We start from the raw sequence: 43,246 nt of genomic DNA on the forward strand, positions 1-43,246 counted from the left end.
AGGGAAGAGGAAAACCCTGTCCACAACTTGTTTTTATTTCCCAACAACTCTAATCATTGGCGCCTACTTCAAGGCATTTCTCACGATCGCCCACCATGGCTAATGCGGTAAGTGCGATGATTGGTAACTTCTTGGAATAATTGCTGCGTATCCATGCGATCGCTTCTAGTCCATCGATACCCGGCATTTGAATATCCATCAGTACCAAGTCAGGTTTTTCCGATTGTACGAGTGCGATCGCTTCCTCTCCATTCTTGGCGAGAACCACGCGATATCCCTTGGCTTGCAGATAGCCTGAAACTGTAATGATATTGGCTTCGTTATCTTCTGCCATCAAAATCAGAGGAGGTGAGTCTGTCTTTCCAATATCGCCAGCATTTCCAGATGGAGCGATAGGTGTATACCCCTTGCGCGGCAATTCTTTGGGCATTTGGGCTATGCTCTCAGTATAAGGAAGTTCGATCGCAAAGCAACTACCCTTTCCTACTTCGCTCGTGACACGTACCTGACCACCATGCAATTCCACAATTCCTTTAACTAAAGATAGACCCAAACCCGTACCCTCATATTTGCGGTTGAGGGCGCTATCCACTTGAATGAACGGTTGGAATAGTTTTTTGAGATCTTCAGCCCCTATGCCTATGCCCGTATCGATGATGGCAAATCGTACCCAATGGAGGTGATTTTCTGTGCCATCTACCCCATTTTCTAGGGTGACCTCTAGGGTGATGCTGCCTCCCTCTGGGGTGAACTTAACAGCATTGTTGAGTAAGTTGATCAGCACTTGGCGAAGGCGACGCTCGTCCACGATCAAATCGGGTAGAACGGGGGCAATTCTCTCCTGTAACTTCAGTTGTTTTTGCATAGCCTGCTGTTTGATAAACACCAAACTGGACTGACAGAGATGTTTGATATTGGTCGCAGCGCAGTCTAAGGTGACTTTGCCTGATTCTATTTTGGCTAGATCGAGGATGTCGTTAATGAGTTCTAATAAGTGGTTGCCACTGCGTTCGACCGTTCCTAAGATCTGTTTTTGTTGCTCGTTGAGAAATCCAAACACTTCATCCTGTAGCCCTTCCGTGATTCCCAAAATCGCATTGAGGGGGGTGCGAAGTTCGTGACTCATATTGGCGAGAAATTCATCTTTGAGTCGGGTGGCGCGTGCGAGTTCTTGGCTGGTTCGTTGTAGTTGTTCCTTGGCTTGCTTGCGATCGCTAATATCTTGAAAAGTTCCTACTATGGCAACGACATTGCCCTCCAAGTCTCGTAGGGGAATTTTGTTTGTTTCTAGCCATCGCTGTTCGCCTGTAGGTAAGGTGATCGTTTCTTCAATGCTGAGCTTCGCTACACCAGATTCCATCACTTGGCGATCGTCGGCACGATAGCTGGTAGCTTCAGCCTCAGTGTAGCAAAAATCAAAGTCAGTTTTGCCAATCACTTCCAAGGGGGATGTTAGCCCTGTGGTACTGCTAAAGAGTTGATTGCAGCCTAAATAGACCGATTGGCGGTCTTTCCAAAACACAGCCAGAGGAAAGACATCAAGAACGGTTTGCAGGAACTGTTGTGATTCGCGTAGGGTATTTTCTGATTGTTTGCGCTCGCTAATATCGTGAAAGATACCCTGAATGATTGGCTCGCCCTGAATCTCAATCACCGAGGCAGTAATATCAATGGGAACGAGGCGACCATCTTTACAGAGAAAATTAACATCTGACACTTGAAAAGTCTGTTGGTTTGCTAAACTCTCAAATGCAGCGGCGATCTTAGGCAATTCTTGCGGCAAGTGTAGTTGGGTAAAGTGCATAGAGACAAGTTCCGCACAGCTATAACCCAATAGCTTTTCTGCCTTACGGTTAGCCTCTAATAGCTTCCCCTGTCGATCGGCCAAAATAATCGCATCACTTGCCCCATCCATCAGGGCGCGGTAGCGGGCTTCTCGCTCTTGTAACTGCTTCTCAGCTATTTTGCGCTCCGTAATATCTCGAAAAATGGCGCGCGTTGCCACGGGGCGATCGCCAACCATCCGACAGTTAATGCTACCCTCTACGATGATTTCTTGCTGCGTCTTGGTTAAAAAGATTAGTTCCACTCGCTCCATCGTGCATATTTTGCCTAAAAGCATTTGGCCGATCGCTTCACGACAGTGCTCCTGACTACTTGGGTGTAGAACATCAAAAATTGTCAGTTTTTCAACTTCTTGGGCAGAGTAGCCCAGTGCCTTTCGCCAAGCATTGTTGACATATTCAAATCGTCCATCTGCTAACAGAACACTCTGAACCAAGTCATTGGCATTATCAAAGAAATCCTGAAGCTGAGCTTCTCTCTCTTGCAATTCGACCGTACGGAGCGCAATTCGCTGTTCTAGTTCAGCATTGAGATACTCTAAGGCTTGGGTTGCTCTGAGTCGGTCGGCTTCGGCTTGTTTGCGATCGCTAATGTTCGCGATCATGCCAATTACCCCGATTTCCTCTCCTTGACTGTTTAGCAACCATTGATTGCGATCTTCAACCCAAATGTAATGACCTGCTTGATGTCGCACGCGATACTGAACAAAAAAGGAGGCTTTGTCAGCATGGGATCGTTCGATCTTTTGCCGAAAATATGTTTGGTCTTCCGAATGAATCAAATCTATCCAACCCGCCAAATGGAGAGGCATCGCTGAGGGTGGGTAGCCCAAAATCAACTCTGTATTCGCGCCCCAAATGATGAAATCGCGTGGGAAATGATACTCATAGAGAATTTGTCCGCTGGCTCTCTCTGCTACTTCATGTCGGTTGTACCATTCAGACAATACTATCACATGCTCTAGGCTTTGAGTTTGGGCTTGTTGCTGTTCTTGTTGTACCTGTTGATAAGCGATAGACTTTTGAATCGCGATCGCGAACTGCACCGAGATATGTTGCAATAGGGTTATATCTTCCGACTGCCAGTCTCGATCGTCAGAACATTGATGTGCGATCAGCAGCCCCCATAATTTTCCTGACCCGTGAATGGGCGCGACAATACTTGCTTTAACCCCATACTGCTCTAGGAATTGAATATGACAGGCGGTGTAGCCTGTGGTGTAAATATTGTTAACCGCGATCGGCTCAGGACTGAAGCGGGATGTGGTTTGTGACTGAAAGCATGAATCTTTGATGTGGGTTCCCAGAGCTGAAAGAAAGTTATCGCGCACAGATTCAGCAATAACTATGCCACTCCTATCTGGCTGAAACTGGCATACCAGAACGCGATCGCACGCCAAAAATGACCGTACTTTAGGAACGCAGGCAAATAAGATCTCTTGGAGATCGAGGGAGTTACAAATATGATTAGAAATTTCGAAGATTAATTTTTCCCGTTCCACCTTTCCCCCCAGAGAAGTTTACGTTAAATTGTCCCAAATGAAAGACGTTGAATTAATAAAAACAAAATGAGATAGATATATTAATGTTACAACTCTGACCGCAAAACCAAATTCAATCCATAAATTGCTCAGCCAATCGTTGATTGATTTGACCTCAAATTATAATCATAAGCCAATATTTTTCAATGTATAGTCCCCATGAGCGCAATCACCCGACAGGGTGAGGAAATTTCTGCATTACATGGCTTCTCAGACCCATCTCTGTTCCTCGAATATAGGCATTGCTACCCTGACTCAATCATCCTTGGAATGTTCTGCAAATCCTATGCAATGAATTAGGAGGTATCTTAAGTAATGGGTATGAGCGATTACCTTAACCAAATAGAAAATCTCAAGTGTCTCAATGCTAGCCATTACTACTCAAGTTCTGCTATTTGCTGCAACAACAATTTACCAAGCGATCGCTTGCAAACTTGAAGATTGCAGGTCACCTCTTGGCAAACTATCTCACAGATGGTCTGCATGAAGTGGGAATGCTGAATATGCCTTTTCGATTGAAGGCTTTGAAACTCTTCTTTGTAGCTGGTTTCATAATGTCTATCCTTGGCTCAGTACTTGGGATAATTCGACTCTTAAAAACAGCCAAAGTCTTTGAATGGCTCAAGCCTGAATTGCGAAAGTTGCATAAGGATGCCCTCGATCCGATCAAACGTTCCTTTTGTCGCCCGAAACACTGGGTGACCATGAGTCAGGAGATGTTAAACCTAGATGCTAGCGCTGATCAGGTCAGTGGGGCAAATCAGTTTGGGGCGATGCCTATCGTCAGCATTCAATCCGCTTCTTTTTTTCAGCCTTCGTTTTGGACTGCTTTGATACCGTTGCAAAGTGCGAATCGATTGCGAGAGAAAATGCATCTAGAACTTCTAAAACTATCAACCAATTGCGTCCATCTTCAAGCGGATAAAAGCGGGCATTTTGTCTGGGTCGATCGACCTGATGTCATGATTGATGCTGTAAAAATTGTTTTAGAGAAAGTCGATTCTTAACCCTCACCCCTCACCCTTAGCTCCTAGCCCCTAGCTCTCAGAGCGAGGGGAATAAAACCCAAATGGGGGCTTCACCCATCATCTAGTTGGGGACTTGTAGTTGGGGGACTTGCCCGAAATCCCTTCTATGCTCTATATAGAGCATAGAGAAGTTCAAAATCCTTGGACTTCAGGGGAAGCTGAGATTGTATAAGCCAATCCTGCCAATCTTTGCGAGTAGGGAGGTAGGTGTAACTGCCAAGTGCAGAAACCATTGGCATCGGGCTGAACGGCATCGGTGCTCAAGGGCGACAATACCTCCACTTGAATGTGTTCGAGTTCAGAAACGGGAACGCGCTCAGTGGTCACTAGGGTTTTGGGGCGATCGCCAATATTAGAAAGATAGAGCGTTATGTTTTTAGTGATAGTCATCCATTTTGTTAAGTGGTTCTCTTCGCGCTTTTGCGATTCCGTCCGTTGGACTCTGATTGCGGCATCCACCCCCCAGCCTAGGGCAAATTTCTCTTTGGATGCGATGAAGTTCACAGAGGTTTTTCCGATAAATTCGGTAGATTTCACCAAGTCCACAGGCCCTGCTAAAATCGGGAAATTAGAACTATTGGATTGTTCGCTTTTTAGCACGACTTGACAGGCAATTTCTGGCATCAGCACATATTCGATTTGGGTGGGCGTACTAAACTCAAATAGTGGGATGCGATAGGGGCGACCGTCGGAAGGTACAGTGGCTTTACTGGCAGGACGCAACGTCCGAACTTCACCGCCATCCTCGACCCCAGGCAGTTCGATCGCATTATCACTAGCAGCACTCGTTCCCAGCCCAGCTTTTTGAATGACGCGATCGCGCATTTGGATGGCAATGCGTTTGGGCTTTTCTTGCACGGCGAGCATATCGTCGCTGAGTAAGGGTGGCTCTGTTCCTAGCGAGGAACGCGCGGTGGAAAAGACTAAATCTACATTTGTCCAGTCCTCGCCTGTATTTTGCCAAACACAACCATCGGTACGGAAGTTTAGAATTGAGGTTTCTACTGGATTTCCTTCTGTTTGCCCATCCTGAATTTGTTTCTCTTCAATTTGCCTTTCTTCAATTTGCATATGTGCTTGATGATAGGGGCGCCAGAGCGCATTGGGCACAACATAGTCAAAGCTCAGTTCGTATTCACCTGCCTGTGGAATGGTTAGGTCGGCTTCGAACTGGGCGGTATAAATTGTGTCGGGACGCGATTGTTCGATCAGACGTCGGCGCAGGCGATCGAGGGTTTGCCATAGCTGCTTTTGAGCCTGATGGGTCTGAAATAGTTCCATGCGCGTCTCGCGGATTTGCTGAAACAGGGTTTGGAATTGCGATCGCCATGCCATCGGATCGACCTGTCCCCACACGGCATCTATCGGCATTTCTTGAACGGCTTTAAAGACAATATGGCTCAGTTGAGCAAAGCGTTCCTCTAACTGCATCACATCTTCGCTATATTCGTTGAACTGAATCCGATGCGATCGCCATTCTTCGTACAGTTGCCCCAGTACTTCCTGTTGAATCTCTTCACGATTGCGCAAACGTCGCCGCACCCGCACATCGTTCACCCTCGCTGCGGTGGTGCGATCGCGAAATTCTGCCCGTAACGATTTGTCAGATAGAATGGGTGCAACGCGATCGACGGTGATGCGCCACAGCCCCTCTGACAATGTAGCCTTACCTGTTCGCTGTACCTGCGCTCGATCTTCTAACAAGGTAACTGTCGTTACGGGCGCGTCTAAGGTGAATAGTTGAATATCCTCGATTGCCATATCATTATCTCTTTGCGAATATCAAGAAAACAGTTTATTCTTCGCGACGGTTGCCACCCACCAGTTCGCTATCGATAAAGGTTTTGGCCGTATAGCTAGCTTCTAGATTCAGATCGCGATTGGCAGGGATCTGCACTTGCCAGCGATAGCCTCCCTCAAGGACTCGCCCCCGTTCCTCTTGACTGTATTTCTGCCAAGGCGGCGACACTTGGGTGATTTGCACGTCCACTTTTGCCTCGGGTTGAGGCACAGGAATGCGATCGCGGACTTCTATGGCAATCTCGCGATCGAGGCGGTTGGAGATCGCAATCTGAATGCTATGTCTCAATTCGTTAAAGGCTACCAAGGTCTCACCCGATCGCACCTCTCCAAAGGTGGTATTCCGAGCTACCTTGATGCCTTGTTCGACACCCAGACCGAGTTCTATTTTTCCTCGAGGTGGAATTGTGGGAATCTGGGTTAAGAGCACATATTCGCCATCGACGTAAACATCTGCTGCGCCGCGCAACAACGGAGCCTGCAAGGGATTCTGCAATTGTGCGATCCGAAACACATTCGTATCTTCGCGAGGAACGACGACATAACGCACATCGACATCGGCAGTTTGGCTGGTTAAAGCCACGGAATGGAATTGTCCGTCTGAGGGAATGTCTACACGTCCTTGCCCCACATAGGTGTAGTCAAAGGAATGTGCCTCTTGTCTGACATTCGCACTCTTGGCAGGTAAACTCAGCGATCGGCAGGATATGGCAAGTTGGTTAGCCTCTTGCACGGTCTTCATGACGTTAAAGTAAAGCGTCACAGGCAATCGCCTGAGAATTTCGAGATAAGTTGTTACTTGACTTCCTATAGTTAGCTTGCCTCGTTGCTGCGGCTCGTCGGGCGAACCCAAGCGCATCCAAGCGTAATCGATCGCTTCCACTAAACTGCGATCGCCTTCGGGTTCAGGAGAATACACTTCCTGAGAAGTAAGAGCTTTAGCCTTTTGGGGTGCAGCCATACTAACCCGAGATAAAAGTGTAGATGCTGGTTGTGGTGAAGGGGATGAAAATGAAGCTGTCATCACCTCCATATCAGAAAAGTCATCAGATGGTGATGAAATTCCAGCCCCCGCCGCAAATGAGTGTCTGTTTTGAAGGCTCTTTGGGAGGTCAGGAATATGAGGAAGTCCACTTGGGATCTGAGATTTTTCGATCTCGCTTAGTTTTGTGAATTTTGGGAGTTCCAATGCTTCGTAGGTAGATCCACGAGCGATCGCGATCGAAGCTTCTTTCTTTTGACGTTCGTAGTCTTCAAATAATACTTCCGCACCAGCGGGAACGCTGCGCCACCCGAGTTTACGAGGCTCAGGTTGCGCTCTTCCTAGGCGTAAAGATGGGAGTTCGGGAAGCTCGCACCATGTGGTGGGTATGGCGGTCGATAGCTCTAAATGCACGCCAGTCCAATCTTCATGGGTACGCTGACAAATTAGGGCGCGCACGGCGATCGATGCGGTATTGGTGGCACTATCCAAACGGCAGATATAGGTTGGAACCCACCGCGCTCCGGGAATGAAATATTCCAAAACAAGCTGGCAGGAAGCCCAGTCGAGGGATAGCAGAGCGGTGCGATCGCGGCAGGCTAATTTGGCGATCGCGGTTTTTCGCAGTTCGTGTGCCTTGACGGTTCTAGCGCTAGAGGCAAGAGCTTGTTGCTGTTCGAGTTCGCGGAGGTGCTCTTGGGCGTCATAGAGTTTTGCTTTTACCTCGCGTTTTTCCTGCACGCGCAACCGTAGTTGTTCGTTCTTAAAACTTTCTAAAACTAACCGCGCTCCCGTGGGCGAAGAGGGTGGGGCTTTGCCCGGCTCTCCTTCGGGGCGATCGGGTAAGGCTAAACCTTGCAAAATTGAGATTTCATTCTCGATCAGGGCAAGTAGGTTATGCTCTAAGCGATCGACTTCAATCTGTGCTGCCTTAATCTCATCTTCGAGGGATGCCATTTGCTCTTCAGGCGGTGGTGGAGCGGTTAAGCCAATGCGAACATCGGTTACTAGTAGGGGAATTGCGGCATCCGACAATGATTCCACTCGTAGGCGCAGGCTACTGTCATCTAGGGCTAATGGCAAGCCTGCAATCTCTACTTCCGCAAATTCCACGGTAGAGCGATCGCGTTCAGCCCAAGAAATCTCAGGGAAAGCCGCAATGCGCGTGATGGTCGAGCCATCGCTGTAGACTTTAACTTTATCAATTTTAGAAACTAGGTTTGCGATCGCCATAGCTTTAGATGTCCTGACAAACTTTGATTTAATGTTTCGATCCCCTGCTCGATCGAGCAGGGGAATTGGGGTGTATAGCGTTTCAGGTTTTCCGATCTCGAATTAACGCGATCTAGCTCAAGAACTGTTATTTTCCTTGAGCTTTTTCCGTAGCATCTGGGTTTGTTTCCTGAGTTGACGCACTCTGGCGGAGCCACCTCTGCCCTTGTCATTACGACCTTGGCTGCGAGGAGATTCCCATCGTTTGAGTCTCTCTGCCATATTATTTTCCTCATGAGAATATTGTTATCTTACCCCCGATCTTTTGAAATCTCATCCTTCTTAAAGGCTGAACTATTTTCGATGCTTGACCTCTTCCCCCAGCCCCTTCTCCTGCAAGGAGAAGGGGAGTTAGAGGGGTTTAGGGGAGAGGGTTTAAGGTAAATTCAGGTTAAGGATTTCGGAACAAAGCAGGCAGACTGGCTGGGGGGGATCCGTCGGATGCATATGGCGTTTCAGGTTTTCTTATCCCGAACTGACATTTTTTAGGGCGTTCCATGTCAGATCCGTCGGTCGGTTAAACTGAAAGTAGAAATATTGTAGTGGTGCTATGTCTGTCATTCAGATTCGGGAAAAAGAGCAAATTGAGGATGGCTTTACTGTAACCCTGAGTATTGACGGGCAGGATTATGGCGGCGCGATCGCGATTCTCGCACCCTTTGCGGCGGAGCCTCAGAAAGAAGCCAATCTGGGTTGGTATTTTGAGGAATGGCTGCGGATGCCCTTGGTGGATGCGGTCAGGGCGCAGTCGGCGGCGGAGAGCGTGCGCGAGTATGGCGTGAGTTTATTTGAGCAGGTGTTTCGCGATCGCAAAGCCTACAATGCCTACGATCGCCTGCTGTCTAATCTGATGAATTTGCAAATTGAGATTATTGGTGCATCACCAGAGTTTCAGGCTTGGCACTGGGAGTCACTCTGCGATCCTGAGTTGCCGCGTCCGTTTGCGGTGGACTGTGCGCTCGTGCGGAAATATACGCGCCCCACAGCCATGCCCGCACAGGTGAAACCCTCGCCCGTGGTGAACGTGTTGCTAGTCGTGGCGCGTCCCGACGAAGAGGATGATGTTGGCTATCGCACGATTTCGCGCACGTTGGTGGAACTGGTTGATTCGGCACAATTGCGGGTGAATGTGGAGATTTTGCGTCCCGCCACGTACAAAGCTTTGGTGGAGCGTTTGACAGAGCGCGGTGCGGGTTACTATCACATTCTGCATTTTGACGGACATGGGGCATTGCTGACCTACGCCGATTACAAAATGGGTCTGAAGCGCAATCGCTATCTCTATCAGCGCGGCTATGGCTTGGGCGATCTGGGGGAATATGCGGGGAGTAAGGCGTTTTTATTTTTTGATGGCGATAAAAAGGGACAGGCTGTGCCCGTGGAGGCGGCGGATTTGGCGGGCTTGCTGACGGGGAAGCAGATTCCTGTCTGCATTCTCAATGCTTGTCAGTCGGCAAAGCAGTTAGATTATGCTAACGAAACCAGTCTGGGCAGTCAGTTGATGGCGGCGGGAATGCAGGCAGTGGTGGCGATGGGCTATTCGGTGACAACGGTGGCGGCGAAGTTGTTAATGCGGCGGCTCTATGAGGAGTTGTTTGCCAATCGGGATTTCTATCGCGCCGTGCGCATGGGGCGGCAAGAACTGTTTCACGATAGGCAGCGACGGGGATATTTTAATACGGCTATTACCTTAGAAGATTGGCTGTTGCCCGTGGTCTATGCCAGTAATGCTGTCGATCTGAATTTATGCGAATTTACCCCTGCGGAGGAGGAGCAATATTACGAGCGGCTGGGCAGTCTCTATCGGTTTGAGCCACCCAACTATGGCTTTGTGGGGCGAGATCTAGAAATTCTCAAAATCGAGAAGGCGTTGCTGAAGTGGAACGCACTGCTGTTACGGGGTATGGGTGGCACGGGTAAGACGACGCTGCTCAAATATTTGCATCAGTGGTGGGTCGCGACAGATTTTGCCAAGGATGCGTTTTATTTCGGCTATGACGAGAAGGCATGGACGCTGGAGCAAATTATTTTTGCGATCGGCAAGCAGGTCTATGACAGGTTTGAACAAGCCAAGTTTGCGGCGATGAATTTGGTGGCGCAGTTGCAAAAACTGGTGCAAAAGCTGAAATCTGAGAACTACGTGCTGATGCTGGACAATCTGGAGTCGGTGACGGGGCAACAGTTGGCGATTATGAATACGCTGAATGAGTCTCAGCAAAACGATTTGCGTAATTTTTTGCGGCAGTTGGTGGGCGGTAAAACCAAGGTGGTGCTAGGTTCGCGCAGTGGCGAGGAATGGCTGAAGGATGTATTTAAGAGCAATATCTACGGCTTACAGGGTCTAGATCTGGAAGCGAGAACGCTCTTGGCGGATCGGATTTTAGAGCAGCATGTCGCCCCAGAACTGATCGAACCAGTACGGGCAGATGAGGATTTTAAACGTTTAATGAAGGTGCTGGCGGGATATCCCTTGGCGATGGAGGTGGTGCTGGCAAATCTGAAGCGACAAACACCGAAACAGATTTTAGCAGCGTTGCAAGCGGCGGATATCGATCTGGATAAAGGCAGCGATAAGGATGGTGGGGATAAGACTTCGAGTATTCTCAAATGCGTGGAATATTCCCATAGCAATCTCTCAGAGTCTGCCCAAAAACTACTGCTTTGCCTCGCGCCTTTTAGTGGATTTATCTGGCGTGATGCACTTCCCAACTATGCGGCGGAATTACAGAAGTTGGAAGCCTTTCAAGATTATGATTTTGCGAATTTTGAGGGCGCACTTCAGGAAGCGATAAATTGGGGCTTACTTTCGCCAATGATGGCTGAAGATGAACGCTTCTTAACGATTCAGCCTGTCTTTCCCTATTTTTTGCAGGTGCGATTGAATGAAGTAGAAGCTACAACTCGCGAAGCCATGCGCGAAGGTTTTAAAATTCACTATCGCAATCTGGCAAGTTTTTCTAGCAATTTGATGCGTTCTAAAGACTCGCAGGAGAGACAGCTAGGCATTTTCATTTGCCGACTAGAATACGAAAATCTCTATACTGCGCTGAGAATCTCGCTAGACAAGCAAGAAAGTATCAGTATTTACTTCTGCCTCGACAAATATTTTGAAGTTATCAATAATTCCGAAGGTTGGTTGAAGATAGCAGAACAAGTAAATCAAACTATGGAAAAATATCCATCTAAACTTATTGAAGGTGAGTTAGGAGAAGAGGTAATGCTCGTTCTTGAAAGCCTATCTAATACATATCTACGGACAAATCAATACGAGCAATCAAAGCTGATTTCTGAGAAAGAGTTAAAAGTCTTAGAATCTATTCAAACTCTAGGCGAAAAACGAAGAAGTCAATATAAAGCAACAATCTATCACCAGTTAGGTATTGCTGCCCATGGGTTACGGCAATGGGATGAGGCGAAACAGTACTACCTCAATGCGCTGGAAATAGGTGATCGCTATTCTCAGGCAAATACCTATCACCAGTTGGGTGGAGTTGCCCTAGAGTTGCAACAATGGGATGAGGCGAAACAGTACTACCTCAATGCGTTGGAAATTAAGGTGGAATTTAGCGATCGCTATTCTCAGGCAAATACCTATCACCAGTTGGGCAGAGTAGCCCAAGAGTTACGGCAATGGGAAGAGGCAAAACAGAACTATCTCAATGCGCTGGATATTTACGTGGAATTTAGCGATCGCTATTTACAGGCAGGCACCTATAACAATTTGGGTATGGTTGCCCATGGGTTGCGGCAATGGGAAGAGGCGAAACAGAACTACCTCAAAGCTCTGGAAATTAAGGTGGAATTTAGCGATCGCTATTCTCAGGCAAGCACCTATCACAATTTGGGAATTGTTGCCTTAGATACAGGAGAAATAGAAGAAGCTAAGCAAAATTATCTCATTGCACTGGAAATCTATCTAGAATTTAGAGATAAGTATAGTATTGAAACCTTTTCAATTCCAAGGCTTGCACAAATCTATCAATCCACCCAAAGCGATGACCTCCTCGCCGCGACCTCAAAGATTCTTGGTGTCAGCATAGATGACGTGCGACAGTTGTTCGCACAATCCGATACAACGCAAAACATTGACCCGTAGGGGTTTAGCATTTGCGTCACCATCCCAAAAAACACAACAGACATTTCGCTCCGCAAATGCTAAACCCTCTTCTCTTGATTCCAATTGACAAATTGTCCCTGCATTGCAAGGCGTTTAAGATCCCCGACTTTTTCTTTGCAACCAAAGATTGATGATGGAAATCGCGCAAAAAGTCGGGGATCTGCGTGTGATGCTCTCCACTCCCATTGATAAATTGTCGCTACGTTGCGAGGTTTAGGGCAAAGCATTCCCATATTGAGGCGATCGCAGAATTTGTCTATTGCGGCGGGAATGCTTTGCCCCTACAGTTAAACGAATAATGGATGAATGGAATCATGACTCTACAACTTACACCCACCGAAATCGAAACGGCACAGCAACTTTTACACGACTATGCCCCAGCCCAAGAGGTTTGGGAATACCTTTCCGCCGCCAACGGCAACCTCGACGAATGTTTCGATCGCTTGATCGAAGCCAAAAATCCTAGAGAAACCTATGGCGAACCCAAAAAATCTCTGTGGCAATCTACGCTCAAAGTCCTGCGGCAAGAACTCTGCGGTGATGAAGGCTTTCGCGGCAAGGTCAAAGAATATTCTAAAAATCCCGGTAGTACGCCCTTGCTTACAGGGCTGATCGTCTCCCTCGTCGGCGTAGCTGGTTTGCCAATTGACCCCGCGATCGCCACCGTCATCGCGCTTTACATCATCAAGGTTGGGCTAAACATCTTTTGCGACTACACCGACAGCGGGGAGCAGTCATAGGTCTCGTCAACTCGTAACTTTTATGCAGTCTTAAGATTGTCTGTGGGCTTGTCACCCATAAACTAATAAAAAATAGGTATTTTGTCGCAACAACCGTAATTGCAGTCGTCGCGATCGAAAGCTAAACTCTAAGAAATTAAAAAATTTAACCTATGCCAAGCGATCGCGATGACATAAAGATAGACACAACGAACTCATCTCAAGAGAAACAGGTCTTTTTGCCGCCTATCGGCGCGATCGCTAGACCAGTGGCATCCTATAGGCATACATTAGGGGGCAGCGATCTGATTAATGACGAGAATAAAGCCCTAATCTCAAAATTAATTGCTACCATTTTGAAAGATCCGATGTCAAAGTTACAACTAAGCGATCGGGTTTATCAATTGCTGACTGACGAGATTCGCAACCAAAAAGAACGCAGCACAACTTATCGGGGTAGGCTATGACAAATTCTAGTAGTTTTCCAAGAGCAGCAGCCTATGTTACTGCTAATCGCTTTTATGTAGAGATGATGCCAGACGCATCAATTGTGGCTTGCTTTAATGAATGTTCTGGGTTGGGAGTAACCATCGAAGCGAAAAAGATTTCTGAAGGCGGCGTCAACGATCAACAGCGAATTCTTTTAGGCGGCAGAACAATTAACGATATTACGCTAAAACGTGGAGTCACCGACGATCTGAGCTTCTGGAATTGGGTAACGGCAACCACAAATAGACGACGCAATATTCGGATTTTGGTGTTTAACCAAGCAGGTGAAACCAAGCAATGCTGGACGTTGATTGGGGCTGTCGCCGTAGGATGGAAAGCACCTACGCTCACCGCAGACAGTACCCAAGTGGCTATGGAAGAAATTACCATTGCCTGTGAAGGTCTAACAGTTGCAGCTACTGGAGGTGGGGCTGCTACGGTCGTGACCCGTAATGCCACAAGCGGCGCATTCCCCAGTTCGTAGTCCTCACATTAAAGTTCATACCCCGCGCGATCGCAGCTTCCTATGTCAGAATCAACCGATCAACCCTCTAACGATCTGCCCTCTGAGGATCTACCCAAAGCTAGGCTAGGTGCCATGTCACCACTTGGCATCCAGCGACCTCTGATGCCTGCTCGACCTCTGGGCCTGCATACCCAATGGATTCAGCCGAAGTTTATTTATCCGTTGGGTGCGATACCGATCGCAAATCCCAATAACCTGCAACTGGCACAGGACTTCGATCTTGTAAATACTTCGTTCCGAGAAGCTCCCATTGCCGATCCACCTGCTGTTTCTCCCCAGCCTAAATCATCAGTATCTAATCCAGTTGTGACGCCAGCCACAGAAACGATCCAGAGAGATGCGATTGATGATGCACAGCCAACCATCCAAGCCAAAGCCGAGCCATCTGCTACCTCTTCATCGGGTATCACACCAGAACTCATGCAGATCATGAGAGCGAACAAAGCACTCAGTTCACAAAGAAGTTCTGCTACAGAGAATCCCAGTAATTTGGATGATTTACCCCAATCATCTACTACTCAGCAACCTAAAATCAGCGGGAGTGTTAACGCGGCGGAAGTTTCTATCCAAGCCAAAGCTGAATCTTCTACCACTTCATCATCGGGCATCACGCCTGAACTCATGCAGATCATGAGAGAGAATAGAGCGCTCAGTTCAAATAGAGAGTCTATGGATAGTCCCCAATCATCCACTACTCAGCAACCTAAAACCAGCGAGAGTATTAACGCGGCGGAAGTTCCTATCCAAGTCAAAGCTGAATCTTCTACCACTTCATCATCAGGCATCACACCAGAACTCATGCAGATCATGAGAGAGAATAGAGCGCTAAGTTCAAATAGAGAGCCTGCTGTAAATCCCCCCAGTAACATAGGTAGCCCCCAATTATCAACCTCTCCACAATCAGAAATCGGCAAGAACGTTAACGCAGCGGAAGTCTCTATCCAAGCCAAAGCCGAGTCTTCTACCACTTCAACATCGGGCGTCACGCCTGAACTCATGCAGATCATGAGAGAGAATAAAGCCCTTAGCTCAAACAGAGATTCCACCCAAAAAAAAACAAGTGAGGTAGATAGTTCAACTACCCCTGATTCATCGTCGGCAACATCCGTACAAATGAAGGCTGCTGTCCCAGATGCGGTACAAACTCAACCTCTTTCTAGTGATGCATCAATTTCGTCTACTATATCTCAGAATGAAGGTCTTGTGCAGCGATCGCAAGATGCACCCATCGATCGATCTCCCAATGATCCTACACCAAGTAATGTACCAGTTAAATCCACTGATTCATTGCCATCAGCACCCTCAACAACTCCATCAATAACACCATTACAAAAAAAGCCAGATAGTCTTAGCTCCACTGAATCCAAGACTACTTCTATACCCTCATCCTCACAAGTAAATCCTCCAACCACGAATTCTCCAGTCACAAATCCACAAACTACAAGCCCCAGTTCTCAATCAGTAGACTCAACGGTTTTCACCCCAGAAGCTTCTTCTCAAGATATTTCTGAGCCTTCAACACCAATTCAGCGACAAGCAGAGGTTAGCACGAATTCCAGTCCTACAGATTCAGCTCCGTCCATCTCAGATTCACAGAATATCGCACCGCAATTTAGCGATCTGTCTGCAATTCCCTCTGAGATAAATGTTGTCACATCCTCTGAGCCTTTACCGAAAGCGATCTATACACCACCCAGTCAAACTCCTAGTCCTACTGCTAAGATTCAACGGAAAGTTGAAGCACCTCCCACATCTTCGGCTTCAGTTCCTACTCCGCCACAAACGGAAGCAAGTGGGACTACAAATATACCGAAGAATATATCGAAAAATATATCTGAATCTAGTCCCCTTTCCTCATTGCAGCTTAAACCTGACACGACTGATGTTGTCCAGACTGAGTCTACATCAATTTCTCAGGATGCTCCGACATCAATACCGCCAATTCAGAGAAAGTCTGAAGAGATTCCTGAAACGATCTCTGAAGCAACAACTTCATCTCCCGCCTTAACACCACAAACTGATTTAGGAACTAATCTAGCTAGCCCTCTAGTGACTTCCCCTAGCTCATCTATCCCAAACATTAAGGATATTTCTTCTCCACCTGTGAGCGATCGTCCTACAACACTCCAACGCCAGTCTGAAGCCACTAGTAATCCTGCCGCTCAAACCTCTCAATCTACTGCCGAGCCAAGCTTTAACTCTGCCCCAACACCTAAGATTTCAAATACTATAGCTTCTATTCAACCTAGTCGCGATCGCATTATTAGCCAAGATATCAATCCAGTTACAGTTCAAAAGACTACATCTGATTTAGTTCCACCTGTTCAAGCAGGATCGGAGACACCCATTCAAGCGAAACCTGCGACAAATTCAGATCCCTTGGTGTCAGAACCGCTTAGCAATTTGGGGAATACGGATGCGATCGCTACGAATCAAATTCCTGCCCAGCCTGCTTCTAACGCTCAAATGCCCATACAAAAGCAATCTGAGACTAAATCGACGCCTAGCTTGGGTGCAGCGATCGCAAAGACAGTTTGGGATGGATTGACATCTCTATTTCAATCACCACAACCTCAATCGCAAGAGTCTCAATCACCGCAGCCTCAGGCATCTCAACAAGACACAACTGCTCCTTTACAGAGAAAAACTAGTAGTTCGAGTACATCTAGCTCCACACCCATTCCAAGAGTTTCCACTACACCCACCACGCCTGCTACGAATGACGCTAATCTATCCGAACAGAAAGCAACGCCCATTAATCCGCAAACAACAGTAGACAATCCATCTGCGAATTCCTTGCCCAGTCAAGTGCAGCGACAAGGTGCTACGAGTGATTCTAGTGAACCTATCATCTCGAATAAAGCTGAAATTGTTAGCAAAACGGAAAGTTTAGGAATTCAAAGAAAAGCTTCAAGTCAGCCAACTCAGCTTACTGCTTTTCAACCATCAAACAGTTCAGCCAACGACTCTTCTCGTCAGGCGTCCTCAAACACACCTGCCTCTAATTTGCTCGCGCCGATTCAAAAGCAAAATGAGATTGGGATTTCTAGAAAATCAGAAGATTTAGGGATTCAAAGAAAAGCTCCATCTCAACCAACGAATGTCGCTCAGCCCCCAAGCCCCACAGTTAATGAGATATCTAGTCGTGAATCTTCATCTTCTAATATTTCTGATGCGCCTCCCATAATCCAAAAACAAGCTGACCCTAATGTATCTTCCACTGAAGTTATAGAATCTTCATCTTCTAATATTTCTGATGCGCCTCCCATAATCCAAAAACAAGCTGACCCTAATGTATCTGCTACTGAAAGTGTTGAGTTAATTGCTCCTATTTCTGAAAGTGTTGGTATTCAGAGGCAGGAAGTAGATGTTTCTCAGTTATCGAGTCCTTCAGCGAATGAGCCATATAGCAATCAGGGTATAGATTCTATGGCTTCTGAGCCTACGTCAATTCAACGGCAAATTGAATTCAGTGAATCTAATGCTATTGAAAACGACTCACGCTTCAATCAAGTTGTGGATTCTAGACCTCCTGAAACCACGTCAATTCCTACTTCAATCCAAAGACAAGTTGGATCGAAAGAATCTACTGCTGATGAAACTGAAGCTGTTAGGAATATTGAAAATATTGATATTCAAAGGAAGGGCTTAGTTCCGTCATCTCAGCCTCAGTCGAGTATTTCTCAACCGATGAGTCCCACAGCAATTGAATCTAGCGATCCCGTTGCTCAAGGAATAATCAGTGATACCGAGACGATAAGCGTTCAAAGGAAGGCTGCGATAGAGAGTACGAATATTCCTCAGTCACAAAGTTTTGCGATCGATGAGGGCACGAACATTGCTCAGACGCAGAATCTTTTCAATGACTCACTTCCCAGTCAGTCATTAGATTCCACTTCTCTTGAACCTATGCCAATTCAACGGCAAGTTGAATCCCGTGAATCTAATTCCGCTCAAAATGATTCGCGCTCTAATCTGTCTATGGATTCAAGTACTCCCGAACCCACCTCAATTCAAAGACAGATTGAATTAAATGAATCTACGGTTAATGAACCTGCAACTGTTAGTGTCTCTGAAAGTATTGATATTCAAAAGAAGAGCTTAACTCAGCCATCTCGCTCTCAACCAAATATTGCTCAGCCGACAAATCCAGCAGCCCTTGAATCTAGTGAATCTATATCTAGTGAATCTGCATCTAGAACTAGCGTCGATCGCACCCCACAGAATATCAGCGTTCAAAGAAAAACTTCGCCTCAGCCAGCAAATACTTCTCAAACACCAAGTCCTATAGCTGCGGAAGCTTCTAGTAATCAGCCCTCAGATCCTAGTATTGCTCCTAGTACCTCTGATATATCTCCAGCAATTCAAACTCAAGCTAATCCTACTAGTTTGCCTACTACAGAAGGTATTGAAATTGTTAGAATTTCTGAATCTGAAGATACAGGTATCCAAGGGCAGGCTTCAGAGCTAGTAGTGGATATTTCTCAATCACCTAGTCCACTGACTAATGACTCACTTAGCAATCAGTTCGTGGATTCTAGTACTCCTGAACCCACATCAATCCAAAGACAGGCTGAATTCGCTGCTGATACTGGAATTTCTAGAGACACTGGAACCATTGATATTCAAAGGAAGAATTTAGCTCAATCCGCTCGACCGCAGTCTAGTATTTCTCAGCCGATAAATCTAACGACTATTGAATCTAGCCAACTTTCTCCTCAAGAATTCAGTAGCGATCGCGACATCGAAAATATCACTGGGAATACTGCTGAGAGTGTTAGTATCCAAAGGAAAATATCAGAGCAGTCAACGAATATTGCCCAGACACCCAGTCTTGCAGTCAATGAAACTCCAAGCAATGAGTCTTCAGTTCCCGTCCCTGACATCTCTGATGTAACACCAGCAATTCAGAAACAAGCTGAACCTAGTGTGTCGGTTCCTGAACGCATGAAGATTGCTAATGAAAACATTGTTCGTGAAACTGAAATCCCAGCAAATATTGAAGATTTTAACATTCAAAGAAAAGAATCACCTCAGCCCACTCCATCTCAGTTAAATCAGTCGAATACTTCTCAGTTGCCTAATCTTGCCCTCAGTGATTCTGTCCTTATTGAGCATTCAGATTCAATTATCCCTAATGCACCTCCATTAATTCAAAAACAAGCTGAGTCGAGTTTATCGATTCCAGAAAGCTTTGCAATCACTAGTGATACTGAAGCTGTGGATATCCACAGGCAGGCTTCAGCTCCTATAGTGGATTCACAACTAAGTTCTACGGCGAATGACTTGCGCGATCGCCAGTCGATTGATTCTCTTACTCCCGAGCCTAGGTCTATTCAAAGGCAGATTGGATCCAATGAATCTATCCCTAATGAATCTGCAGTTCCCAACGGCTTTGAAAACATTGATATTCAAAGAAAGAGTTTAACTCCACCAAATCTGCCTCCTCAATCGAATATTGCATCAAATATTTCTGCGGCGACAAATCTGGCGGCTACTCAATCTAGCGAACCTTTTACTCAAGAATTCGGTAGCGATTCTGAAAATATCAGCATTCAAAGAAAGATCTCGGCACAGCCGACGAATATCACTCAGACGCCCAGTCCTGTAGTTGAAGCGCTTAATCAAGAGTCTTTGTCTGATGCACCTCTAGGGATTCAAACCCAATCTGAAACTAGTCTCCCGACTATTGAGGGTATTGAAATTGCTAGCGATTCTGAAGGTGAAGGCATTCAATGGCAGACTTCCAATCGAATAATGGATATTCCTCCGTCGTCAAGCCTTACTTCTAATGACCTCCGTAGCGATCGGGTTGTGAATTCTAGGACTGCTGAACCTATTTCAATTCAAAGACAGGTTGAGTTAACTCAACCCAATACTAATGAGCCTGAAATTCCTAGTAACACTGAAAATCTTGATATTCAAAGAAAGAGTTTAACTTCGCCTACTCCGCCTCAGTCGAATATTTCTCAGCCGATAAATCTTGAACCCCTTGAATCTAGCGAGCCTACTACTCAAGGACGGGATCCTGAGAATATTAGTATTCAAAGAAAAGCTTCAGAACTGCCAATCAATGCTTCTCAGCTAGCCAATCAAACAACTATTCCATCTCATGAGCCTACACTTGGAATCACTGATGTGCCTCCAGTGATTCAAAAGCAAGCTGAATCGAGTTTGTCGGTCATTGAGGATATTGAAATTACCACGAACGCGGCTGGTAACACTGAAGATGCTGGAATTCAAAGACAGACCTTAGATCTGGTAACGGAAATCCCCAGATCACCAAGTCTTGCAACCAACGATTCGCTTGGAACTCAGTCCTTAGACTTAAGTATTCCCGAGCCGTCGATACAACGACAAGGTGAATCGTCTGATGTACCTACAGCGATTCAAAGACAGGATGAATCTAATATTAAATCTAGTGTTGATTCTAGCGAATCTTTGACTCGTGAAATTGTTGGCGATCGCGATCTTGCACAGGGTATAGACATTCAAAGAACGCCTGCGGCAAAGGCGATCGCTGATTCTCAGTCACCAAGTCTTGAAATCAGTGACTCCGTTCGCAATGAATTTTTAGATACAACAACTCCTAATTCGATCCCATCGACTCAGGCACAAGTGGAGTCTAGTCAAGCCGATCGCGTAAGCATTCAACGAGAGAGTTCAAGTCAGCCAGTTGAATCGCCATCGTCAAGTATTCCAGCACTTTCCAATCTAAAAACTGACAGGTTTAGCTCAACTGCCGAACCTATCGTTTTGCCGACACTACAAAGAGAAGCCGAAGTAAGTGGTATAAAATCCACACAGTCGGACAACGCATCCATTCTTGAAGATTCTTCATCACTCTTGCAAAGAAAGGTAGAGTCGAGCGATCGCATTCCTAATGCAGAGAACATCAACACAGAGAACGCTAGCACAGAAAATCTTGTCGAATCAAGTCCGCAACCAGATATACAACCAACTGTTCAAACAACTATACAAAGAGATGCTTCTGAACAATCTACAAGCCGATCGCCAGCGATCGCAAGTACAAACGAACAGTCCGAAACGCCCACAAGCCAAACAGTAAAAGCTCCTGAGTCTTCCGATCTGGAAATACCTTTACAGCTCAAATCAGAGTCTAGTGAATCTCATTCGAGTCTTTCGAGCGAATTTCCAAATCCTGAAAATGATGAAGTCGCGACTCCATCTTTCCCTCTACTTCCTACGGTTCTTGATACCATATCTCGAAGTTCGCCGCTAGGACAAACCTCTGATACCATTGGAAACACACCCAGTCCCATCGGCAGTCAAACCGCTAACGGGATCCTGTCGCAAACAGCAGATCCAACGGCTCTTCAGGCAAGATTCAACGCACCCTTAGAATATCCTTTTGACTTAGCTCCACCGATTCAGCGATCTGCGGATAAGCGATCGTCATTTAACCCATCAACCAGTTCGCCTGAATCCAAAATCTCCTCTCTGCCCAGCACAATCCAAAGAATGCTCGCGCCAGAATCTGATAATTCCCCTTCCGACGATCGCAGTGATGGCGCACTGAATTTGCCCGATCTGACCTCAACGGTTCCTGATACTTGGTCGAGTCTGGCTGACTTAGTTGGAGCCATGTCAAGTTCGCCCGTCAGTTCTTCCACGATTGATGCTTCACGGGCAAGTGTTTCACTGGCAAGTACTGCGCCAGTAAGTTCTTTGCCGATCGTGCAACGACAGAGCGATTCTGGTAGCTCAACTTCTGCTTGGTCGAGCATTCAAGAGTTAATTAGCGATCGCAAAACGACAAATACGCGATCGTCTCTCGCACCACCTTCACAAGTCCAAGCGCCTGTTATCCAAAGGTCTGCAGATAGTTCTGAAGTAGGGGTGAGCTATGGAGATCGAGATAATGCCCATGAGGATGCGGACATTTCAACAAACCTTGAAATTTTGGCGCAGGAAATTTATGTTTTACTACGACAACGCTTGGCGATCGAGCGAGAGCGACATGGTAGTGGATATTCCGGGCAACTACCTTGGTAAAGTTGCCTATACTAGATCGTAGATCGGGAGGATATGTTTTGGAGGATATGCAATGACGGGTCAACTTGTAAAAGCTATGCTTACGACCACAGACTCAGGTGCGACATCGATTACCTTTCAGTTCAACCCCACAGAGCTTAACCTGAAGCGATCGATTAAACTCAACCGTGCCGAGGGCACGCGGACAGCATCGGGAATGCCCAAAATTTCCTTTGCGAGACCAGAGCCCGCTACTGTGACGCTGAGCAATCTTGTGTTTGACACCTACGAAGCAGGTACAAGCGTTTACACCAAACTCGACCCCATTTTAAAAGCTGTAGACTTTGTGTCTGAATCTGTCCAACGTCCGCCTATCTACGTGTTGGCGTGGGGCAGTAAAAGTTATTTAAAATGTTTTGTTACCGATATTGACTATAGCTTAACCATGTTCCTAGAAGATGGCACGCCTGTCAGGGCTAAGGTGACGTTAACCTTACAAGAAGTTGATGACGATCAAGCCTAATCATTTCTCGTGAGTAAATCTTAACAAGCCGGTAGGGATATGACTCGCATTTCCAATCCACCCAGTAAAACTATCATCCGTATATGCCAACATACATTGCTGACGCGAGTATCAAAATAGATGGTTCTCCCGCATCTGAGGAGTTATTACAAGATCTTCTGCAAATTTCGGTCGAAGAGAGCCTCCATCTACCTAGCATGTTTACGCTGGTAATCAATAATGACTATTTCGCTGGAGATGTGAATGATGTGGCGTGGAAGCATGATGCTTTGTTTGCAATTGGGAAGGAGATTGAGATTGGCTTGACGAATTCTGATGAAGTTACGGGAACGGTTTTTAAGGGCGAAATTACAGCGATCGAAGCACAATTTACGAGCGAATCTCAGGCTCCAATTATTATTCGCGGTTATGATGTTTCTCATCGATTACATCGCGGACGTTACAATCGTTCTTTCGTTCAAAAGAAAGATAGTGATATCGTCAAACAAATTATTGTCGAATTGGGGATTCCCGCTGGCACGATTACTGATACGGGCGGACCCTATGGGTTTGGCGACCCCGTTGGTTATGTTTTCCAAGAGAACCAAACCAATATGGAGTTTTTACGCGAACGGGCAGCGCGGAATGGCTTTGAACTTTACGTGCGCGATGGAAAGCTTAATTTTTGTGCGCCTACGAGTAGTGGCTCTCTTACCTTAACGTGGTTACTCGACTTATTTAGCTTCCGCGTTCGGGTAAGTAGCTCCGAGCAGGTGGGTGAGGTTGAGGTCAGGGGATGGAACTATCAAACCAAACAAGCGATCGCTTCCACGGCTAGTTCGGCAACTTTACTCACTTCTAACACTCACGGAGCGGGTGTAAGCAAAGCTGCAGCGTTTAATGGAAAGCCATCAGGTTCTAAGTTAATCGTCGTCGATCGCCCCGTCTCGTCGGCAACTGAAGCTACGACCATTGCCAACTCTCTATTTGCCGAGGTAGGCGGAGAATACGTTCAGGCGGATGCCAGAGCGATCGGAAATCCTAACATTCGCGCGGGGAAAGTCGTCACCCTAGCTAACATGGGTAAGTACAATGGTGATTACTATGTAACGGCAACGCGCCACCTCTATCAGGGAGGGGTCTACTCCACAGAGTTTAGCGTCAGAGGGCTGCGTGGCGGCGATCTATTGGCAACGCTTTCGCCTCAAGCTCGTTTGCAACCAGGACAAACTCTTTTGGTAGGTATTGTAACGAACAACGTAGATCCTAAGAAATGGGGGCGCGTTAAGGTTAAGTTTCCTACTTTGACGGAAGACCATGAAAGCGATTGGGCGAGAGTAGTTGCTGTAGGTGCGGGAGCCACCAGGGGATTTGACTGTTTGCCAGAAGTCAACGATGAAGTTTTAGTTGCCTTCGAACATGGCGATATCCATCGTCCTTATGTGATTGGGGGTGTTTGGAATGGGACAGATGCACCACCAGAAACCGTGGATAACTCTGTTGTTAGTGGTAAAGTGCGATTGCGCACGATCAAAACTCGCACGGGTCACAAACTCCAGTTTGTGGAAGAGGATAAGGATAGTAGCAAAAAAGGCGTTTATATTGACACAGTGGCGGGGCACCACGCTTACCTTAATGACACCGAAAAATTTGTCGAGATTAAAACCCAAGCTGGGCACCAAGTAAAACTCGACGATCAAAATAAGAAAATTTTAATACAGACTACTGGTGGTCAAAAAATGGAGATGTTAGATACGGGTAGTAAAATCGCAATTGAAGCCTCAACCACCATTGAAATAAAAGTTGGCGGAAGCACCATTACGCTTGCTGCCACAAGCATTGAACTCAAATCTGGCGCTAGTAAAATTACGCTTGGTGCTGCTGGTGTGGCGATCGAAGGGACGACGTCGAGTCTAAAAGGAACAGGACAAGCAAAAGTTGAAGGCGCTCAGGTCGAAGTTGCTGGACAGGCTATGACAACAATTAAAGGTGGTACGGTAATGATTAACTAGCGTAGATTTCCATGTAACGTTTTTTAATTTGTTCGATGAAAGTTAGTTAAGGAGCATTGAAAATATGGCTGTACAGGTTGTGATGGGTGCAACGATGACTTGTAGTTTCGGTGTATCACCGTCTTCTTTGATAGTAATTCCCAAAGGTCTACCTGTGATGGTGGGAGGTGTTCTAGCCGCAACCATCATGGACTTTGCCCCGATCGCAAATATTCCTCCGTTTGGGATGTGTAACTCGATGGCAAACCCTGTTGTATCAGCAGCTACTACTGCTGCCACTGCCGCCGCACTTGGAGTTTTTACTTTTACACCTATGCCCTGCGTACCTTTGACAACCCCTTGGAAGCCCGGCTCCCCAACCGTAATGATTAACAACTTCCCAGCCTTAAACAATTCCTGTACCTGTAACTGTGCGTGGGGTGGTGTGATTACGATTGGCTCTCCAGGACAGGGTCAGACAATGGTTGCTTAGTAGTTGACAGTTGACAGTTGACAGTTGACAGTTTTCAGTTCAGTGGTTTCCCAAAAGCTAATGGATATGGGGTGTTTGAGGAGGGATTTGTGCGAACCGATCGCTTTGCATCCATGGTGGAATTTGTTGGGAAGGCATAAACCGCAGTTCGATACTGGTGCGATCGCTTTTCATGGCTTCGGTGACATAGGTTCTATGCAGCGTTCCATTCAGGAAAATTAACATATCGCCTTGTTTGAGTTCTGGAACCCAAAAATCCTTTGGTGCGAACAGATTCTCTAACTTGCGATCGTTCAAATAGTCGTAGTGCAGCAAGCGATCGCACGGTTGTTTGATAAATTCCAGACTGGGGCGATCGCCGAAACAATCAACGAGGGGAATCCAACAAATTACCATTGCGGTCATGGCTGCGCTGATATAGGGAGCACTCGTCAAGGAGTCGCTTGTTGGGAAAGAAACGCCCAATGCGCCATCCTGATGCCATTGGTTTGGCAGATGTAAGGCATGATAGTTAACGGGCGCATATTGTTTTGTCACTCTGGACTTGGTGAGATTGCAGACAACTTCGCGCCCCAAAATTTCCCCAAGCAGCGTCATCCCTAAAGAGTTCGCAAAAAGATTGAGAATATCTTCTCTCGGATTGAGGTAATCTGCCAAAGCGATCGGGCTGACTGAGGTCGATCGCTCGAGATAGTTATAGGTATTGGGAAGGTGCTCTTTAACGCGATCGGCTCCATATTGACGAATCAGTTGTTCGATATGCGTAAAAATGCGATCGCTTGCTTCAGTAATGACTCTCAGTCCTGATAGATCCAGTACGGAAGGCAAAAGCACTCCCCCTTTTTGTTGAAGTTCGATTAGAAGTTTTAAGTACAACTGATTCAAAATTTAGCGATAATGAATAAAAAATGATATGGCAATCCTATTAGATTTGAATGGTAGGAGCAATTCATGAATTACCCCTTCTTTTCTAGGCAAGAAAAAATTGCTTACAAAATTATGCCCGATCGCTATAGTTCTGTAGCAATTCCAAATCCATCATGCGTCAAAAAAAGACAGAATGGAAGTATTGGATTGACTTCCATTCTGTCGTAGATGTAATTTAAATTTGGGCGATCTGGAATTGAGATTACACTGCGTCGATGACGCGATCGATGAGACCGTAGGCTTTCGCTTCATCTGCTGACATAAAGTAATCGCGATCCATATCGCGTTCGATCTTTTCGAGGGGCTGACCCGTGCGTTTGGCATACTCACTATTGAGCATTCCCTTAACACGCACGATTTCCTTCGCTTCGATCGCAATGTCAGTCGCTTGTCCTCGCGTACCACCCATCGGTTGGTGAATCATAATGCGAGAGTGCGGCAACGCCACACGCTTACCTTTCGTGCCTGCCATCAGCAAAAAGGAACCCATCGAGGCAGCCAGACCGACACAGATCGTGCTGACATCCGACTTAATGTGCTGCATGGTGTCAAAAATCGCCATACCTGCCGTCACAGAACCACCGGGAGAGTTGATATACAGGCGAATATCTTTACCGGGATCTTCCGAGTCGAGATAGAGCATGACTGCCACAATTTGGTTGGCAATTTCATCATCAACTTCGCGACCGAGAAAGATGATGCGTTCGCGATAGAGGCGATCGTAGATGCTGATCCAGTCTGTATACTGCGATCCGGGCATTCTATAGGGAACTCTGGGTACTCCAATGGGCATAACTTTATGTGGGGATGAAGGGTTAATTGAGTGGAATGAATAGCACTTTAGACAGTTCTTTACTTGACCGCAGCAGGAATCGCTTTGGGTAAGTCCTTACGGCTTTCTAGCACTTTGTCAATCAAGCCATATTCTTTAGCATCTTCAGCCGTCATATAAAACAAGCGATCGATGTCTTTGATAATCTTGTCGATGGGCTGCCCTGTGTTGCGCGACAAAATCTGTAGCATCGTGTCACGGTTGGCGACCACTTCTTTGGCACGAATTTCAATGTCCGTGGCTTGACCCCGCGCATAGCTCTTAGGCTGGCGTAGGACAATACTGGCATTGGGCAAACTGGCGCGAAAACCCTTTGTCCCGGCAGAGAGTAACATCGCTGCCGAACCCACAGCATTCCCAATACAAATGGTGTGAATCGGTGGCTTGATATATTTCATTGTGTCGCAGATGGCAAATGCCTCTGTTTCAAACCCAACTGGTTCGCCATCTTCTCGTGCTGTCCCAGTGGAGTTGATGTAAATATAGATGGGCTTTTCAGGATCGTCGTACTGCAAATACAGTAGCTCAGCCACAATCAGTTCGGTTACAGCAGCTACCAAGGGCATCCCTATGTAAACAATGCGCTCTTTGAGCAGTAGAGACTGTAAGTCAGGTGGATAGGTGCGATAGTTGGCATCGCCATAATATCCTGCTTGTACAGCTTGGACTGGTTGATTCATGGGTTCAATTGCGATATGGAGCTGATACTGCTACTTTATCATAGCGATCCCAACCGAGTTCGCGATGACAAAGTAGGGTTAGCCGTCCAATATTTTTTGTAAAGTGTTGGATCGGGAGACTTTAAGACGAGGAGCGATCGTTCGGGTTGGGGCGCACGCGGCTAGGCGTCGTACCGTACTCAGGCAAGGGGGTATATTGATTGCCTGTAAAGTTGGTGCTTACGCGCAATCTTTGGCTTTCGATCGTAATGCCTGTTTCGCGAACGAGAACAACCGAGATCCAGCGATCGCCTTCTTTAAACGGTGCTTGCCCGATCTTAAACACCCCACCTGCACGCAGGGGTTCGAGATCGATCGTGGCATCCTTAATGTAATTTCTAGCATTGACGGCTTCTTCTACGGCTGCCCCAAGTAACAAATTGTTACCCAATGGCTCCGTGACGATCGCATCCAACGCATATTGTCTGCCAACCCCAATCTGATCGGGGACGCGCAACTCCACATTGGGTGGCTCGCTACCAGAGATCATCGAACTCTTTTCTGAGAGGATCGTCTGGCTTAGTACTTGCCACTTACCATTTACCTTTTGGTAGACCTGACTAGAATTTAGCTTTGCTGTCAGTTTAAAGTCACCCTCTGCTTTGGATTTCACCCCATCAATCTGTGTAACTGTTTCTGCCACGATCTTGTCGCCTTGCTGCTCCCATTTGACAATCTCGGTACTGTATTTAAGCTGAGCATAGCGTTGCCATAGCTCTTGCAGAAATTCTTTGAGCTGATCGCGGGTTAGCCCATCACTATGGCTAAAGTTAGAAGCATAAAACTGCATCACCGCATTGATGTCGCGTTTGTTGGCAGCCGCATCTAGTCCAGCAACTACACTTTTGAGTTCAGCGGGCGCTTGCCGATCTGCCTGTGCTAATTGACTGGGCTGCGCTTGTCGAGTGGGTTCTGCCGAAACTGCCGAGCTAAATAGAGGTGCAACCGTAGTTAAGGAAGCGGTAATGAGCAAAAGAGCAACTTGCTTGAGCATGGTTTATCTAGAGAGTTAGGGTGGATCGGAAGAGTGAAAAATTCAAATGCTTGGGAGCCTGTAACTTTATTTCCTAAAAATTATTTCCCAAACACCGAAGGCGACTTAGGATATTTCTCATTTAGAATTTACCCCACCCTAGCCCTCCCCTGGTAAAGGGGGGGAATAGGATTTCCGATCTTCCCCCTTTACCAGGGGGAATTAAAGGGGGTAAGTCCGACTTACTAGATAGCAATAGTAGTTTCTTTGCTAGAAATATCCTTAACACCAAAAATTAAAACAACCCAAAAAGAAATATCAATTATCCTAACCTGTTTCTGATTTGGCGATGGTTTGGAATTGTACTTCATTGAGTCGTCCTGCTTGGTAAAGGGTTTCGGTAATTTCAGAAATTTTCAGTACGGCATGGCTGCGATAGCCATTGTCGCTCAGCCGTTGCTGCACCCCATGCTCGTGATCGATAAACACAACAATATCTTCAACGCGCAGCCCGCTCACCTTTAGCTTTTCAGCGCCCTCCATCACGCTTTTGCCTGAGATCAAAATGTCATCAACCACAACAATGGTCTCACCCGCATGAAAATTGCCTTCAATCAGCCGTCTAGCACCGTGGGCTTTGACCTCCTTGCGCGGGAAAATCATGGGATAGTTAAGGCGGAGTGCTAAACCTGTGGCAGTCGGCAGTGAACCGTAAGGAATGCCAGCAATGCGATCGAAGTGTAAGTTTTCCAGAATTTCGGCATAGGCATGGATCACCTTTTCAAACACCTGCGGATTCGAGATAATTTTACGCAGGTCGATATAGTAAGGAAATACTGCCCCTGATGCTTGGACATATTCCCCAAACATGATGCAACCAATGTCATAGAACTGCAAAATCAGATCTAAATGCGGTTGCTGACTGAGCAAGCAGACATCGGGTAGCCAGACGGGACAGGCAGGACGTTGACTGGTGACATGCAGTCTAGCTTGATTGACCCGATCGCGCAGCGATCGCACCAAGTTTGCAGGCTCTACGGTAGTCAAGACATCTTGATTGACGGGAATGAGCAAGCCCTCACCATTGGCATCTAAACCCGCGTCGAGAATTTGTTGCAAAGTCTCTAAGGATTGGGCTTCAGAATTGTCTGTGTCTGTGTCTTTGGGTAGATCGTCAACATTTGCCCAGAGACTCCGCCCTAAAATCAATCGCTCAGGGGCTGCTGCCCGAATCCTTGCCAATGCCTCAGGGGTAGCGGCTCCGACTTCTAAGCCAAGCTGTTCTGAGCTACCCCAAGCTTGACAGGTTTTCACCACTTCCAAATATAAGGGTGCAGTGCGATCGGGGTATTCCTGTATAGCTTTGGCTGTGGTATTAGAAGAATGACATTGAATGAATATCGCTTTGTCTGTATACATGAGGAAGCGAGCCGCAATGTCTTGCCCCATATAGGGGCTAATTGTAATCGCGTCAACTTGCCACTGCTCAAATGCCGTACGTGCCATCACCGTACTGCTATTGAGATCGGCGTGTTTGGCATCGAGAATAATCGGAATGTGGGACGGAATTGCCGCTAAGGTCTTGCTCAGTAGCTCTAATCCCGGTGCCCCCAAGGCCGTATAAAAACCTAGGGTTGGCTTATAAGCGCAGACTAAATCTGAGGTGGAGTGGATAATAAACTGCATCCATTCCCATAAACTATCGATCGGACTAGCACTCTCATCCGATACATATTTAGCCAGATAGTTTGCAGGCATTACCTCTGGGTTAGGCTCTAGCCCCAGGCATAAAATGCTTTGGTTAGAAGCGATCGCTGCATTTAGCTTTGTTGCAAAGTTCATAGAAATTTATTTTCGCACTGATCTGGGGCGATCGCTACGGTATTCAGCATATTCATTCAAAAACGGTTATGAATTTTAAATGTCGTTCTACCCGTTCTTCGAGCACAATATCAGGATGGTTGTATTCCAGATATTTTTTCAGCAGCTTCAGATTTGGCCATTCCCAAACATAAACACTCTTGGCAAGATATTGGGAAATATAGGGTTGTAAGATAATAAAAAAGGAATCTCTAAAAATTAGTGCCTTCGGTGCATTCGTGCGACATTCTGTGAAAAATGTTGCCTTCATCGGGTCTTCAGGTCGTGCTTCCAAAATATGTTTGTCGCACAAAGGCATGGGCTTTCGCAGTTCAGGAACCATCTCTTTGAGAAGGTAAGAAATATTTAGCATGTTCGCAATATCCCCCGACCTATATTCAGCGAATTCAAAGTCTTCCATGGAATAATTGATGGGAATGAGATCTGGATAGTGCTTTTGAAGAATGCCTTGAATAGTTCGGATAATCTCATGCTGGGCGATCGCTGCACCAAACTCATTCCAATGGGTATCCGTTTTATAAAATAATTGTCCTTTGTGCTTGGCTTGGAGCAAGACTGGTCTTAGATCGAGAATGGGTACTTCGGAATCCTTCATATAAGCCAACAGTTGATCGAGACGGGTTTGCGTGCCCACTTGCCGAATATGGGAAGGTATATATTCTGGATAAATCGAATATTTATCGGGCACAATCACAAAAAGATAGGAAATTCCCTGTTGCTTGAGCCATCTATATTTTGCTTCTAAGGAGGTTTTCCATTTACTGAGTTCCTCTAATGTTAACGGATCGTTCCTCCGATAATCCTCAAGACTATTGCCCTCATCAGGATTAATATAAAACAGCCAATCATCCAATCCCAGCAATACCCTAGGATTGGACGAACTCTTTAACAGGATGCTGTAGAGGGAGTAAAGTTGGACGAATTGATCGCGCAATCCAAAATGGTCGTTAAAGAACGCCTCAAACTGAGATGGAAATGTCGTCACTGTTTTTCGATCCCATTTCAGTTCGGGAAATGCAGCTAGCTTGCGCTTTTCGATCGCTGACTCATGCCGATTATGGGTCAAAACTAACGGTAAAAACAGACCAATAATAAAGGTCGTAATCAATAGACTGTCGAATATTCGAGGTGCTTTCTCTTGATGCATGGAACAAAATTTATGGGAAAATTTATGGGACGAACTATCTGCAAGCTAAGGAGCTTATTTGAAAAGTTTTTACCCCCCTTAATCCCCCCTTGCAAAGGGGGGAAACTCATATCCTCCCCCTTTGTAAGGGGGAGCTAGAGGGGGTGAAAGCAGGAATTTATACGAGATACTAGACTTCTCAAACACTCTCTAAAACCGATAATAGATAAAGGGATTGTAAGTTCCTGATGCCAGACTAGCGGCAGAGAGTAGAAATAGGCTAACCAGAAGCAAATAATGACCCGCATACAGAACAGAGCGAAAATGATTGAATCGAGGGGAAATAGTCCGCTTTTGTAAATATGCTCCTACCCAGTTTGCGATCGGGGTTGCTAGGATACATCCCACACTCAAGTTGACAAAGGTTTTTAGGTCAAAATAGTAGAGCGCGGAATATTTGATCCCATCGGCATCCGTGAGACCAATCATGCTGTTTAAATAGGCGATCGCATGACTCAGAGAGTCGGAGCGAAAAAACACCCATCCGATCGCAACAATCGATAAGGTATATAAATGCCGAAATGGAACCCATAAACGATCTAGATATTTGTGCCATCCCATTCTTTCAAGCACCAAACTGGCTCCATGGAGGGCTCCCCAAATCACAAAGTTCCAACTGGCTCCATGCCACAGCCCACATAGCAGAAACACGATCCACAAATTGAGATATGTCCGCAATGGCGAGCCTCGATTGCCGCCCAAAGGAATATAGAGATAATCGCGAAACCAATTGGATAGGGAAATATGCCACCTGCGCCAAAAGTCGCGCATCGATTGGGCAATATATGGATAATTGAAGTTTTCCAAAAACTCAAATCCAAACAGCCGCCCCAGCCCGATCGCCATGTCGGAATATCCAGAGAAATCAAAATAGACCTGTAAGGTATAACAGGCAATTCCCAACCAAGCCATCCCCGTTGTGACGTCATGCACGGGTACGGCAAAGATTTTATCGGCAACTTCTCCTAAGGGATTCGCAAGCATCGTCTTTTTGGCTAAACCAAAAATAAATCGTTGAATTCCCGCAGAAAATTGCGATCTAGTCACTGTGCGCGACACAATTTGCTGAGCAACATCATGATAACGAATAATCGGCCCAGCAATGAGTTGCGGAAATAGGGTGAGATATAATCCACAGTGAATGGGGTTTAACTCTACTTCCGTTTCCTGACGATAGGCATCGATCGCATAGGACATCGCATGAAATGTAAAAAAAGAGATTCCCAATGGTAGGGAAATCTGCGGATAAGCGATCGGCTGGATTGACAGATTTTGTAGGATTGCGTTGAGATTGTTGATAAAAAAATTGGCATATTTAAAATAGAACAACAATCCTAAATTGCTAATAATAGAAATCGCCAATATTCCATGCTGGTTAATGAATTTGAGTGATTTTTGACGCTGAAGATAGAGCATTACCCCCGCTAGATAATTCAGCACAATAGAGCCGATCATCAAAAAAACATAGACGGGTTCCCCCCAAGCATAAAAGATTAAACTCATCAGCAACAAAAAAATATTGCGTAAAAGCATGAGCTGCGATCGAATCAGAAAATATCCTGCTAGGGTGAGCGGTAAAAATAAAAACAGAAATAATGTCGAGGCAAAAATCATGTTTTCCTGTAATCAATGCAGCATGGTTTTATTACAGCAATTCCCATCATGTAAATCGGTCTCATCATGAAAATTGTTGCGATCTTTAGGTGACTTGGGCTATTACATGCTTGACATACCCCTACTTGGGCGTGTTGAGGGGCTATTCGTGCATGGTCATAGACTCAACCCTATGGCTAAGAACGTTTCTTGCGATCTTTGGAATTGGGAGAAAATATGCCTAGTAGTCCTGAAAACCAACCCTTTGGGGTGTCTGTTTGTTTTGCCGTACCTTGATTCAATCTGCTCATAAACTGTAGTGCCAGAGGTTCTTTAGAGTTTAGCTTGAGTGCTCTCTCAAAGCTAATCTTTGCCATAATCGGTTGGTTAATATTGTGATAAACGACTCCCAGCAATGCCATACATTCGCTGTCTTTGTCATCAAGCTGAGTGGCAATGCGAAGTTCTTTGAGTGCCTGCATCCATTGCTTTTGGCTCATGTATTCTTCAGCCATTGCTATGCGAGTAGCAAAACTTGCTTCTAACTGAGGGTTTAGGGGTAACTTTTCTCGCTCTTGAATTAGCGTTTCATCTTGATTCGCTGGATCGCTAGTATGGTCGTAAATTTGAGCTTGAAATGGGTTATAGGTAGGTGGCTGGCTACCTTGAGGTTCAGCATGAGGTTGAACGGCTGATTGCACTTGGGAAATTGATGCAGCCAATTGCTGTTTAGCAGGCAGTTTTAGAGGAGTGGTTTGGATCAGCGTTTCATCACCCGTTTGAACGATCGCGCGATCGTCTTCGTTACTTTTACTCCTATGTGCAGGAACTTGAGGGGCTTTGTAAGTTAAAACACCAGTAGAGCGTGGATCGCTAAACCTATAGCCCTCTCTATACAAAATATAAATTAGATTAAGTTCGCTAAGTTGAGCTGTGTATTCCAAAATAGAATCTAGGGAACTGTACTGGCAATCCGCAATATTCAAAAATAACTGCCCGTAGGTTTCGTCATTAGGGTTGAGTAAAAGCTGTTTAGCGATTTCAGATTTAATTTCAATATTACGAACTCTTTGCATGAGCCGCTTTGCCAACAGTTTAAAGATGCCTTGGTAAGCCTCGCGATCTCTTCCCTGCATGAGCACATTGTAGGCAGGGTTAACGAGTTTTGCGAGGTACTGTGTGGCAATTTCTTTTTCTTGAGGCGAAAGACCATAAACGTCAGGGTGCAAAATCCTAGCGATGCCTAAGTACCTTTGTCTGATTAGGTTGACATCTACTGTAATAGGAACGCCCAAAGCGGCAAAATAGTCATGATTAAACTGACTAATCCCTCGATCAATCCGAATAAAGATTGGCGAGCCTGTCAGTTGCCCTTCCCTCATGACCCAAAGCTAAAAATATTGATTTATATATCCTAGTCCTAAAATACTATAGGATTTGTGTGAGATAGATATAAATTTTTGCATGACATGAAATGCGGATGTGAAATATGAAATTTATGCTGTTCATCTGGTGCAGCTATTCCATAATTAATTACATCTTTAGCGGCGCATAGCTTTATTTCTCTATTTTTCTAAAGCTGTCCGAGGTATTGGTATTAGGAGATAGTTGATAATTATGGCAGACCTTAACCATATCAGGCAAATTAGGGGTGGCACTGCTATTTGGAACCAATGGCGGGAAAAAAACCCTACGGAAGCGATCGATCTCAGTAAACTGGACTTGAGAGACGCTCAGTTACAAGAAGCCAATCTCTGCAATGTCGATCTTAGTCAAGTCAACCTTAGCTGTGCAGATCTGAGCTATGCCGACCTAGATGGAGCCAACTTGAGCCATGCAAACCTGAGCCAAACAAACCTAAGTAACGCAAGTCTTACTGGTGCAAATCTCAGCAGTGCTAATCTCACGGATACTATTTTCAACTATGCAGATGTGCGTGATGCCATATTTAGGCGTACGAATTTGGGATCGGCACAACTAATAGATGTAGTGATTAGCTCAGCCAATTTGAGTCATGTTGACTTTAAAGATAGTAATTTCAGTGGTGAAAACTTTCAAAATGCCAATCTCGTTGGCTCTAATTTTAGCGGGGCTAATCTCAATGGCGCCAATTTGAGTGGAGCTAATCTTACCCAAGCTTGTTTTATTGGTTCTAAATTAGTCGGGGCCAATCTCAGTGGGGCTAATCTCAAAAGTGCCAATTTGAGTGGAGCGAATCTCACCAAAGCAGATTTGATTGGGGCTAAATTAGTTTACGCTAGCTTTAGAGGTGCGATCCTAAACCGTGCAAATTTGAGCAATGCGCTTTTGTCACAAGCAAACTTAAGTCTTGCTGGTTGTGTTATGGCGAACTTTAGTGAGGCACTTTTGGATGCAGCAAATCTCAGTAAAGCCAATTTGGGCGGTGTTATTTTTAGTGGAGCCAGTCTTATTGGTGTCGATCTGAGCGATGCTTATTTGAGCGATGCCTTTCTCAGCGTGGCTAATCTATCTGAAGCTAACCTCAGTGGTGCGAACCTTAGTAATACTTATGCATACAAAGCAAATTTAAATAGGGTCAACCTTGAGCGTAGCAATCTCAGTTATGCTTCTTTCTTGGAGGCTGATTTTAGTATGGCAGTTTTAACCCACGCAAACCTTTCTAAATCTCAGTTAGTTGGGATTTATGCTGACAGTGCTGATTTTAGTATGGCGAACATGGAAGGTGCTAATTTTAGTAAGGCAAATTTAACGATGGCAAATCTGTATGGTTCGATTTTAACCCTCATAAACCTTACCGATGCGATTATGCCTGATGGGTTGATCGGAGTCAAAATGCGCTAGGCTAGGGAGCTTTCAGCACATCTCTCTCGTTTTTTCGCAAAACATAGTCATTCGCAAAACCATTCGCAAAACCATTCGCAAAACATAGTAGTCTGAAGCAACAAAATTCCTGCGTTTGAACGATTTCAGGAAGCATATCTAATTTGAGCTTTCAATCTCATATCTCCTGTTGAAGCGTCAAATTTAATTGTCAAAGGCTGTGATGTCTGATACTAAACTCAGCAGGTGCATATTTTGATTTTCTGGCATTGCCAAAGTCTTATCTTTGAAGATCGCACCTCTTTCGATTAAATCCTGTTGCAGAACTTCAGTGACACCAAGATTAAATCTAAAAATTGTATTTTGAACTATAGCTCTAAAAAGGATAGTTCCACTAAGGTTGGCTTCACTTAGGTTAGCTCCCGTAAGATTAGCTCCAAAAAGTTTGGCTCCCGTAAGGTTGGCTCCAAAAAGTTTAGCCCCGGTAAGGTTGGCTCCGGTAAGGTTAGCTCCAGTAAGGTTGGCTCCAATCAGGTTGGCTCCAGTAAGGTTGACTGTAAAGAGGTTAGCTGTAAAGAGGTTGGCTGTAATGAGATTGACCCCAGTAAGGTTGGCTCCAGTCAGATTGGCTCCAGTCAGATTGGCTCCAGTCAGATTGGCTCCAGTCAGATTGGCTCCAAAAAGTCCAGCTCCAAAAAGCTTAGCTCCAGTAAGGTTGGCTCTAGTAAGCTCGGCTCCAAAAAGTCTAGATCCAGTAAGGTTGACTCCAGTAAGCTCGGCTTCACTAAGGTTAGCTCTACTGATCTCAGCTTTGCTAAGATCGGCTCTACCGATCTTGGCTTTGCTTAGATTTGCTGTAAAAAGGTTGGCTTTACTTAGATTGACCCCAAAGAGGCTATCAGTTTTACTAAGATCGGATTCGGTGAAGTCCGTACTTTTTAGGGTAAAACGTTTGCCATTTTTACCATTTGTTTCTAACCAAGTCTTATGCTTTTCTAGCTTTTTTTCGATGTCTGTCAACAAATACACTCCCCAATTTAGCGTGACTGAGTTGATGTGTCCTTTCAAATAGTGGTGCAAATCATAGGGATAGATTTTAAAATGCTTTGCCTGTAATTTAGGGCATATAACGTTCTTTTTTCAATTGTCAAGCCCCATCATTTTAGGGCTAACCATAAAAAATGTCTAAAAAATGTCTTGAGTATTCAAGAAAATTTTTAAGCAAAAGCAAAAGCAATCATTATAGACTTTACAATTTAGTCATGATCCAGATAAACAATCACCATGACCAGTGATGTAGAAATCCTTGCAGGACGATATCAAATCGTTAACCCGCTTGGTGCTGGTGGTTTTGGGCAGACTTTTTTAGCAAGAGATAACCAATTACCAGATTCTCCGTTTTGTGTTGTCAAGCAACTAAAGCCTCAGTTTGCAAATGCAAGGGACTTGGAGGTAGCCAAACGCCTGTTCGATCGCGAGGCAAAGACATTACATCATCTCGGTAGCCACGATCAGATTCCTCAACTCATGGCGCACTTTGAGCAAAATGGTGAGTTTTATTTAGTCCTAGAGTTTATTGAAGGACAGTCGCTCGAACTTGAAATTGGCTTAGGCAGACAGTGGCGTCAATCGGAAGTGCTATCTCTATTGCGAGATTTGCTCAAGGTGCTTGCCTCTGTCCACAACGCACAGGTCATTCACCGCGACATCAAACCTGCCAACCTGATTCGCCGCGATCGCGATCGCAAAATTATTCTGATCGACTTTGGTGCGGTCAAAACTGTGGGTGCTTTGGCACTTCAGCTCAATAGCAGTAACCCCAATTCTAAAGACACCTTAGTCCTTGGTTCCCCTGGCTATATGCCCAGCGAACAACTTGCGGGACGCCCCCAGTTTAGCAGCGATATTTATGCGGTCGGTATTCTCTGCTTGCAAGCCTTGACAGGTGTGGGTATTCACGATATTCCCAGAGACGAACACACAGGAGAGTTTCAGTGGCAAACTCTTGCACCACGGACAAGCCCTAGATTGGCGGATCTCTTAGACACCATGGTGCGCTATGACTATCGCCAACGTTTTGAGAATGCTATGGTAGCTTTGAAAGCACTGGCGGCGATTGTGAAAAGCTCTGCTACGGCAACGGTGCTCTCAACCGCATTAACACCACCAAAATTAGAAGAGCCAAGCGGACAAGTTGCCACCGACTCTGTGTTTTATATGGAGCGTCCACCGATCGAACATGATTGTTTTGAAGCGATCGCCAAACCGGGCTCCCTAATTCGGATTAAAGCACCGCGCCAAATGGGTAAGTCTTCGTTGCTCGGCAAAATTTTGCACCATGCGGCGCTACAGGGTGGCAAACCCGTTTCCATCAACCTTCAAAATGCGGATAGTACGGTATTGACCGATCTCGATCGGTTTTTACGCTGGTTTTGTGCGAATGTCGGGCGACAACTAAAACTCAAAAGTAAAGTAGGCGAATTTTGGGACGAAATTTATGGCAGCAAGGACAACTGCACGGAATATTTCGAGCAATACTTACTTGCTGAAATCACCAGTCCTTTGATCCTTGCCCTGGATGAAGTGGACTTGATCTTTCAATATCGGGCGATCGCGGAGGACTTTTTTGGGCTGTTACGGGCATGGCACGAGCAGGCAAAAAATAGCGAAACATGGAAGCGCGTGCGGCTAATTGTCGCCCATTCCCAAGAAGTTTATATTCCGCTCAATATCAATCAATCTCCATTTAATGTGGGTCTGCCCATTGAACTGCGCGAATTTACGCTGGCACAGGTGCGCGATCTGATCCATCGCCATCAACTGAAATTTTCAGAAGATGAAATCGCGCAACTCATGTCTATGGTGGGTGGACACCCCTATTTAGTTCGGATCGCGCTCTATGATGTGGCACGCCACCATACTCCTCTCACCCGTTTGTTGCAAATGGCTCCGACGGAGGCTGGACTCTACAGCGATCATCTGCGCCGTCATCTGTGGAATCTCGAACAAAATCCGAAACTGTCAACGGCGATGCAAAAAGTCGTCGGTAGTAATACACCAGTGCGTCTGCCTTCAGAGGAGACCTTTAAGCTAGATAGTATGGGATTAATTTTGCGACAGGGTAATGATGTGATACCACGATGCAACCTCTACCGTATCTATTTTCGCGATCGCTTTGAAATCAACTCAGGGTAAAACAAAGGGTTAGAAGTTTTTGCAGCCAAGATGCCTGCGCTACAAATTCATTGCAAATCTAAGCGAATCTAATAGGATTGCTATATCCAAGTTTCAAAAGCATTCAACCATTTCAGAAAATTATCCATCTGAGCATATACCCATGGAGTCGCCTGATTCCCAGTACATCTATCAAGTTGGCGGTAGTCTACCCGTCAATGCCCCCACCTATGTGTGGCGACAGGCCGATCGGGACTTACATGCCCGCGTTAAGGCTGGAGAGTTTTGCTTTGTGCTCAATGCCCGACAAATGGGCAAATCGAGCTTGCGCGTTCAGACCATGCAACGCTTGCAAACCGAAGGCTATGCCTGTGCTGCGATCGATATCACTTCCATTGGCAGCCAAAACCTCACAGCGGAACAGTGGTATGCAGGCATTATTCGCAGCCTAGTCAGCAGTTTTGAACTGGGAGAGAAATTTAACCTGCGCGCTTGGTGGCGCGATCGCGACCTGATTTCCCCCGTTCAGCGCTTTACCGAATTTATCGAAACCGTCCTAATTACTGAGATCTTGCAGCCCATCGCTATTTTTGTTGACGAAATCGATAGCATCCTCAGCCTTGGTTTTGACATGGATGATTTTTTTGCCGCCATCCGTAGTTTCTATGAAGGTCGAGCCAACAAACCCGCACTACGCCGCCTCACCTTTGTCACCATTGGTGTTACTACCCCCTCAGATCTGATTCAAGACCGCCAACGCACCCCCTTTAACATTGGTACAGGCATTCAACTCACGGGTTTTCAGCCCTTAGAAGCTGTTACCCTTGCAGAAGGATTGCAGGAAAAAGCCCAAGATCCTCAAGCAGTACTAGCACAAATCTTGACTTGGACAGGTGGACAGCCATTTCTAACTCAAAAAGTCTGTCGTTTCATTTTATCCCTCCCCGAGCCGATCGCAACTGGAAGAGAAGTAGAGCTGATTGAGAACCTGATCCGAACTCGCGTCATCGAGACTTGGGAAGCCCAAGACGAACCCGAACACTTGAAAACGATTCGCGATCGGATGTTACGTAGCGAAAAGCGATCGGGGCGTTTATTGGGGCTATATCAACAGATATTGACAGGCGATGGAACGGGTATTCCTGCGGATGACAGTCCCGAGCAAATGGAATTGCGACTCACCGGTTTGGTTGTAAAACGCGAGGGTAGATTGCAACTGGCAAATCGCATTTATGCAGAAGTGTTTGCCCAGTCTTGGGTAGAGAATGCTTTAACGGCTCTGCGCCCCTATGCCGTGATGTTAAACAGTTGGGTAGAGTCTGGGAGAGTAGATGATTCGCGCCTACTCAGGGGACAAGCACTACGAGATGCACAGGCATGGGCAGAAGGCAAAAGTCTTGGCGATCTGGACTATCAGTTTTTGGCAGCGAGTCAGGAAGCCGATGCCAAGGAAGTAAAACGCGCCATGGTTTCTCAAAGACAAGAAATTCAGAAGCTGTTTGCAGCAAAGAAACAATTAGAAGATACCCTACAAGCAGAAAGACAGGTCAAGCTGAGGCTGGTAGAAGCACAGAGACAATTAAAACTCAACCTTGCCAAGACAGAACTGATCCTTAAAGGAGCTGCTTCTAAGGCTGCATTTACGACCAATCAGACATTTGATGCTTTACTCGAAGCCATTAGTGTTGCCAGACAATTAGAAGTTCTCGAAAGTACGATCCGAGGCAAAGTCGATTTGCGCATGCATGCGATCGCCCCCTTAATCCAAGCACTTTATGGCATTCATGAATGTAATCGTTTAGAAGGGCATGAGGATGGAGTGACAAAGGTTATATTTAGCCCTAACGGTCAATTACTCGTATCAGCCAGTAACGATAAGACCATCAAGGTCTGGGGACATAAAGGCAATCTCTGTCAAACTCTGTTAGGCCATTTTAGCCGAATTAATTGTTTGAGTTTTAGCCAAGATGGAAACTATTTGGCATCCGCAGGACAAGATAAAACTGTACGGCTCTGGCAGATTGACCCCGATACAGGGTTATTTTACGAACAGCCCAAAAGGGTAATTAGGGGGCATACGGCAGCGGTTCGAGGCGTTTGTTTTCAGCCAGGTAGTAACCTTCTTATCTCTTGCGGTGAAGATAGCAAGATCATGTTTTGGCAAGCAGATGGTACGTTAATTAATTCTTTCCAAGGAGGACACGAACGCTGGGTTACTTGTATTTGCTTTAGCCCCGATGGCGAAAGGGTGATTACGGGTAGCGTAGATCGAAATTTGATACTTTGGAGCGTGTATGGCAAACCCCTCAAAACGCTATGTGGCCATGAGAGCTTTATTGAGGATGTGTGTTTTTCCCCTGATGGTCAGCTCATCGCTTCGGCTGGACGCGACAAGACCGTCAAGCTTTGGGATGCGGATGGGAACTTCCTTAAAGATCTTTGCGATCATACAGGAAAGGTCTTGGGAATTTGTTTTAGTCCTGATGGAAACCTGTTAATTTCGGTGAGTAGTGATAAAGCTATTAAGGTTTGGGATAGGGAAGGCAACTTACTCAAAACGCTCTATGGACACGAAGGCGAAGTTGCGGGTGTGGCTTTTTGTCCAGATGGCATCAGGATGGCAACGGCAAGTGACGACACCACAATCAAAATGTGGGTTCCCAAAGGCAATCCCTTACCAACGATTCACATTCATCAAGAAGCGATTAATGCGATCGCTTTCAGTCCTAACGATAAGATCGTTGCCTCGGCAAGTAGCGATCGCACCATAACGCTATTAAGCAACGTCAAACTAATTTCTCGACTCGATGGGCATAAAGATCGCATCAACAGTGTTTGCTTTAGTCCTGATGGCACAATGCTCATATCAGCGGGGGAAGAAAATAAGATTCTTTTTTGGGATCTAGAAGGGAATCTCATCAAGACCTTGCATATATTTGGCGCTCCTGTTTACTGCTTGCATTTTAGATGCGATAGCAAGGTATTTGCTTCTTGTACGGCTGATGCGATCGTTAGGCTGTGGAGTAACGAGGGGAACTGTTTGAGAACCCTCAGGGGACACACAGATCTGGTTTATGACGCGCGTTTTAGTCTCGATGGAACGATGCTTGTCACAGCCAGTAAAGATAAAACGATTAGGCTTTGGAGTTGGGAGGGAGATTTACTGAATACGCTCTATGGCCATGAGAATGAGATTCTCTCAGTTTGCTTTAGTCCTGACAGCAAAACCATTGTTAGTGGCAGTCGCGATCGCACGATCAGGATTTGGAACTCGAGTGGGAGTTTATTAAAGACCATTAAAGGCCATGATGATTGCATTCGGAGCGTTTGTTTTAGTCCTGATGGTAATGTAATTGCCTCCTGTAGTGACGATCGCACGGTCAAACTTTGGGATATCAATGGCAAAGAGCTACTGACTTTTAGAGGGTATGCTTCTCCATTTCGTTGTGTCAAATTTAGCCATGATGGCAATACGCTGGTGGCCTCAAACCTTGAGGGCGCTATCATGATCTGGAGTTGCAAGTTAGATTATTTACTCACGAAAGGTTGCCAATGGGTTGGCGATTATTTGGCAAATAATCTTTATGTCAGCGATGACGATAGAAAGCTGTATGTTTGACGCGATCGATCGTTGCCGTCGATCTTTGACGGTATGTTAGCGATCGCACATCAAAAAAAGGTGAAAACGTTTGGGCAAATTATTCTCGCCTAAATTAATTGGTTTTCAGATTTCCTTAATATAGGAATGCTTTGCCCAAAACCTCGCAACTGTTCCTTACTCCCTTCCCGCCATAAAATCAGGTAGTTAATGAGAAAATAAAATCCAGTGTTTTTCGTACTTGTATTTTTGAGAGAAATTG

25 protein-coding genes and 1 pseudogene are annotated in these 43,246 nt (G+C 45.8%); 13 read left to right on the plus strand and 13 right to left on the minus strand.

The genetic code is table 11. From position 1 onward, the window contains the following. Window positions 1-49: 49 nt before the first annotated feature. On the minus strand, window positions 50-3,346 hold the full coding sequence (locus V2H45_RS10905; protein ID WP_330483674.1) for a PAS domain S-box protein: 3,297 nt from the start codon (window positions 3,344-3,346) through the stop codon (window positions 50-52). 503 nt (window positions 3,347-3,849) lie between these two features. On the opposite strand from V2H45_RS10905, the pseudogene V2H45_RS10910 reads away from it, so the two are divergent. Next, window positions 3,850-4,392: pseudogene (locus V2H45_RS10910) on the plus strand (alpha/beta hydrolase); the annotation flags it as partial. A 153-nt stretch (window positions 4,393-4,545) separates the two neighbouring features. On the opposite strand, the gene V2H45_RS10915 reads toward V2H45_RS10910, so the two are convergent. The 3 genes from V2H45_RS10915 to V2H45_RS10925 all read right to left on the minus strand — a co-directional run bounded on the left by V2H45_RS10915 (window position 4,546) and on the right by V2H45_RS10925 (window position 8,689). After that, window positions 4,546-6,174 (minus strand): mucoidy inhibitor MuiA family protein, encoded by a 1,629-nt coding sequence (locus tag V2H45_RS10915; protein ID WP_330483676.1) that lies wholly within the window; start codon window positions 6,172-6,174, stop codon window positions 4,546-4,548. 34 nt (window positions 6,175-6,208) lie between these two features. Next, window positions 6,209-8,428, minus strand: coding sequence for a DUF4139 domain-containing protein (locus tag V2H45_RS10920; RefSeq protein WP_330483677.1), 2,220 nt, complete (start codon window positions 8,426-8,428; stop codon window positions 6,209-6,211). Between the two features lie 117 nt (window positions 8,429-8,545). Beyond that, window positions 8,546-8,689, minus strand: coding sequence for a hypothetical protein (locus V2H45_RS10925; RefSeq protein WP_330483678.1), 144 nt, complete (start codon window positions 8,687-8,689; stop codon window positions 8,546-8,548). 328 nt (window positions 8,690-9,017) lie between these two features. Between V2H45_RS10925 and V2H45_RS10930 the strand changes: the two genes are divergently transcribed. The 8 genes from V2H45_RS10930 (at window position 9,018) to V2H45_RS10965 (ending at window position 25,299) form a co-directional block, all read left to right on the plus strand. After that, the gene (locus V2H45_RS10930) at window positions 9,018-12,563 is read left to right on the plus strand and encodes a tetratricopeptide repeat protein (RefSeq protein ID WP_330483679.1); all 3,546 of its coding nucleotides are present in this window, start codon (window positions 9,018-9,020) and stop codon (window positions 12,561-12,563) included. 335 nt (window positions 12,564-12,898) lie between these two features. Further along, a complete protein-coding gene (locus V2H45_RS10935) occupies window positions 12,899-13,324 on the plus strand; it encodes a hypothetical protein (RefSeq protein WP_330483680.1) in 426 nt (141 codons plus the stop codon). A 152-nt stretch (window positions 13,325-13,476) separates the two neighbouring features. Beyond that, window positions 13,477-13,770, plus strand: a complete 294-nt coding sequence (locus V2H45_RS10940; RefSeq protein WP_330483681.1) for a hypothetical protein — start codon at window positions 13,477-13,479, stop codon at window positions 13,768-13,770. After that, the gene (locus V2H45_RS10945) at window positions 13,767-14,276 is read left to right on the plus strand and encodes a phage tail protein (protein ID WP_330483682.1); all 510 of its coding nucleotides are present in this window, start codon (window positions 13,767-13,769) and stop codon (window positions 14,274-14,276) included. The genes V2H45_RS10940 and V2H45_RS10945 overlap by 4 nt, the downstream gene beginning before the upstream one ends. A 42-nt stretch (window positions 14,277-14,318) precedes the next feature. Next, window positions 14,319-22,334, plus strand: a complete 8,016-nt coding sequence (locus V2H45_RS10950; RefSeq protein WP_330483683.1) for a hypothetical protein — start codon at window positions 14,319-14,321, stop codon at window positions 22,332-22,334. Window positions 22,335-22,386: 52 nt separating this feature from the next. Then, window positions 22,387-22,836 (plus strand): CIS tube protein, encoded by a 450-nt coding sequence (locus tag V2H45_RS10955; protein WP_330483684.1) that lies wholly within the window; start codon window positions 22,387-22,389, stop codon window positions 22,834-22,836. 83 nt (window positions 22,837-22,919) lie between these two features. After that, window positions 22,920-24,827: a VgrG-related protein gene (locus V2H45_RS10960; protein ID WP_330483685.1), complete on the plus strand. Its 1,908-nt coding sequence runs from the start codon at window positions 22,920-22,922 to the stop codon at window positions 24,825-24,827. A gap of 64 nt (window positions 24,828-24,891) precedes the next feature. Then, a complete protein-coding gene (locus tag V2H45_RS10965) occupies window positions 24,892-25,299 on the plus strand; it encodes a DUF4280 domain-containing protein (protein WP_330483686.1) in 408 nt (135 codons plus the stop codon). 57 nt (window positions 25,300-25,356) lie between these two features. On the opposite strand, the gene V2H45_RS10970 is transcribed toward V2H45_RS10965, so the two are convergent. Then, window positions 25,357-26,184, minus strand: coding sequence for a phytanoyl-CoA dioxygenase family protein (locus V2H45_RS10970; protein ID WP_330483687.1), 828 nt, complete (start codon window positions 26,182-26,184; stop codon window positions 25,357-25,359). 66 nt (window positions 26,185-26,250) lie between these two features. Between V2H45_RS10970 and V2H45_RS10975 the strand changes: the two genes are divergently transcribed. Beyond that, window positions 26,251-26,394: a hypothetical protein gene (locus tag V2H45_RS10975; RefSeq protein ID WP_330483688.1), complete on the plus strand. Its 144-nt coding sequence runs from the start codon at window positions 26,251-26,253 to the stop codon at window positions 26,392-26,394. 34 nt (window positions 26,395-26,428) lie between these two features. On the opposite strand, the gene V2H45_RS10980 is transcribed toward V2H45_RS10975, so the two are convergent. The 7 genes from V2H45_RS10980 to V2H45_RS11010 form a co-directional block, all read right to left on the minus strand. Then, the gene (locus V2H45_RS10980; RefSeq protein WP_330483689.1) at window positions 26,429-27,019 is read right to left on the minus strand and encodes an ATP-dependent Clp protease proteolytic subunit; all 591 of its coding nucleotides are present in this window, start codon (window positions 27,017-27,019) and stop codon (window positions 26,429-26,431) included. Window positions 27,020-27,078: 59 nt separating this feature from the next. Then, a complete protein-coding gene (locus V2H45_RS10985) occupies window positions 27,079-27,738 on the minus strand; it encodes an ATP-dependent Clp protease proteolytic subunit (protein WP_330483690.1) in 660 nt (219 codons plus the stop codon). 121 nt (window positions 27,739-27,859) lie between these two features. Further along, the gene (locus V2H45_RS10990; RefSeq protein ID WP_330483691.1) at window positions 27,860-28,771 is read right to left on the minus strand and encodes a YybH family protein; all 912 of its coding nucleotides are present in this window, start codon (window positions 28,769-28,771) and stop codon (window positions 27,860-27,862) included. A gap of 306 nt (window positions 28,772-29,077) precedes the next feature. After that, a complete protein-coding gene (locus V2H45_RS10995; RefSeq protein ID WP_330483692.1) occupies window positions 29,078-30,592 on the minus strand; it encodes a bifunctional orotidine-5'-phosphate decarboxylase/orotate phosphoribosyltransferase in 1,515 nt (504 codons plus the stop codon). A gap of 52 nt (window positions 30,593-30,644) precedes the next feature. Next, complete coding sequence (locus tag V2H45_RS11000) at window positions 30,645-31,778, minus strand: alginate O-acetyltransferase AlgX-related protein (RefSeq protein ID WP_330483693.1); 1,134 nt, start codon at window positions 31,776-31,778, stop codon at window positions 30,645-30,647. 189 nt (window positions 31,779-31,967) lie between these two features. Then, window positions 31,968-33,431, minus strand: coding sequence for an MBOAT family O-acyltransferase (locus V2H45_RS11005; protein ID WP_330483694.1), 1,464 nt, complete (start codon window positions 33,429-33,431; stop codon window positions 31,968-31,970). Window positions 33,432-33,607: 176 nt separating this feature from the next. Further along, window positions 33,608-34,792: a J domain-containing protein gene (locus tag V2H45_RS11010; RefSeq protein ID WP_330483695.1), complete on the minus strand. Its 1,185-nt coding sequence runs from the start codon at window positions 34,790-34,792 to the stop codon at window positions 33,608-33,610. A gap of 235 nt (window positions 34,793-35,027) precedes the next feature. Here V2H45_RS11010 and V2H45_RS11015 point away from each other — a divergent pair, with 235 nt between their 5' ends. After that, the gene (locus V2H45_RS11015; protein WP_330483696.1) at window positions 35,028-36,233 is read left to right on the plus strand and encodes a pentapeptide repeat-containing protein; all 1,206 of its coding nucleotides are present in this window, start codon (window positions 35,028-35,030) and stop codon (window positions 36,231-36,233) included. 183 nt (window positions 36,234-36,416) lie between these two features. Here the strand turns inward: V2H45_RS11015 and V2H45_RS11020 are convergent, their stop codons facing one another. Beyond that, window positions 36,417-37,232 (minus strand): pentapeptide repeat-containing protein, encoded by an 816-nt coding sequence (locus V2H45_RS11020; protein ID WP_330483697.1) that lies wholly within the window; start codon window positions 37,230-37,232, stop codon window positions 36,417-36,419. Window positions 37,233-37,496: 264 nt separating this feature from the next. On the opposite strand from V2H45_RS11020, the gene V2H45_RS11025 reads away from it, so the two are divergent. Further along, window positions 37,497-39,407 (plus strand): AAA-like domain-containing protein, encoded by a 1,911-nt coding sequence (locus tag V2H45_RS11025; RefSeq protein ID WP_330483698.1) that lies wholly within the window; start codon window positions 37,497-37,499, stop codon window positions 39,405-39,407. Between the two features lie 142 nt (window positions 39,408-39,549). Further along, on the plus strand, window positions 39,550-43,005 hold the full coding sequence (locus tag V2H45_RS11030; RefSeq protein ID WP_330483699.1) for an AAA-like domain-containing protein: 3,456 nt from the start codon (window positions 39,550-39,552) through the stop codon (window positions 43,003-43,005). The last annotated feature ends 241 nt before the right edge of the window (window positions 43,006-43,246 follow it).

Origin of the sequence: Tumidithrix elongata BACA0141 (assembly GCF_036349135.1) — a bacterium.
Lineage (GTDB): Bacteria > Cyanobacteriota > Cyanobacteriia > Pseudanabaenales > Pseudanabaenaceae > Tumidithrix > Tumidithrix elongata.

Bases quoted from the DNA above. Each gene is read 5' to 3' on its own strand.
- V2H45_RS11000 (WP_330483693.1), bottom strand. From the start codon at position 31,778: ATGCATCAAGAGAAAGCACCTCGAATATTCGACAGTCTATTGATTACG.
- V2H45_RS10960 (WP_330483685.1), top strand. From the start codon at position 22,920: ATGCCAACATACATTGCTGACGCGAGTATCAAAATAGATGGTTCTCCC.
- V2H45_RS11015 (WP_330483696.1), top strand. From the start codon at position 35,028: ATGGCAGACCTTAACCATATCAGGCAAATTAGGGGTGGCACTGCTATT.
- V2H45_RS10985 (WP_330483690.1), bottom strand. From the start codon at position 27,738: ATGAATCAACCAGTCCAAGCTGTACAAGCAGGATATTATGGCGATGCC.
- V2H45_RS10915 (WP_330483676.1), bottom strand. From the start codon at position 6,174: ATGGCAATCGAGGATATTCAACTATTCACCTTAGACGCGCCCGTAACG.
- V2H45_RS10925 (WP_330483678.1), bottom strand. From the start codon at position 8,689: ATGGCAGAGAGACTCAAACGATGGGAATCTCCTCGCAGCCAAGGTCGT.
- V2H45_RS10920 (WP_330483677.1), bottom strand. From the start codon at position 8,428: ATGGCGATCGCAAACCTAGTTTCTAAAATTGATAAAGTTAAAGTCTAC.
- V2H45_RS10995 (WP_330483692.1), bottom strand. From the start codon at position 30,592: ATGAACTTTGCAACAAAGCTAAATGCAGCGATCGCTTCTAACCAAAGC.
- V2H45_RS10965 (WP_330483686.1), top strand. From the start codon at position 24,892: ATGGCTGTACAGGTTGTGATGGGTGCAACGATGACTTGTAGTTTCGGT.
- V2H45_RS10930 (WP_330483679.1), top strand. From the start codon at position 9,018: ATGTCTGTCATTCAGATTCGGGAAAAAGAGCAAATTGAGGATGGCTTT.
- V2H45_RS10975 (WP_330483688.1), top strand. From the start codon at position 26,251: ATGAATTACCCCTTCTTTTCTAGGCAAGAAAAAATTGCTTACAAAATT.
- V2H45_RS11005 (WP_330483694.1), bottom strand. From the start codon at position 33,431: ATGATTTTTGCCTCGACATTATTTCTGTTTTTATTTTTACCGCTCACC.
- V2H45_RS11025 (WP_330483698.1), top strand. From the start codon at position 37,497: ATGACCAGTGATGTAGAAATCCTTGCAGGACGATATCAAATCGTTAAC.
- V2H45_RS10955 (WP_330483684.1), top strand. From the start codon at position 22,387: ATGACGGGTCAACTTGTAAAAGCTATGCTTACGACCACAGACTCAGGT.
- V2H45_RS10950 (WP_330483683.1), top strand. From the start codon at position 14,319: ATGTCAGAATCAACCGATCAACCCTCTAACGATCTGCCCTCTGAGGAT.
- V2H45_RS11010 (WP_330483695.1), bottom strand. From the start codon at position 34,792: ATGAGGGAAGGGCAACTGACAGGCTCGCCAATCTTTATTCGGATTGAT.
- V2H45_RS10935 (WP_330483680.1), top strand. From the start codon at position 12,899: ATGACTCTACAACTTACACCCACCGAAATCGAAACGGCACAGCAACTT.
- V2H45_RS11030 (WP_330483699.1), top strand. From the start codon at position 39,550: ATGGAGTCGCCTGATTCCCAGTACATCTATCAAGTTGGCGGTAGTCTA.
- V2H45_RS10940 (WP_330483681.1), top strand. From the start codon at position 13,477: ATGCCAAGCGATCGCGATGACATAAAGATAGACACAACGAACTCATCT.
- V2H45_RS10945 (WP_330483682.1), top strand. From the start codon at position 13,767: ATGACAAATTCTAGTAGTTTTCCAAGAGCAGCAGCCTATGTTACTGCT.
- V2H45_RS10980 (WP_330483689.1), bottom strand. From the start codon at position 27,019: ATGCCCATTGGAGTACCCAGAGTTCCCTATAGAATGCCCGGATCGCAG.
- V2H45_RS10990 (WP_330483691.1), bottom strand. From the start codon at position 28,771: ATGCTCAAGCAAGTTGCTCTTTTGCTCATTACCGCTTCCTTAACTACG.